This window comes from Chthonomonas sp. (assembly GCA_016788425.1).
In the GTDB taxonomy this organism is placed as follows: Bacteria; Armatimonadota; Fimbriimonadia; order Fimbriimonadales; family Fimbriimonadaceae; genus JAEURQ01.
The window spans coordinates 282752-338581 of record JAEURQ010000001.1 but is presented as its reverse complement, the minus strand read 5'-3'; the positions used below and the strand labels follow the sequence as shown (position 1 = coordinate 338581).

General features: G+C 60.2%; 58 protein-coding genes and 1 tRNA gene (2 of these 59 only partly in view). 12 read left to right on the top strand and 47 right to left on the bottom strand.

What is annotated here, in order from left to right; genetic code table 11:
• The 3 genes in view from JNJ45_01660 to JNJ45_01650 are tightly spaced (at most 9 nt apart) and all read right to left on the bottom strand, a layout consistent with a single transcriptional unit that may run on beyond the window.
• A protein-coding gene (locus JNJ45_01660; GenBank protein ID MBL8047365.1) for a ketoacyl-ACP synthase III crosses the window boundary here: on the bottom strand, window positions 1-328 show its start. 659 nt of this gene lie to the left of the window's left edge; only the first 328 of its 987 coding nucleotides appear in the window; the start codon lies at window positions 326-328; its stop codon lies beyond the left edge, outside the window.
• Window positions 329-337: 9 nt separating this feature from the next.
• Window positions 338-1345 carry a phosphate acyltransferase PlsX gene (gene plsX / locus JNJ45_01655; GenBank protein MBL8047364.1) on the bottom strand — a complete coding sequence of 336 codons (1008 nt, stop codon included), beginning with the start codon at window positions 1343-1345 and terminating at the stop codon, window positions 338-340.
• Window positions 1342-1872 (bottom strand): DUF177 domain-containing protein, encoded by a 531-nt coding sequence (locus tag JNJ45_01650; GenBank protein MBL8047363.1) that lies wholly within the window; start codon window positions 1870-1872, stop codon window positions 1342-1344. The genes plsX and JNJ45_01650 overlap by 4 nt, the downstream gene beginning before the upstream one ends.
• Before the next feature lie 146 nt (window positions 1873-2018).
• Here JNJ45_01650 and JNJ45_01645 point away from each other — a divergent pair, with 146 nt between their 5' ends.
• Window positions 2019-3311, top strand: a complete 1293-nt coding sequence (locus JNJ45_01645) for a hypothetical protein (GenBank protein MBL8047362.1) — start codon at window positions 2019-2021, stop codon at window positions 3309-3311.
• Window positions 3312-3377: 66 nt separating this feature from the next.
• Here JNJ45_01645 and JNJ45_01640 read toward each other — a convergent pair whose 3' ends face one another.
• Window positions 3378-4094, bottom strand: a complete 717-nt coding sequence (locus tag JNJ45_01640; GenBank protein MBL8047361.1) for an META domain-containing protein — start codon at window positions 4092-4094, stop codon at window positions 3378-3380.
• A 61-nt stretch (window positions 4095-4155) separates the two neighbouring features.
• Here JNJ45_01640 and JNJ45_01635 point away from each other — a divergent pair, with 61 nt between their 5' ends.
• Complete coding sequence (locus tag JNJ45_01635; protein MBL8047360.1) at window positions 4156-5808, top strand: AAA family ATPase; 1653 nt, start codon at window positions 4156-4158, stop codon at window positions 5806-5808.
• A 23-nt stretch (window positions 5809-5831) separates the two neighbouring features.
• Window positions 5832-6350 carry an HIT domain-containing protein gene (locus JNJ45_01630; protein MBL8047359.1) on the top strand — a complete coding sequence of 173 codons (519 nt, stop codon included), beginning with the start codon at window positions 5832-5834 and terminating at the stop codon, window positions 6348-6350.
• Here JNJ45_01630 and JNJ45_01625 read toward each other — a convergent pair.
• Together JNJ45_01625 and JNJ45_01620 are read right to left on the bottom strand one after the other, a co-directional pair.
• Window positions 6319-6885: a hypothetical protein gene (locus tag JNJ45_01625; GenBank protein ID MBL8047358.1), complete on the bottom strand. Its 567-nt coding sequence runs from the start codon at window positions 6883-6885 to the stop codon at window positions 6319-6321. The two genes, JNJ45_01630 and JNJ45_01625, sit on opposite strands and share 32 nt — an antisense overlap.
• Complete coding sequence (locus JNJ45_01620) at window positions 6882-9113, bottom strand: UvrD-helicase domain-containing protein (protein ID MBL8047357.1); 2232 nt, start codon at window positions 9111-9113, stop codon at window positions 6882-6884. Before JNJ45_01620 ends, JNJ45_01625 begins: the two co-directional genes overlap by 4 nt.
• A gap of 100 nt (window positions 9114-9213) precedes the next feature.
• Between JNJ45_01620 and JNJ45_01615 the strand changes: the two genes are divergently transcribed.
• Both JNJ45_01615 and tatC read left to right on the top strand, forming a co-directional pair.
• Window positions 9214-10665, top strand: a complete 1452-nt coding sequence (locus JNJ45_01615) for a hypothetical protein (protein MBL8047356.1) — start codon at window positions 9214-9216, stop codon at window positions 10663-10665.
• Between the two features lie 34 nt (window positions 10666-10699).
• Window positions 10700-11488 carry a twin-arginine translocase subunit TatC gene (tatC, locus tag JNJ45_01610; GenBank protein MBL8047355.1) on the top strand — a complete coding sequence of 263 codons (789 nt, stop codon included), beginning with the start codon at window positions 10700-10702 and terminating at the stop codon, window positions 11486-11488.
• Here tatC and JNJ45_01605 read toward each other — a convergent pair.
• Window positions 11485-14982 carry a hypothetical protein gene (locus JNJ45_01605; protein ID MBL8047354.1) on the bottom strand — a complete coding sequence of 1166 codons (3498 nt, stop codon included), beginning with the start codon at window positions 14980-14982 and terminating at the stop codon, window positions 11485-11487. The genes tatC and JNJ45_01605 overlap by 4 nt on opposite strands.
• Before the next feature lie 101 nt (window positions 14983-15083).
• Between JNJ45_01605 and pdxH the strand changes: the two genes are divergently transcribed.
• Window positions 15084-15683 carry a pyridoxamine 5'-phosphate oxidase gene (pdxH, locus tag JNJ45_01600; protein ID MBL8047353.1) on the top strand — a complete coding sequence of 200 codons (600 nt, stop codon included), beginning with the start codon at window positions 15084-15086 and terminating at the stop codon, window positions 15681-15683.
• Here the strand turns inward: pdxH and JNJ45_01595 are convergent.
• The 16 genes from JNJ45_01595 to JNJ45_01520 all read right to left on the bottom strand — a co-directional run bounded on the left by JNJ45_01595 (window position 15672) and on the right by JNJ45_01520 (window position 27066).
• On the bottom strand, window positions 15672-16484 hold the full coding sequence (locus tag JNJ45_01595; protein MBL8047352.1) for a hypothetical protein: 813 nt from the start codon (window positions 16482-16484) through the stop codon (window positions 15672-15674). The two genes, pdxH and JNJ45_01595, sit on opposite strands and share 12 nt — an antisense overlap.
• 28 nt (window positions 16485-16512) lie before the next feature.
• Window positions 16513-17973 carry an MBOAT family protein gene (locus JNJ45_01590; protein MBL8047351.1) on the bottom strand — a complete coding sequence of 487 codons (1461 nt, stop codon included), beginning with the start codon at window positions 17971-17973 and terminating at the stop codon, window positions 16513-16515.
• Window positions 17974-18103: 130 nt separating this feature from the next.
• Window positions 18104-18685 (bottom strand): 50S ribosomal protein L5, encoded by a 582-nt coding sequence (gene rplE, locus JNJ45_01585; protein MBL8047350.1) that lies wholly within the window; start codon window positions 18683-18685, stop codon window positions 18104-18106.
• Between the two features lie 72 nt (window positions 18686-18757).
• Window positions 18758-19195, bottom strand: coding sequence for a 50S ribosomal protein L24 (gene rplX, locus JNJ45_01580; protein MBL8047349.1), 438 nt, complete (start codon window positions 19193-19195; stop codon window positions 18758-18760).
• Window positions 19195-19566 carry a 50S ribosomal protein L14 gene (gene rplN / locus JNJ45_01575; GenBank protein ID MBL8047348.1) on the bottom strand — a complete coding sequence of 124 codons (372 nt, stop codon included), beginning with the start codon at window positions 19564-19566 and terminating at the stop codon, window positions 19195-19197. The genes rplX and rplN overlap by 1 nt, the downstream gene beginning before the upstream one ends.
• A gap of 2 nt (window positions 19567-19568) precedes the next feature.
• Window positions 19569-19838 carry a 30S ribosomal protein S17 gene (gene rpsQ / locus JNJ45_01570; protein MBL8047347.1) on the bottom strand — a complete coding sequence of 90 codons (270 nt, stop codon included), beginning with the start codon at window positions 19836-19838 and terminating at the stop codon, window positions 19569-19571.
• Window positions 19835-20044 (bottom strand): 50S ribosomal protein L29, encoded by a 210-nt coding sequence (rpmC, locus tag JNJ45_01565; GenBank protein MBL8047346.1) that lies wholly within the window; start codon window positions 20042-20044, stop codon window positions 19835-19837. The genes rpsQ and rpmC overlap by 4 nt, the downstream gene beginning before the upstream one ends.
• Entirely contained in the window at window positions 20041-20589 is a 549-nt protein-coding gene (rplP, locus tag JNJ45_01560; protein ID MBL8047345.1) for a 50S ribosomal protein L16, read from the bottom strand. Before rplP ends, rpmC begins: the two co-directional genes overlap by 4 nt.
• Window positions 20589-21374 carry a 30S ribosomal protein S3 gene (gene rpsC / locus JNJ45_01555; protein MBL8047344.1) on the bottom strand — a complete coding sequence of 262 codons (786 nt, stop codon included), beginning with the start codon at window positions 21372-21374 and terminating at the stop codon, window positions 20589-20591. Before rpsC ends, rplP begins: the two co-directional genes overlap by 1 nt.
• Complete coding sequence (rplV, locus tag JNJ45_01550; protein MBL8047343.1) at window positions 21374-21916, bottom strand: 50S ribosomal protein L22; 543 nt, start codon at window positions 21914-21916, stop codon at window positions 21374-21376. Before rplV ends, rpsC begins: the two co-directional genes overlap by 1 nt.
• Before the next feature lie 15 nt (window positions 21917-21931).
• Window positions 21932-22219, bottom strand: a complete 288-nt coding sequence (gene rpsS / locus JNJ45_01545) for a 30S ribosomal protein S19 (GenBank protein MBL8047342.1) — start codon at window positions 22217-22219, stop codon at window positions 21932-21934.
• Between the two features lie 225 nt (window positions 22220-22444).
• Window positions 22445-23644 carry a PEP-CTERM sorting domain-containing protein gene (locus tag JNJ45_01540; GenBank protein MBL8047341.1) on the bottom strand — a complete coding sequence of 400 codons (1200 nt, stop codon included), beginning with the start codon at window positions 23642-23644 and terminating at the stop codon, window positions 22445-22447.
• Window positions 23645-23769: 125 nt separating this feature from the next.
• Window positions 23770-23846 (bottom strand) — tRNA-Pro (locus tag JNJ45_01535).
• A 17-nt stretch (window positions 23847-23863) separates the two neighbouring features.
• Complete coding sequence (locus JNJ45_01530) at window positions 23864-25246, bottom strand: aminopeptidase P family protein (GenBank protein ID MBL8047340.1); 1383 nt, start codon at window positions 25244-25246, stop codon at window positions 23864-23866.
• Window positions 25247-25444: 198 nt separating this feature from the next.
• Window positions 25445-26329, bottom strand: a complete 885-nt coding sequence (locus JNJ45_01525; protein MBL8047339.1) for an FAD-binding protein — start codon at window positions 26327-26329, stop codon at window positions 25445-25447.
• The gene (locus JNJ45_01520; GenBank protein MBL8047338.1) at window positions 26326-27066 is read right to left on the bottom strand and encodes an electron transfer flavoprotein subunit beta/FixA family protein; all 741 of its coding nucleotides are present in this window, start codon (window positions 27064-27066) and stop codon (window positions 26326-26328) included. The genes JNJ45_01525 and JNJ45_01520 overlap by 4 nt, the downstream gene beginning before the upstream one ends.
• A gap of 125 nt (window positions 27067-27191) precedes the next feature.
• Between JNJ45_01520 and JNJ45_01515 the strand changes: the two genes are divergently transcribed.
• From JNJ45_01515 to JNJ45_01500, 4 genes are read left to right on the top strand one after another with little or no spacing between them, the layout of a single operon-like run.
• A complete protein-coding gene (locus JNJ45_01515; GenBank protein ID MBL8047337.1) occupies window positions 27192-27830 on the top strand; it encodes a sigma-70 family RNA polymerase sigma factor in 639 nt (212 codons plus the stop codon).
• A 30-nt stretch (window positions 27831-27860) separates the two neighbouring features.
• Complete coding sequence (locus JNJ45_01510; protein MBL8047336.1) at window positions 27861-28211, top strand: DUF59 domain-containing protein; 351 nt, start codon at window positions 27861-27863, stop codon at window positions 28209-28211.
• 3 nt (window positions 28212-28214) lie between these two features.
• Window positions 28215-28676: an Rrf2 family transcriptional regulator gene (locus JNJ45_01505; protein MBL8047335.1), complete on the top strand. Its 462-nt coding sequence runs from the start codon at window positions 28215-28217 to the stop codon at window positions 28674-28676.
• Window positions 28673-29029 carry an iron-sulfur cluster assembly accessory protein gene (locus tag JNJ45_01500; protein ID MBL8047334.1) on the top strand — a complete coding sequence of 119 codons (357 nt, stop codon included), beginning with the start codon at window positions 28673-28675 and terminating at the stop codon, window positions 29027-29029. The genes JNJ45_01505 and JNJ45_01500 overlap by 4 nt, the downstream gene beginning before the upstream one ends.
• On the opposite strand, the gene JNJ45_01495 is transcribed toward JNJ45_01500, so the two are convergent.
• The 18 genes from JNJ45_01495 to JNJ45_01410 form a co-directional block, all read right to left on the bottom strand.
• A complete protein-coding gene (locus tag JNJ45_01495) occupies window positions 29026-30582 on the bottom strand; it encodes a PQQ-dependent sugar dehydrogenase (GenBank protein ID MBL8047333.1) in 1557 nt (518 codons plus the stop codon). The genes JNJ45_01500 and JNJ45_01495 overlap by 4 nt on opposite strands.
• Window positions 30583-30751: 169 nt before the next feature.
• A complete protein-coding gene (gene rplB, locus JNJ45_01490) occupies window positions 30752-31582 on the bottom strand; it encodes a 50S ribosomal protein L2 (GenBank protein ID MBL8047332.1) in 831 nt (276 codons plus the stop codon).
• 2 nt (window positions 31583-31584) lie between these two features.
• A complete protein-coding gene (gene rplW, locus JNJ45_01485) occupies window positions 31585-31926 on the bottom strand; it encodes a 50S ribosomal protein L23 (protein MBL8047331.1) in 342 nt (113 codons plus the stop codon).
• Window positions 31926-32582, bottom strand: coding sequence for a 50S ribosomal protein L4 (gene rplD / locus JNJ45_01480; protein MBL8047330.1), 657 nt, complete (start codon window positions 32580-32582; stop codon window positions 31926-31928). Before rplD ends, rplW begins: the two co-directional genes overlap by 1 nt.
• Entirely contained in the window at window positions 32582-33211 is a 630-nt protein-coding gene (rplC, locus tag JNJ45_01475; protein MBL8047329.1) for a 50S ribosomal protein L3, read from the bottom strand. Before rplC ends, rplD begins: the two co-directional genes overlap by 1 nt.
• A gap of 177 nt (window positions 33212-33388) precedes the next feature.
• Window positions 33389-34843, bottom strand: coding sequence for an NADH-quinone oxidoreductase subunit N (locus tag JNJ45_01470; protein ID MBL8047328.1), 1455 nt, complete (start codon window positions 34841-34843; stop codon window positions 33389-33391).
• Between the two features lie 5 nt (window positions 34844-34848).
• Window positions 34849-35385 (bottom strand): hypothetical protein, encoded by a 537-nt coding sequence (locus JNJ45_01465; protein MBL8047327.1) that lies wholly within the window; start codon window positions 35383-35385, stop codon window positions 34849-34851.
• Window positions 35382-37112, bottom strand: a complete 1731-nt coding sequence (locus JNJ45_01460; GenBank protein ID MBL8047326.1) for an NADH-quinone oxidoreductase subunit M — start codon at window positions 37110-37112, stop codon at window positions 35382-35384. Before JNJ45_01460 ends, JNJ45_01465 begins: the two co-directional genes overlap by 4 nt.
• Window positions 37112-39340, bottom strand: coding sequence for an NADH-quinone oxidoreductase subunit L (gene nuoL / locus JNJ45_01455; protein ID MBL8047325.1), 2229 nt, complete (start codon window positions 39338-39340; stop codon window positions 37112-37114). Before nuoL ends, JNJ45_01460 begins: the two co-directional genes overlap by 1 nt.
• Before the next feature lie 3 nt (window positions 39341-39343).
• On the bottom strand, window positions 39344-39688 hold the full coding sequence (gene nuoK / locus JNJ45_01450) for an NADH-quinone oxidoreductase subunit NuoK (protein MBL8047324.1): 345 nt from the start codon (window positions 39686-39688) through the stop codon (window positions 39344-39346).
• Between the two features lie 5 nt (window positions 39689-39693).
• On the bottom strand, window positions 39694-40236 hold the full coding sequence (locus JNJ45_01445; protein MBL8047323.1) for an NADH-quinone oxidoreductase subunit J: 543 nt from the start codon (window positions 40234-40236) through the stop codon (window positions 39694-39696).
• Window positions 40237-40238: 2 nt separating this feature from the next.
• Entirely contained in the window at window positions 40239-41528 is a 1290-nt protein-coding gene (locus JNJ45_01440) for an NADH-quinone oxidoreductase subunit H (GenBank protein MBL8047322.1), read from the bottom strand.
• Window positions 41529-41618: 90 nt separating this feature from the next.
• Entirely contained in the window at window positions 41619-42998 is a 1380-nt protein-coding gene (locus JNJ45_01435) for a VWA domain-containing protein (GenBank protein ID MBL8047321.1), read from the bottom strand.
• Window positions 42999-43011: 13 nt separating this feature from the next.
• On the bottom strand, window positions 43012-44313 hold the full coding sequence (locus JNJ45_01430) for an FHA domain-containing protein (protein MBL8047320.1): 1302 nt from the start codon (window positions 44311-44313) through the stop codon (window positions 43012-43014).
• A 3-nt stretch (window positions 44314-44316) separates the two neighbouring features.
• Window positions 44317-45615, bottom strand: coding sequence for an FHA domain-containing protein (locus JNJ45_01425; protein MBL8047319.1), 1299 nt, complete (start codon window positions 45613-45615; stop codon window positions 44317-44319).
• Window positions 45616-45650: 35 nt separating this feature from the next.
• The gene (locus JNJ45_01420; protein MBL8047318.1) at window positions 45651-46139 is read right to left on the bottom strand and encodes a SprT-like domain-containing protein; all 489 of its coding nucleotides are present in this window, start codon (window positions 46137-46139) and stop codon (window positions 45651-45653) included.
• Complete coding sequence (locus JNJ45_01415; protein ID MBL8047317.1) at window positions 46136-48076, bottom strand: (Fe-S)-binding protein; 1941 nt, start codon at window positions 48074-48076, stop codon at window positions 46136-46138. The genes JNJ45_01420 and JNJ45_01415 overlap by 4 nt, the downstream gene beginning before the upstream one ends.
• Window positions 48077-48111: 35 nt before the next feature.
• On the bottom strand, window positions 48112-48795 hold the full coding sequence (locus JNJ45_01410; GenBank protein ID MBL8047316.1) for a polysaccharide deacetylase family protein: 684 nt from the start codon (window positions 48793-48795) through the stop codon (window positions 48112-48114).
• Window positions 48796-48896: 101 nt separating this feature from the next.
• Here JNJ45_01410 and JNJ45_01405 point away from each other — a divergent pair, with 101 nt between their 5' ends.
• Complete coding sequence (locus tag JNJ45_01405; GenBank protein MBL8047315.1) at window positions 48897-49292, top strand: YbaN family protein; 396 nt, start codon at window positions 48897-48899, stop codon at window positions 49290-49292.
• On the opposite strand, the gene JNJ45_01400 is transcribed toward JNJ45_01405, so the two are convergent.
• The 4 genes from JNJ45_01400 to rpsJ all read right to left on the bottom strand — a co-directional run bounded on the left by JNJ45_01400 (window position 49273) and on the right by rpsJ (window position 52094).
• The gene (locus JNJ45_01400) at window positions 49273-49683 is read right to left on the bottom strand and encodes a hypothetical protein (GenBank protein MBL8047314.1); all 411 of its coding nucleotides are present in this window, start codon (window positions 49681-49683) and stop codon (window positions 49273-49275) included. The two genes, JNJ45_01405 and JNJ45_01400, sit on opposite strands and share 20 nt — an antisense overlap.
• Entirely contained in the window at window positions 49619-50869 is a 1251-nt protein-coding gene (locus tag JNJ45_01395; protein MBL8047313.1) for a hypothetical protein, read from the bottom strand. The genes JNJ45_01400 and JNJ45_01395 overlap by 65 nt, the downstream gene beginning before the upstream one ends.
• A 1-nt stretch (window position 50870) precedes the next feature.
• The gene (locus tag JNJ45_01390) at window positions 50871-51719 is read right to left on the bottom strand and encodes a sugar phosphate isomerase/epimerase (GenBank protein MBL8047312.1); all 849 of its coding nucleotides are present in this window, start codon (window positions 51717-51719) and stop codon (window positions 50871-50873) included.
• Between the two features lie 75 nt (window positions 51720-51794).
• A complete protein-coding gene (gene rpsJ / locus JNJ45_01385) occupies window positions 51795-52094 on the bottom strand; it encodes a 30S ribosomal protein S10 (protein ID MBL8047311.1) in 300 nt (99 codons plus the stop codon).
• A gap of 118 nt (window positions 52095-52212) precedes the next feature.
• On the opposite strand from rpsJ, the gene JNJ45_01380 reads away from it, so the two are divergent.
• Complete coding sequence (locus JNJ45_01380) at window positions 52213-54039, top strand: M6 family metalloprotease domain-containing protein (GenBank protein ID MBL8047310.1); 1827 nt, start codon at window positions 52213-52215, stop codon at window positions 54037-54039.
• A gap of 58 nt (window positions 54040-54097) precedes the next feature.
• Here JNJ45_01380 and JNJ45_01375 read toward each other — a convergent pair whose 3' ends face one another.
• Window positions 54098-55048: a PKD domain-containing protein gene (locus tag JNJ45_01375; protein ID MBL8047309.1), complete on the bottom strand. Its 951-nt coding sequence runs from the start codon at window positions 55046-55048 to the stop codon at window positions 54098-54100.
• An 18-nt stretch (window positions 55049-55066) separates the two neighbouring features.
• A protein-coding gene (locus JNJ45_01370; protein ID MBL8047308.1) for a TIGR00282 family metallophosphoesterase crosses the window boundary here: on the bottom strand, window positions 55067-55830 show its 3' portion. It continues 28 nt past the right edge of the window; the window shows 764 of its 792 coding nt (coding positions 29-792); the start codon falls outside the window, past its right edge; the stop codon is at window positions 55067-55069.

The window sequence follows — 55830 nt, the reverse complement described above, 5'->3', positions numbered from 1 at the left end:
GGTCAAAGGCACCGGCCCGTTTCGCGCCGATCGCATCTTGGATTAAGCACGCATTCGAGGGGAAAATGTAGTCGGGGCTCACCGTGGCGCAGATGATCATGTCCAGATCGTCCGGGCCGAGTTTCGCCTTGCCGAGGGCATTCGTCAGGGCGGTGGTCGCGAGTTGCGAACCGGTTTCGCCTTCGCGGCAAATGCGGCGCTCGCCGATGCCCGTGCGTTGCCGAATCCATTCGTCGTTGGTATCAACGATTTTGGCGAGATCGTCGTTCGTAACGATGTTGTCGGGAACCGCCATTCCGGTGCCAGCCACGACCGCGCGAATGCTCATGACTCCAGTTTAGCCCACGACGGCGCTTGTCGGGAAGGCTTCTGTTAATCCCGCGCGAATCGCGTCTTGCAAGTTGTGCTCAATCGCGCTCTCCGCCTGGAGCAATGCGTTCATCATCGCCTTGGGATTGCTGCGTCCGTGGCAAATTATGCACACGCCGTTGAGGCCGAGCAGCGGCGAGCCGCCAATTTCAGCGTAATCCATCTGCTTGCGGATCGGCGCCATCACCTTGCGAAGCGGCAAGTAGGGCAGCTTGAGCAGCGGGTTGGTCGGCAGCTGCTCCTTAATCATGCTGCTCATGTACTCGGCCACGCCCTCCGCCGTTTTCAAAATCATGTTGCCGACAAACGCGTCGCAAACGGCGACGTCCACCTGGCTCTTGAACACGTCTTTGGTCTCCATGTTCCCGCGGAACCACGAGAACCCCGAGAGGCATTCATAAGCCGCCTTGGAAAATGCGTTGCCCTTCCCCGGCTCCTCGCCGATGTTCATCAGGTGAACCGTGGGGTTCTTGCGACCCATTACGCTGGACATGTACGCGCGGCCCATGATCGCGAACTGGATCAAGTCTTCGGGATCAACGTCCGGGCTTGCTCCGGCATCCAGCAACAAGAATCGGCCGTGCTTGTTCGGCATCGCGCTGCCAATGGCGGGGCGACGAATGCCAGTGATCTGTCGCCAACTCAGCAGCGACCCCGCGGTGCAAGCCCCCGTGCTCCCGGCGCTCACAAACGCCTCGGCTCGGCCCTGTTTCACCAGGTCAATGCCCATCACGAGGCTGGAGTTCTTCTTCTTGCGAAGGGCTTCCATCGGCTTTTCGTCCATGTCCACGACTTCGGGCGCGTCAAGCAGTTCCACCCGATCAGGCACCGTTCCTTTGAGGCAGCGCTGCATGTCCGCCATCCGGCCAATGAGAATCACCCGGCTCCGCATTTGCGGCAAGGCCAGCAGCAGGCCCTCAATCACGGCTTCGGGGGCGTAGTCGCCGCCCATGGCATCCAAGACGATGGTGGTCATTGCAAGTCAGAGTTCAATTCGCGAAGCTTGTCGAACGGGTGCTCCTCGTCCGGTTTAGTCCAGCTCGCGATGAGCTCCTGAGTTTCCGGATTCGCTTCCTCGGCGCAAGTTTCACAGAGGGGACGCATGGGCATGTTAATCCAAAGCCCCTGATGGAGCAACTTTTCCACCATGAGGTGGTTGCCTTGGAACAGCGGGTACGGCTCGTCGTTCGGCGCCATCCGCGCGTAGTCGTCGCTGGCGAAGCTGCTGGGCGTGCCCTCCACCGGGAATTCTTCCTCCATGGCGAAGCTCAATTCGGCTTCAAAGGGTTCGCCGCAACGGGAGCATTCGATCACCACGCGGGTACTGAAATCGCCGGTGACCAACAGCATGCTGCCGGTGCTCACAACATCCAGTGCACCCTCCAGCGGGCGCACCATGTCCAGGTCTTCTTCTTCGGGGAGTTCGGTGCTTAAGTCCACCGAAATGACTTTCCCGGGATGCTGCAGGGCATCGTTTAAGTCCAGCAGATCATCTCGCTTCATCCCTAAATTGTACCTAGCGCGGCGTCCGCCCCAAAATTTTGAGGCATCAAGCAACATTCCCTGAAAACAGTGCAAACTAACCCCGAGGTTCGCGCGTCCAAAATGCGAATCATCTTTGCGGGCGAGTTTTCGCCTGAAGTACAGCTATGAAGAGCACTGGATTTTGGAGTAAGTGGGTTGTGGTATCGGCCATGGCCACAGTATTGGTGGGTTGTTCGGGCGATGGCGGCGGTGGCGCAGTTGTTGTCCCGCCGGTGGCGAGCCGCAGCGTGCCGCTCATCAACCTCGGCACCAACAGCACGGTCAGCCTGGTTTACCTTTCGGGCCAAGATCGCCGATCGCGCGGTGTGGGCTCGCAAATTGCCGACATCCAAACGGTTCAATTGCAAAACGGCCCGTCGGATTTTGTTCCCGGCACCGAGCAAGTGACCCCCAGCACCCTGAGCGTGATGCTCGACGGCTACACCATCAACCAACGCGATATCGCGATTCCGATGGCCGGCCAAGTCGAGAAGAACTTCACCGAATACCCGCTCATCATCGACCAACTTCGCGAGGTCACCGACTCGTCGGGTTCAACCGTTCTCCGTTCCGCTCCGGGCACCTACGCTTACGAAACCACGGACCCGTTCGACGTGCGCGTCAAGGTTCTGCCGGGCCGCTCGACCAGCCTGCAAGTGCGACTCGATGACCTTACGGTGCAATGGATCCCGGGTCAAAACGTGGTGTTCGACGAAGACCGCTTTACCAACCTGAATTACGATCCGGTGAGCCTTTCGATCAAGGGCTTCCTGAACGACTACATTTCGTTCGACATCTCGAACATGCCCAGCGGCGATCGCCCCGTGGTGGATTCGACCGGTGGTGCCGCCGAGCGCATCTACTTCTCGGGCGACGGCATCGCGATCAGCGAAGGTCTCGGCACCGGTTCGGTGTTCGAACTTCTCGACCCCATCGCCATTAAGAGCGGTACGGTTCGCGAAGGCGCAACCATCGCCGGCAAGAAGGCCGCGAACACGTTTAAGCTCGACGAAACCGATCCTAACCTGAACCTCAAAACGGCTCTGGTGGGAACGTGGAAGAACTACTCCGACGTGATTACGCCGACGGACACGGTGACCATGGTCGCCTTCCCGGGCAGCGAAGAAGACAATCGCGACACGCTGGTTCTCTTCCGACGCAACTCCGGCGGCGTCATCAGCGGCATGTGGCACGGCTACGTGGACTACAGCACGACCGATACGACCACCGGCATCTTCCGCCTATTCCCCATCGCCACTCTAGCCGATGGCCAAACAACTGGTGACGAAGTCGCGGGTACGGTCTCGGGTATCGTCCGCAGCGGCGGCGTGGTTCGCCGAGCCAACTGGGATGCAACCGGCACCCTTCCGGGCAGCTTCAGCTTCCCCAACAACGGCGCCTTCGCGGTCTTCCGCTAGGTCGCTCCCCGAGAACAACGAGAACCCCGCCTGATTCAGGCGGGGTTCTTTCTTTTGACTTTGTGGCTACTTGCCTCGGCTGTAGCGAAGCAACTCTCGATCGTCGCGCAGCAAGATCAGCAGGTTCCCTCGCATCTCGACGCGGTTCACTTGCTGAAGGCTTTGCAGCAGGTTGCGCTCCACCGCCATCTGCTCTTCCGAACCCGCCATCATGGTCATGGGGCCGGGATCAATTTGGAGCGTGGGCGAATCCCAACTAAATTTCCCGCCGAGCCCATTGACTCCGGTGTGGCCCTGAAACTCGCGCTTGGCGAAGTCAAACTTGATCATCGGAGCGCGGCCCAAAACCTTCACGCTATTGCCCATGATCGAAGTGAGATTCCACGTCGGGCCCGCCCAGGCGGGGGCACCGGCATCCTTCACCAGGCTCATGTTTACCTTCGCGTTTCCGGTGACTTTCACCGAGACTCCCTTGGCCGTTGACCAGAAGCCGTAGTCAGAATCCTTGATCTCCGCGCCAACCGTAAACTTCCGCTTGGCAAACCGGTCGGGCACGGTAAACGGCAATGTGTACGCCACCGGAACCTGCTTTCCGCTCAGCAACATGCGGACCGTGCTGATGCGAATCACTTGGTCGCCGTCCATCATGTCGAGGAACACCGTGACTTCGGCACGAGGAGTGAGCGCGATGCGCTCCCGAAACGTGACGGTACCGGTGATCACATGCGAATGCGACGATTGAGTCATGGCCAACCCGGCCAGCGAGGAGAGTAACAAACTCATACATACATACTACGAACGCTTCGCCCAATCAGGACCGGTTTCCATGGCGTAGAGTAAGTATATGTCCGCCGAATCGCGAGTCGAAACCATCCTTTTGATGCTGGAACAGCTGAAGCAAGAAGGGGCCACCGATCGCCTGAAATTTGAAAACCAGCTCTTCGCGTTGCGGGCCGAAATCGAGCAGATCGCCCAATCCGAAGCCGAGCGCGAGGCGTTGCTCTCGCAATACGCCGAAGCATACGAAAAGCTCACCGCACCGGCCAACCGCATCGGGCTGTATTTGCAACCGCTGGCCGATAGTCGTCACCTGATTGCGCAGGGCGAAGGCGAGCTCGTTGCCCTGGCCGACCCCAAGGTCAACCCCGACGATCTCACGACCGGCACCCGCGTCCTGCTCAACGAGGCTTACGCCATCGTCGGCACGCTTCCGCCGCACGAGGGCGGCGCGCAGTTCCGCGTGATTGAAGTTGTGGACGAGCGTCGCCTGCGCATCGCAGTGGACGCGCAAGGCTCCGCCACGCGCCTGGTGTGGCGTGGCCCGACGCTGAGCGAAGTGGTGGCTGGCGACGAAGTGCGCGTGGAGCCCTCCGGGCGCGTCGCGGTCGAAACCATCCCCAGCCAGGAGACCCAAGACTATTTTGTGGAAGAGGTGCCGCCGGTGGAATGGTCGGATGTGGGCGGTCAGCAGGAGGCCATTCGTCTGATCCGCGAGACCATCGAGCACCCTCTGCTCTATCCCGAAATCTATGCCCGCTTCGGCAAGAAGCCCATTAAGGGCGTGCTCCTCTTCGGCCCTCCCGGCTGCGGAAAAACCCTCATTGGCAAGGCGATTGCCCACAATCTCGCGAAGGAGTATTCCGCCCGCGTTGGCCACGAGGTGAAGGACTACTTCATGCACATTTCGGGACCCAAAATTCTGAATATGTGGCTTGGCGAAAGCGAACGCATGGTGCGCGAAATCTTCGCCACTGCCCGCAAGAAAGCGAAGGAAGGCAAGCTGGTCGTCATCTTCATTGACGAAGCCGAATCGCTCCTCCGCACGCGCTCCTCGGGTCGCCAACTCAACATCAGCAACACCATCGTGCCGCAGTTCTGCGCTGAGCTCGATGGCATGGTGTCGCTGGAAAACGTCGTCATCGTGCTCACCAGCAACCGCCCCGATTTTATCGACCCGGCGATCCTCCGCCCTGAGCGCATTGACCGCAAGGTCAAAATCGCGCGACCGGACCGCGAGTCGTCGGAATCCATCTTGGCGATTCACCTGGCTGGCGACACCCCGCTCGATCCCGAACTCCTCACCGAGTGGCGCGGCGAAGCCGAGTGCGCCCGCAAGGCGCTGATTGAAGGCACGGTTGCCCACCTCTGGCGAGAGAATAAGGAGACCGAATTCCTGCAACTCACCGAGCGATCGAGCGGCCAGCGCACGCTCTACTGGCTCGACATGGTTAGCGGGGCCCTCCTCAAGTCGGTCGTGGATCGGGCGAAGGAGGCCGCGATTCGTCGAGCCATTAGCGAACCGACGGTGCCGCACGGCATCAGCATGGCCGACATGCGCGAGGCGTTGGTCGCCGAGTTCCGCGAGAACGAAATCTTCCCGCGTAGCGACGCCACCGGCGACTGGCTGAAGCTCATTGATATTGAGCCCGAGCAAATCGTCTCGGTGCGGCCGCTCGCCGGGCAGAAGGTGCGCGCGAGCAAAAGCGACATCATTTAACGAATCCGCGCCAAAATGGGAGCATGGAACGCCTCTATGCTCCCTGGCGCATGCTCTACCTGAAGGGTGAATCTGCGAGCCGAGTAGAGGTTCCAGCGGGCGGAAGCCTGTTTGCCGCCCTAGCCGCACGGGGCAACGACGCCGAGGCTGGAATCGTGTTTCGAGGCGAGCATTCGTTTGTGATTCTCAACGCGTTCCCTTACTCCAACGGTCACCTCATGGTCGTGCCGAACCGCATCACAGGCGACATCGCCGCCCTCAACGGAGCCGAGCTCAAGGAAATTAACCAATTGGTGAAGGCCGCCGTTTGTTGGCTGCGCCTCGCCTACAACCCGCAGGGGTTCAACGTCGGCATCAACATCGGCGAGGCTTCAGGAGCCGGAATTCCGAACCATATTCACTGGCACATCGTGCCGCGCTGGAGCGGCGACACCAACTTCATGACCACCGTCGGCGAAGTACGCGTACTCCCGCAAACGCTGGAAGACACGTTTAACCTTTTGGTTAAAATCAGCGCCCAGAACCCGCCGGACCTTTCGTAAGCAGCAGAGATCGCACCAGCGACATCCCCACAAACTCCTCGTGCTGAACCAAGCCCAGGTCGCGAACATAGAGGTAGGTCAGCACCCGCTTCTCGCCTTTGAACCCAATGGTTAACGTCGTTTTGCGCGCAGGTAGCGTGCGGGTCGCCTCCTTGTATTCGGCGTCGGTCGTGCTGATCTCCGCCGAGGCTTGTCGCGGGCCACTGGCCGTTTCTACGGTTCCTTTCCAGACCATCGAGGAGTCCGAGTAAATCGGGAGCGCCGGCACAAAGCTGGTTCCGGCGAGGCGGTTGGCCAAAAGCTTGCCGTCATTCCACACCAGGTGGCTTGGCCCGCTATCGCTGACAATCTCAAATCCTTCGCGACCCGCGACCGGCACGCGAGACCGCACTCGAAACACTTCCACACTTGAGTTCAGGCCTGACTTGGCCACGTAGGTCCATTCCTTGCCCACTTCCATCGGCCACCACGAGCTGTTCGATCCGCCGCAGCCAACCAACACGAAGCCGGCCGCAACGCCGAGCAGAATCTTCACTCGATCACCACCAGCTTGGCGAAGCTCTGCACCATCTTCTTCGTGCCGATCACGCCGGGGAACGTCACCGTGACTTCGCAATCGTTCTTCAAAGGCGCACAGGCAATGACAATGCCGATGCCGAACTTGGCGTGCGTCACCCGCTGGCCGACCTTGAACGGCGCCTCCCACGCGGTGAACACTTCTTCGGGCTCCTCGCGGACCGCCTTGTTGATCACCTGATAGCCGCCCTCGCGTTCGCTGCGCACGCTCCGCACGGGCGATTCGTAGCCATACGCCGAACCCGGCGCATACTCCAGCTGCAACAGGTCTTCCGGAATGTCGTCCAAGAACCGCGACCGGCGATTGAAGTTGGCGCTGCCAAACACGGTCCGCCGACGGGCGTGCGTCATGATCAACTCCTCGCGGGCACGAGTGATGCCCACATAGGCAAGCCGCCGCTCTTCTTCCAATTCGCTGGGGTCGTTTTGCGCCCGCGAATGCGGGAAGACATTTTCTTCCATCCCGACCAAAAACACCACCGGAAACTCCAGGCCCTTGCTGCTGTGCAGCGTCATCAAGGTCACGGCCTCGCCGGTTTCGGTGAGCGTGTCGATGTCGCTGATCAGCGAAACGCTCTCCAAAAACCCGAACAGCCCACGCCCCTCTTCGTCGCTCGCGTCGTAGGTCGTGGTTACGTTCACCAGCTCTTGCAAGTTTTCCAGGCGGCTAATGCTCTCTTCGGTGCGTTCGGCGCGAAGCTCGTCTTCATACCCACTGTATTTGAGCAGATGCTTGAGGATCGCGGTGACGGGCTGCCCTTCATCCGCCATCTGCCGGGCGTCCTCAATCAGGCCGACGAACGACTGAACCGCGCCGCGGGTCTTGGTCGTCATGCCGATCTGCAGTTCTTGGTCGCTCAGCGCCTCAAACGCGGTGCGGGCGTATTTGGTCGCCCAGCCCTCGAGTTTGCCCACCGTAGTCGCCCCGATGCCGCGCGTCGGGGTGTTCAAAATCCGCTTGAGGCTAATCGTGTCGTTCGGGTTTTGCACCACGCGCAAGTATCCGATCAAGTCCTTGACTTCCTTGCGCTCGTAGAACCGGACGCCGCCCACCAGGATATGCGGAACGCGCATCGTGAGGAACGCTTCTTCAAAGGCGCGGCTCATGGCGTTGGTGCGGTAGAGCACGGCGTACTCGCCGAACTTGCGACCGGTGCGTCGCTGGTGACTCAGTACAAGGTCGGCGACAGCCATCGCCTCGTCGTTCTCCGAGCCTGTCTCCTTGACGATGATCAGCTGCCCGTCGTTGTTTTCGGTCCAAAGACGCTTGTCGGTTCGCGATCGGTTGTGCTTGATCACGTGGAACGCGGCGTCCAAAATCTTCTTCGTCGAGCGGTAGTTCTGATCCAGCGTGATGATTTTGGCGTCGGGGTAGTCCGAGCCGAATCGCAACATGAGTGACACATCCGCCCCGCGCCAGCCATAAATCGACTGGTCGTCGTCGCCGACGATCGTGAGGTTGCGGTGACCCTCCCCAATCAGCTGGGCAAACCGATATTGCGTAAAGTTGACGTCCTGGTACTCGTCGATCAGCACGTGCTGAAATCGCTGCTGATACTTCTGGCGAACCTCGGGCGCGTCCTCCAGCAGCTTCACCGCATAGTAGAGGATGTCGTCGAAGTCCAGGGCCGACGCCTTGGTGAGCCGGTTTTGATACACCGGATAAATCTCCGCGACGCGCTGCTCGAAGAATGTCGCCGCCTCGCGCTTGTAAACCTCGGGCGTCACCATTTTTTCCTTCGCGCGGCTAATCTCGCTGAGGATGCCTCGCGGCTGAAACGCCTTGTCGTCCAGGTTCTGCGCCTTGAGAATGTCCTTGATCAAGGTCAGTTGGTCGCCGTCGTCATAGACAACAAAACTGGGGTCAATCCCAATGGCCTTACCTTCCATGCGGAGCATGCGCGCGCAGATGCTGTGGAAGGTGCCCATCCAAAGCGACCGGGCGTCGCTCGAACCGACCATCTCTTCGATGCGCTCCCGCATCTCCTTGGCCGCCTTGTTGGTGAACGTGACACTCAGGATGCGGTAAGGCGCCACGCCCTCGGCGATGAGCCGCGCAATGCGGCACGTGATGACCCGCGTTTTGCCCGAACCCGCGCCCGCTAAAATCATGATGGGGCCGCCCGGCCACTCGACGGCCAGTCTCTGTTGGGGGTTCAGCGTGGAGGGGTCGAATGGAATCACCATCTGCCGAGTATTATGACGGTTGAAGTTGTGGAAACCGTCGCTGTAACACTTGCCGACGCGGTCTCGTCATACACAATGAACCCAGGAAGTTTTCATCCACATGAAACGAACACTTGCTAGCTTAGTTGGACTTGCGTTAGTCGCAAGCGTTTTTGCCCAAGGGGCCTTTACCATCCGCCGCCCGACGAACGGATCGCTGGTCCGCGAAACCATCAAGGTCCGCATCCCCCGCGCCAGTATCAGCGAAGGCAGCTACGTTGGCATTTGGGTGAACGGCAAGTTCCTCGAAGCCGTCGTCCCGAGCTTTGGCGATAAGGTCGAAGACGGCCTTTGGATTTACGAACTCGACTCGAAGGAACGCGAACTGGCGGACGGCAACCTGAAAATTGAAGCCGTGCTCTACGCCCCGTTCGGCGACGGCACCCGCGTCGTCAACCGATCCAGCGTGAACGTTCGCCTCGACAACCGCAGCTCGCTCAAGGCACCCGCCGGCGGCTTCCAACTTCGATACAACTTTGTGCCGGGTCAAGAAATGATCTACTCGGTCAAGATGCGCGTCGGTCGCAGCGTCATCAGCGAGGCGCAAGCCAAGCTAGGCGGACGAGCTGCTGAGTTGGGCGCCGAAGTCATGGCGTTCCGCTATCTCATCGGCTTCGATCAGCGACTCGAAAATGGTAGCCGCGGTTTGGTTCGGATGCAGGCGCACCCGAACAACGGTAAGGATTACGTGACGGTTCAAACCTCGGGCGACGACGCTCCGAAGAAGTACTACAAGGACACGATCAACCCCATCTACATGATGATCAGCAACACGGGTCGTGAAATCTTTGGTCGCGCGCCGTTCTACACCGGCATTGATGGCAACTCGGGCGGCTTGTCGAACACGAATCTGTACGCAACATTCCCGCTTCCGGTGCTTCCGCAAAAGGGTGTGACCGTCGGCTCCACTTGGAGCGCAAGCTTCATCAAAAACAACGGCACGACGCCCGAGAAGATTGCCGAAACCCCGAACGTGACCACGCTTACCCCGGCCCGCGGTACGGTCGAAGCGATTGAGTACCAAAACGGCGAGCGCACGGTCAAGGTCCGCAACAAAATTGCCGTGAGCGGCGCCGGCGGTGGCGGCGTTGAAGACGAAGAAATTTATTGGTTCAGCCTCGATCGCGGAGTCGTGCTCAAGATTGAACGCAACTTCACCCAAACCACGCGCATCCGCGTCACGCCGAGTGGCGGCGGTGGTGGTGCAGCCGGTGGCGGTGGCACTCCGGCAGGCCCGGGTGGTAAGCGCGGACTGGGCGCAGGTCCTGGTGGTGGCGGCGGCGGTAACGCTGGTGCTTCCATGGACAATCGCTCCGGCCCTGGCGGCAGCCCGACGGTTCCGACCGGCGCATTCCAAGGCAAGGGTGGCGGCGGTGGTCGCACCGCTGGTCCTGGGGCAGGTGGCGGCGGCGGCAATGGTCGCGGCGGCAGCGGTTCGGGTAGCGGTGGCGCGTACCGAGTCGTGCGCGAGCGCATCCAAACCATCATGACGCTGGACGCGATCACTCGCTAAGGCAGAGTTGCTCCTACCCGGCGTAACAAAAGCAGTGAGGCGGCACCTTCCGGAAGACCCGGAAGAGTTCCGCCTCTCTTTTATTGGTCACCTGGAGGAGCTGCGAACGCGGCTCATTCGGTCGCTCATGATCCTCTTGTTTGCCTGGGTCGGCGCTTGGTTCTTGCAACCCTCCGTCTATCGGGCGCTGGAGAAAGTGGTCATGGGCGCGGTTCCGAAGGGCACGCAGTCAACGGTCGCGTTTCACACGATCACCGACCCGTTCATGCTCAAGCTCTCCAACTCGCTGGTGCTGGGCATCATGATCGCGTCTCCGCTGCTGATCCTCCAACTTTGGGCGTTCATCGCTCCCGGACTCAAGCCAAACGAACGACTGCCCTTCCAGCGCGGTGCGCCGGCCGCGATTTTGCTGTTCGCCATCGGATGCTTCTTTGGCTGGATCGTCTTACCCTCGGCCTACGAGTGGTTTGGCAGCTACTTGGAAGACTACGGCAACGCCGGGCTCTTCCAAGACCCCCTAAAAATGGTGAGCCTCAGCCTAAAAATGCTGCTCGCGTTTGGCATCGGCTTCCAGCTCCCGCTCATCACATTTATCCTCTACAAGTTTGGAATCCTGCGCCCGAGCACGCTCAACCGCTATTGGCGGCACAGCACGGTCATCATCTTCATCGTCTCGGCGGTGCTCACGCCGAGCAACGACCCCTTTAGCATGCTGATGATGGCGCTGCCCTTGACAATCTTGTTCTTCGGGACGATCGTGGTGATCCGCGCGATTGAGTCCCGCCAGCCATGGCCCGCGGAACTCAATCGGCTCGACGTTTAGAACGTTCCCGATCCACGCGTCAGCTCAAACGTCGGCGACACCGAGTTCGCGCCGCTGAACTTGAGCGTCACATTCACCGACTTGCCCGCCGGCAGGCTTGCCGGAAGGTCGATGAACGGGGCCGGGTTCACAAAGCTCACGCCGGTCTTGTTGGTCAGGTCAATATTGCCCGGCACTCGCACAATCAGGTGCAGCGGCCCGGCCAGGGCCGAAGCCCCAGTGTTCGTCAACCGCACGGTCATCGTCACCTGGTTATTGCTACCGTTCTGACCGAGCACCGACACCGAGTAGCTCCCCGCGCTGATCACCGTGGCCCGCTGAATCGTGTAGGTCAGCGAGTTCGTGAGAGACACGGCGCCCGTTCCCGGATCGCTGAAGATTGAGGTCTGCGTCGGCAGAAACTGGTTTGAGGTCCAAGGCTGGGCAATTGCGCGCCCGCCCACCGTAGCGCGCAGCGGATCCGTCGAAACCAAGGTCGAACCCGGTTCCCCGGTCGAGCCAATCCCGGCGATCAGACCGATCTTTTGCGAGGGCGAGATGCCGCCCGGGAACAGGTCGCGAAGCTTAATCGCAATCTCAAAGCCCTTGGCCGGGTCGGTCTTGTTGACCCGCGACTGGAACGCAAACGTGCCCGGATAGCGCGCGAACTGCGCGGGGCTGCTGGCGCTCAGGCCATACAGGCCGACCGTCGAGCCAAAGGCGAACGGCGTGGTCGGACCGCCAATAAAGTCGGTACCCATGGCCGAGGAGAGTTGAGCCTGCCGGAACATCGCCACACCAAACTCCGCGCCGAAACCACTCGGCGCGGTGAACGGTCGCCGCGAGAGCAGCCTCGTCGCCGGGCCGGTGTCATCTCGAAGCGCCGCCATGTTGGCGATTCCCGTGCCCGCCGTCGGATCGGTATCCAGGTAAGCAAAGAACCCGTTCGTCAAGTTTTCGCTCGCATCCACGTTCCCTGCGTAGCCCAGATACAGCGTATCCACCGAATTGCGGACATACGCATTGTCCAATCGGTTCGCGTTTGAGGTGGCCACCCGCAGCTGAGTCAGGTTCGCCGAGCCATAGTTGGCCAGGTCGCCATCCACCTTGTAGGCCGCCGTTAATTGCGCCCGCTCCAAGTACACAACTTGCTGGAATTCGCTAAAGAATTTCGGACCAGTGCCGCCCTTGAACACCCGCACCTTGATCATGTGCATGCCGTCTTCCAGGTTCGAAAGATTCACACTCGCCAATCGGAACGAGCCGTTGGCCAGCTTCGTCATTGGCACGTAGCCATCCGTCAGCCCCTCGGTCGTGCCGCTCAGCGGAGTCACGCCGTTGACGGCCACGCCGCCATTGAGTTCCAGGAAGGCCGAGTCGCCGGTGCCGTCGGTCTGCACGTTAATCGTGACCGGATCGCTCGTTCGCAGCCGATACGCGACGAAGACTTGCGAGATGCCGTTGAACGAGCCCGCCGGGTTGGCGACCTTCTCGAGAGAGAGCGGGGTGCGGCTTTTCTCGGAGCCGTTCAGCGAGAGTTCGATGGCCGGATCGTTCTGCGCTTGCGGCGTAATCGGCGCGTACAGTACGTAGCCGCGAGCGTTGTTCGTCACCGTCGCCGTACTGTTGCTCGGCACGGTGATGCTGACCAAGCCTGTCGCGCCGACGGTCACGTCGGGTCGCTGGCCGCTGTAATCGCGGAGCACGGTGCCCGCCGGAAACGCCGTCTGCACGCTCGTCGTGGTCGAGCTCACGTCGCCGCGATCGTTCATGCCCACGAGCAAAGTTGATTGCCCGCCTACCTGCCGCTCAAACACGTACAGGTCGCTTTGCACGATGCGGTTGTAGATGGTGCCTCGCGCAAACCGCTTGTTCACGTCGAGGATCGGCGCCAGGATGCCGTCGCCTTCCAGCGAATCGCCCCGACCCGGTCGCGGGAAGTTGCTCCAATTGTTCGGCGCGATGTTGTTGCCGTCGTAGTACACCTTGGCGCGACCCGGGCGGGTCAGCAGGTAGGCGTAACCCAAATTGTTCGCGGTCGGCGGCCCGTCGTCGTGACTTTGGATAAACGCCACGCCCGTATCAAACCCGAGCCCGCCTGCTTCGTAGGCCAAGCCGGTGGAAGCATCGAGCCCATAGCTGTTGCCAAACGACGCGCCGATATTACCGAACCCGTTGCCATTCAGCAGGGTTCTGGCCGAGAAAAAGAACGGAAAGTCCAGCAGGTTCATGCCGGTTTTGGCATGTTCGCGCAGCTCGTACGAGTTGCTCGTATACGACTCGCCAAAAATGTAAAGCTCCGGCGAGTTGCGGAACAGGCTCGGCAAAAGGTCGCCGTTATTGTACGTGCGGCCCGTCACTGGCTGGTCGGCGGCGTAACCCAAGTACTGCGGCGGCATGTGCTTCACCGCGTCCAAACGGTAGCCATCAAAGCCGATGGAGGCGGTCATCCACTCCATCCAGCGACGAAGAAACTGGCGCACATCCTCGGCCACCGGCACGCCATTGGCGTAGTACGCGGGCACCAACGGGTGCCGCACGAAACTCGGCTTGCTGAACGAATTGAGCGGCGCGTAGCTGGGCGGCGTAATGCTCGTCGCGATGGCGTTGCCATCCTCGTGGGCAATGTCGGTCAGCCCTACTAGGTCGTGATTCAGCATCGCGTTGCTAAACGGCCCCGGATTCAGATTAAAGTCAATCTCCGAGTTGCTCGTGTTGGCCGACGAGTTGATATGGAAATCTTCCGGAATCATGTCCGGGTAGCTGTTGATCGCCGAACTCGCACGGTTGTCGTTGTGGTTCAGAACGATGTCGCAATAGACCTCGATGCCCAGCCGCTTCGCGGTGCGAATGAGCTCCTGCAATTCCTGCGTCGTGCCGTACTTGGTCCGCAGCGAACCCTTTTGCATGCGGTCGCCGAGGTCAAAACGGTCGAACGGGTTGTAGCCGACCGAAAATCCGCCGCCCCCGCTCTTCACCGGCGAAGGCAGATAGATGGCCGAGTACCCAGCCCGCACGACTTCCGGCAACCGCTGAAGAATCGTCTTGTATTCGGTTTCGAACCACTGCAGGATCGGGCCACGGCGAAAGTTGCTGGCAAAGCGACTGACAAAGCCGTAGTTCGCAAAGCTGTTGTTGTCGTACTTTGTGGTCTCGCCCGGCGAATCCGCCTTGATGTAAAAGTCGATTTGCGTGCCCTTGGGGAATGGCCCCATGACCGCCCACCACTGGCTGTTGTTGCCCACATTGAAGTCGAAATTGAAGGTTTGCTCTTGGGTGGTCGACCAGTTGTTGGTCGTGTAAACCAGCTTGACCGTCTGGCTCGGCTGAATCGGATAGGTCTGAGTGACGACCGTCAGCGTTTGGTACGCCTCCACAAAGGCGCTACGCTTCGGGAATTCAATTCCGTTGAGGTAGAGCTTGGTGTTCCCCACCCACTGCACGGCTCCGACCAGCGACGGCAACGCAGCCATCAGGGAGCTCGCGACCCACAACATTGAGAGGCGCATTTTCATGATTACAAGTCCTATTATAAGGCTAGAATACGAATTCACGGCATTTGTTCGATAGGTTTTTTCGTTTTTTCTGCACACGCAATTCGGACACAATCAAGGCGATGGATCGCAGTTCGTACACGAAGGGAGAATTGACCGAGGCGAGCCTGCTGCCGAACCCCTTAAAGATGCTGGCAGCGTGGCTTGAGGACGCCCGCCACGAGACCGAATCCACGGCCATGTGCCTGAGCACGGTCTCCGCCGATGGTTGGCCGAATGGCCGGATGGTGCTCTGCCGCGGCATTGACGAGCACGGCATCGTGTTCTACACCAACTACGACTCGCAAAAGGGCCACGAGATTGAAGCCACTCATCGCGCCGCCGCCACGTTTTGGTGGGGCTATCTCGAGCGGCAAGTGCGGCTGCAAGGCGAGCTCACCCGGGTCTCGGCGGCCGAGTCCGACGCCTACTTCCTCAGCCGTCCCATCGAGAGCCAACTCGCCTCGACCATCAGCCCGCAAAGCCAGGTCATTGGTAGCCGCGAAGAACTCGAAGAGCTCATGGCCAAGGCGATGCCTGGCCCGCGACCCGAGAATTGGGGCGGGTACCGTCTGGTTCCGCGCTGGGTTGAATTTTGGCAAGGACGTCCGGCACGACTGCACGATCGATTGCGATACGTGCGAGAGGACGACGCCTGGCGGGTTGAGCGCCTAGCTCCCTAGGGCCTCGATGAGGGCGCGCGAGACCTCCGCCGCCTTGCTCGGCACCAGGTGGATGCCGTCCGAAGTCACCACGTCGGCCTGCTGCATGGGCTGGCTCCAGGTGTATTCGCCTTGCGGAAACTCGCGCGCGATGCGCTCGCGGATTCCGACAAATTTCGGCGTCGCTTCGACCTCAGCCGAAGCAAGCATCTCCAACAGCACCACCTTACAGCCGCGTGCTTGCGCCGTCGCGATTTCGGTCTTCAGACCGCTAATCACGGTTTCCAAGTTATTGGTTTCCCAGGCCGGAGTGGGCACGGTGTGGCGTCGCACAGCGCCCGCAATGGCCTCCGGCGAAGCCGGATTATCCTGCCCGGCGAGGCTCTTGCGGCGGAACTTGGAGAGCAAAATGTCGGTCGGCTGGTAGTCCTGCCGCAAAAACTTGGCGTGTTCGGCCACCCACTTGTGATACGGCGAAAGCATGCTGTTGAGCATCTGGGTTTCTACGCCGTTGGCCAACGTGAACGACATCTCGACAAAGATCAGCCGCGGCTTATTTGGCGAGGCGTTCACCGCTTTGAGGCCCGTAAGACCCGATGTCCCCAGCACGCTGAGATTGTAGAACCGCTTGTCAATAAGCTGAGGCTTGAGCGTCTGGCCCATCGAACTCCCGCAGATCACCGCCTCCACCTGCGGCATCGGGTCAGTCGCAAACTTCTCCAGGGTCACCCAGTTAAGCTGATACTGCGAAACGCCTTGGCCACTCGGAACCTTGCCTGACTGCACCAGCAATCCGTAGCTGGCCACCAGCAACAGCGCCACGCCAAGCGAGGGCTTCCAGATGGAAAAGTTAGAACTGGAAGTAGATGAAGTCATTGGAAGTTCCGTCGTTGAGGATAATCGCGGTCAGCAGGACCGCGTAGATGGCGATGCGCCGCGCCCGATATCCGGCGTTGCCTTGCGAAATCAGCTCCGCCCGCCGAGCGCGTAGCGAGTCCAAATTGTAGAGGTGGTAGACGACCACCGGAATGGAGAACAATAGCGTCGGCCCGATGACCTGCAGGTCGTTTTTCAGCTTAAGGTTAGCCGCCATGTGCTGGCAGAAGTCCACCACTTGGTGGAATTCGGTGAGCTTGAACAGCAGCCACCCGAAACTCACGAACGTGAACACGGCCAGCAGTTTGAGCGCCGAACCAACCTGTCCTATTTGGCGATCCGGGTTCCGCGTGAACAGCCGCTCAATCGCAAGACCGAGCCCGTGATACGCACCCCAAACCGCGTAAGAGAGGGCCGCGCCATGCCAAAGCCCGCCAAGCACCATGACCAAAGCGAGATTGATGTACGTGCGGACATTGCCCTTCTTGTTTCCGCCGAGCGGAATGTAGAGGTAATCGCGAAGCCACGTGGAGAGCGAGATATGCCAGCGCCGCCAAAACTCGCTGAGCGAACGCGAGATGTACGGGAAGTTGAAGTTGTCCGGGAGTTCGTAGCCAAACAAGTGCCCAAGACCGATCGCGATGAGCGAGTACCCCGCGAAGTCGGCGAAGATCTGCATCGAGTAACCAAACAGCAGCGAAAGCCCCGTCGCCGTGCTGAGGGTTTGGTACTCGGGGAACTTGATAAAGTTGGTGTAGGCGCTGATATTGTCGGCCACCACCATCTTGAGGAAGAAGCCCATGACCAGCGTTCGGTACGCCACATCCCACGGAATCTCGCCGAACAACTTTTGCTTGATTTGCGGGAAGTAATGCCGCGCCTTGAGGATGGGGCCGGCGATAAGGTGCGGGAAGAACGTCACGAACAGCGACGTGTTGAGCATGTGCTGCCAGAAATTGTCGTCCACGATGCGGCCGGTGCCGAGCACCTTGGTGTCGCCTTGCTTTGAGCGGATCACGTCGACCAGCAGACTGATGCCCTCGAACGTGTAGAAGCTAATCCCGATGGGCAGCGCTATGCCCAGCGTATGCTGCACGCCGGATACACCGGGCGAGTCAAACGCCGATTTGACGAGATGAAAAATCAGGTTGCCGTACTTAAAGAAGCCAAGAATCGCGAGATTGACGACCACCCCGCTGATCGCCCACCGCAATTGACTGCCCGCATCTTTCGCAAAGTAGGTTCGGTAGCTGATGACCGAGTTGAGCACCACGCTCGTGACAAGCAAAAGCAACAGGATCGGCTGCGTCCACGAGTAGAAAACCATGCTCGCGCCGACCAATATCTGAACTTGGAATCGGCGAAAAGCGGGGACGTAATAGAGCCCGAACGTGATGAGCAAAAATGCGGCGAATTCGGGCGCGGTGAACAGCATGGCTCGGACTAACTCTACCCGCAAGTTTGCGGGTGAACGCCTTGATTATCGGCAGAAAACTCGCCGGTTTGAAGCAAAAGTGGCCGGATCCCTGCGGACCCGACCACTTTCTTTGCGAAGACTCTGCGCCTTACTTGTCGCGAATCGGCATGCCCATTTCCTTCAGGAACATGCGTGCTTCTTCGTCGGTGCTGGCGGTGGTGCAGATGATGATGTCCATCCCGCGGATTCGATCGAACGTATCGTACGAGATTTCCGGGAAGACCAGCTGCTCCTTGAGGCCGAGGGCGTAGTTGCCACGACCGTCGAACGAGTTCGGCGAAAGGCCTTGGAAGTCGCGCAGTCGCGGCAGAACCACGGTGGCGAGCTTATCCAGGAAGTGGTAGGCACGGTCGCCGCGGAGGGTGACCTTGCATCCAATCTTCATGCCTTCGCGAAGCTTAAAGTTCGAGACGGCCTTGCGGGCGCGGGTGACGATCGGCTTTTGACCCGAGATCAGTTGCATGTCGCGAACCGAGTTTTCGAGGTGCTTTTCGTCGGTGGCGCCGGTGCCCATGTTGATCACGATCTTGTCCAAGCGCGGGATTTGCATCGACGACTTGTACTTGAAAGCTTCGTTCAGTTTCGGCGAAACCTTTTCCTTATAAATCTTGCGCAAGCGTGGGGCCGGAGCGGCACCCGTAGCGGCGGCTTCTTCTTTTTTCTTTGCCATGGTTTTGTCCTCCCTCACCGACTGTGACCGGCGAGTTCTTGGGGTTCAGGGCTGGGGGAAATCCCCCAGCGTTTACTTCTTCTTTTTGCCCTTGGGCTCGTCGCCCTTAGCACCGCTCGTCGGATCCTTGATCGTCGTGTCGCTCTTCTTGGCGTAGCGCACCAGGCGCCCGCCTTCCTTGCGGCGACCAACGCGAGTGGCGTCGCCCGACTTGGGGTCGAGGAGCATCACGTTCGAGATGTGCAGCGGAGCCGGCAGCTTGATGCGAGCCGAGCGTTCGCCTTGCATCTTGGCCTTACGGTGCTTGATCACGGCGTTCAACGGAAGCGGCTGCTCTTCGTTTTCCGGATTGTTCTGGAGAACGATGATCTTGCCTTCCTTCGGCGAGACGGCGGCGATGAATCCCTTTTGACCCTTGTCCTTGCCGGCGATGATGACGACTTGGTCGCCAGTTCGCAGCTTGAGCTTGATCTTGGTATTCAGCTTTTTAATTTCAGCTTTAGTAGGCATTACAGCACCTCCGGAGCCAGCGAAACGATCTTCATGTAGTTCGAATCGCGGAGTTCGCGAGCGACCGGGCCGAAGATACGGGTGCCTCGCGGCTCGCCGTTGTTCGGGTTGATCACAACGCAAGCGTTGTCGTCGAAGCGCAGCATGCTGCCATCCACGCGGCGAACCGCCTTTCGGGTGCGAACGATGACGGCCTTCACCACATCGCCCTTCTTAATCGGCATGTTCGGCGTTGCGGCCTTGACGCTACAAACAATCACGTCACCGACCCCGCCGTAGCGGGGTTGCGAGCCCTTGAGCACGCGGATGCACATGACTTCGCGAGCGCCCGAGTTATCGGCGACCTTAAGTCGAGAAAACTGTTGAATCATCCTTACTTCACCTTCTCAAGGATGCGGGTGACGCGCCATCGCTTTTCTTTGCTTAGCGGACGGGTCTCCATGATTTCGACTCGGTCGCCGATATCGCATCCCAATTCGTCGTGGGCCTTGAACTTTTCAGTCTTCAAAACCGTTTTGCCGTACAGCGGGTGACGCACGCGGCGGACCAGCTTGATGACCACCGTCTTCTCCATTTTATTGGAGCTGACGACGCCTTGGCGGACTTTACGTCGGCCTCGGACTTCAGCTACTTGTTCGCTCACTTTTCACTCCCTCGCTTCTTTTCGCTGATCAAAGTCAGGATTCGAGCGATGTTATGGCGTCGGACCTTAAGGCTAGCCGTGTCGGTCATTTGGCGGAACACGAGGTCGCGGCGAGCCTTGAAGAGGTCGGCCTTTTCGCGGGCCAACATTTCTTCCAGCTCGGGCACACTCTTGTCCCGAAGATCGGCGCATTTGATGTCTTTCATTCTGCGGTTGATTCCTCCGTGGCGGCTGCGGGAGCAGCGGCAGGTTCGGCGGAGGCGTCCGGGTTCAGGTGCTTCTTGCGCTTGACGGTCTGGATTGCGTGCTCTTTGCCCGATTCCAGCGGAGCGCCGTTAGCAAAATCGGCTTTGGTGACGAACTTGGTTCGGATCGGCATTTTCATGCGTGCCAGTCGCATAGCTTCCTTCGCCACGTCTTCCGGCACCCCGTCCATTTCGAACATGATGCGGCCCGGCTTGACGACGGCTACCCAGCCTTCGACGCTGGCCTTACCCTTACCCATCCGTTGTTCCAAGGGCTTCTTGGTGTACGACTTGTCCGGGAAGATGCGGATCCAGACCTTACCGCCACGCTTAATGTGGCGGGTCATGGCGATACGAGCGGCTTCGATCTGTCGGCTGGTGATCCAGCCACATTCGAGCGACATCATCGCAAAGTCGCCGAAGTCGATGTGGTTACCACGGGTGGCGAGTCCACTCATACGACCGCGGTGCATCTTGCGGTGCTTCACGCGCTTGGGCATTAACATTAGTTCGTTCCTCCTTCTTCGGCCGCGGGTGCGGCAGGTGCGGCGGCGGGGGCTTCAGCCACCGGAGCAGCTCCGTCTTCGGGTCGGCGGCGCGGACGGCGCGGTTCGCGAACCGGCTCGGCCATGGCCAGGCGCTGCTTCTCGGGAAGCACTTCGCCCTTGTAGATCCACACCTTCACGCCGACCGATCCGTAGATCGTGCGGGCGGTGGCGGTGCCGTAATCGATATCTGCGCGGAGCGTGTGGAGCGGCACCTTGCCGATTCGATCCATTTCGCTGCGGGCGATTTCCGATCCGTTCAAACGTCCACCCACCATGATCTTCATGCCGCGGCAGTTCATGCGCGTGGCCCGAGTCATGGATTGGCGCATGGCGCGGCGGTGGCTAATTCGCTTTTCGAGTTGCTGAGCGATATTCTCGGCGACCAGTTGAGCGTCCACTTCCGGCTGGCGGATTTCGGTGACGTTGACTTGAACCGAAGCGGTCTTGTCCATCTTGCGGACCATCGCGTTCAGTTGGTTGGTGAGTTCGTCAATGCCCTTGCCGCCGCGACCGATGACCGCGCCGGGACGCGGGGTGAATACGTTCACCTTGACGCGTTGAGCAGCACGCTCGATTTCGATGCGCGAGACGTTGCCGGAACCGACACGGGCCTTGACCACTTCGCGAATGTCAAAGTCGCTCTTCAGTGCGGCCGCATAACCCTTCTTATCGTAGTACCAGTGGCTGTCCCATCCGCGAATGACGCCGATGCGGAAGCCAACTGGGTGAATTTTCTGACCCATTAGTTCGTTTCCTCCGTCTTTTCCGCGGTTTCCGCCGGAGCTTCTGCTTCGGCTGCGGGTGCTTCCACCACTTCTTCGGCCACCGGAGTGGCTTCTTCGGCGGCTTCGGCCTTCACTTCGTCCTTCTTGGCGGCCTTGGCCTTCTTCGGAGCCTCAAACTTGGGGCGATCCTTAGCCTTGGTACCGTGCGGCTTGACTTCCTTCGCGGCTTCTTGCTCGCTCACAAAGACCGTGATGTGGCTGGTCTTCTTGACGATGCGGGCGCCACGGCCCATAGCCTTTTGCGTCACGCGCTTGAGCTTGGGACCTTCATCCACTTGGATGCGGGCGATCTTCAGCGTGTTGCCGGGAAGACCGAGATTCGTCTCGGCATTGGCGATGGCGCTGACGACGACCTTGCGCAGGTAATAGGCACCCTTGCTGGGGTGGAACTGCAGCGTGTTGGCCACGGCGATGGCGGACTTGCCCTTCACCTCGGCGGCGACGATGCGCACCTTACGCGGTTGAACGCGGACATATTTTGCTATTGCTTTCGCTTCCATAGTTGTTCTCACGCGTTACCGCAGACGAGCCCCCCGATCGGGAAGTGAGCCGCCGTGACCCTTGTAGGTCCGGGTCGGCGCGAACTCGCCCAGCTTGTGGCCAATCATGTTCTCGGTGACGAACACCGGGATGTGCTTTCGACCGTCGTGGACTGCAATCGTGTGACCGATAAAGTCCGGAATAATGGTGGATCGCCGCGACCAGGTCTTGATCACGGATTTGTTTGTGGAATCGTTCATCGCGGCCACCTTTTTCACCAGGTGATCGTCGACAAAGTATCCCTTTTTAAGACTTCTTGCCATTTTTACTCCGTTGTTAACGTCTACACCAGTAACGGCATAGGCGCAAGTTAAGCGGGGAGTACTTCCCTATCCAAAGGCTGGAGAGCCTTCGGCGCAATGGAGGAGAATACCTCAACGCCTCCCCTCGCCGCAAGCCAATCGCTACTGGCATCACCAGGTTTTTCAAAAACAAAGTCGCCCGGCGCTTTCGCGTCGGGCGACTTACTGTTTCGTCGGGCGTGAGCCTTACTTCTTGCGGCGGCGGAGCATCAGCGCCGCGCCCAGACCGATGGCCAGCGCCGAACCCGGCTCGGGCACCAGTTGGTACACGCGCAGGTAGTCGCGGGTTCCGAACGATTCCGTCACGAGCATGTAGCGGTTGCCGCCCATCGTCACGTCTTGCATGTTCAGGAACGTTTGCAACGTTGCGCCATTAGAAACCGTGCCGAAGCGGGCGAAGCCGTTTTCGGTCCCGTCGAGCAGGTAGCTCGCGAAGTCCGACGGATTAAGACCGTGGATCGAAATCTTCGAACCGTCTGCCGCCGGCGTGCTGTTCTTAAACGACGACGCCACGTAGGCATGGCTGTTCACCCAGCCGGCGTTGTAGGCTTCGCCGGCTTCCACGTGCTCTTCAGCGTTCGTGGAGGACGTGAGCGGCAGAGCAGCAACGTCACTCGGAGCGAGCAACGTGCCCGTGCCATCAAACACGCGAGTTTGAAGGCCGACCGCACCAGCCACCGCCGAAGTTGTCGCTCGCTTGGTGATGATGCGACCACCCGAAAGAGCAGCAGCATCGCGGAACGACGACTGAGCGCCTGTCACGGTCATGTTGGTCAAGAAGTTTCCGTTGGCGTCCACGGCGCTACCAAACGGGGTGTTGAAGAAGTTGAGAACAACGAGCTTGCCTGTGGCCGGATCAACCGTAAAGGCATCCGCGCGGCGGCTACCGGTGGCGGTGCTCAGACCGAGCAGTTCCCAGGGTCGCTTGTACCAATTCTCGGCGCCCGTCGAAGAAAGCGACTTGATGCCCGAGGCCGAACCGGTTTCACCGGCGCTCGCACCATCGCTGCCCATGCCGAAGCCCCAGTAAAGCTGGTTGTTTCCCCATTCGAGCTTGGTTTGGCGGCTGCCGCCACGAGCCACGGTTTGCGTGTGGAACGAACCACCCGAGATTGCGACCGACGGATTCGCCAGGTTTGCAAGCAGGTTGGTAATGCGATAAACGCCTTGCGTTTGGTTTGCCCCCGAAGTCCAACCGCTGATATAGACGTTGGTACCATCGGAAGCCACGCCGCTAGCGACTGAACCGTGGCTGGCTACGCCGCCGTCAAAGTTGGACGAGAGTTCGATGCGTCGAAGTTGCCGGAACTGCGGTGCATCCGGAGCTGCGCTGGCGACGATGCCAGCGCCAAGAAGGGCGATGAGCCCAATTGCGCGTAATTTCATGATCTCCTTTTCCCTGCCTGCCGCACTCAACATGCGGAACAGATGCAAGACCGGCAAAAACCGATATCTTAGTATTGCACAGTGTTTTTGAATCCCGAGGGAAATCACGTAGATTTACGGGGATATGGTCGGGGCAGCGGGATTTGAACCCACGACCTCTTGCCCCCCAGGCAAGCGCGCTACCAAACTGCGCCATGCCCCGACGCCCCCACAGGATACCTACTTTCGGCCCGACCGCATCATCGCCTCGACATCCTTGATGGTCCGCGGAGCTTCGGCGCTCAGGTTCACCGGCCCCTTGGCGGTCACCAAAATGTCGTCTTCAATGCGCACGCCAATGTTCCACCACTTCGGATCGCAGGGGCTGCCCTCGCTGATATAGATGCCCGGCTCGACGGTGAGCACCGCACCGGGCCGCAGCGTCGAATCCGTCGGCATCGCGTCGTGGACATCCAGGCCAAGGCTGTGGCTGGTGCCGTGCATAAAGTAGCGACCCAGCTCGTTAGGGGCTTTGATCACACCCAGTTTCACGAGCCCCGCCGCCATCACGTCGCTGGCCGCGCGGTGGCCCGCACCGAAAGCCGCGCCATCAACGCAGGCCTTGATGCCCGCTTCTTGAGCATCCAAAACCAGCTGATAAATCTGCCGCTGCGGCTCGGTGAACTTGCCGTTAATCGGGATCGTGCGCGTCACGTCGGCGGTGTAGCCATGATATTCGCCACCGCAATCCATGAGCAACAGCTCGCCGCCTTTCATGGGGCGCTCATTTTGCATGTAGTGCAAGATGCACGTGTTGGGGCCGCTGCCCACGATGTTGCCGTAACCCAGGTACTCGCAGCCATGCTTTTTGAACCCGTATTCCATCAGCGCGCTCATCGCGTATTCCGGCATATTTGGGCGACATTGGCGCATCACTTCGTTGTGGCTCCGCGCGGAGATGGAGCAGGCCTGCTTCAGCAACCGAATCTCCTCGGCATCCTTGATGTAGCGCATGGTCCCGAGCGTGCGAGCCTCGCGCCTTTCTAGCGTCAGGGACGCCTGATTCTTGGTGGTCCAGGCGTTCCAAGCCCCAATCATGCTGCCCAGAGTTCGGCCCGCAAGCTCGGGTTGAGGAGCCAAAATCGTACGCTTTTCGGGCGTAATCGGAAGCGCATTGACAAACGCGTTCCATTCGCGATTGCTCGCGGTGGCCTCAAACTGCAACACATCCTTCGCGCGTTCCGGACCGAACCGGTAGCCGAGCCAGCGCTCGCTGCCGGCGTCTCGCCCGTTGCAGAACAAGATCTCCTTGACCATCTTGCCCTGGAACTCGATGCCATCTTTGGCCAAAAACACCACCGAATCCGGCTCCTTCATGCCCGTGAGGTAGAGAAAGTTTGAGTCCGCGCGGAACTGAAAGTCCACGTCGTTGTTCCGCACCTGCTCGGGGTTGGTGAAGATCACCGCATACCCGCCCGCCGGCAACATGCTGCGCAATCGGTCGCGGCGCTCCTTGTGCTTGGCGATCGGCGTTTGGTCGGGGATCCATTCCCAGAACTTTTGCTCAGTTTGAGCGTGGGCGACAACGCCAGCAGCCAGGAGAACGAAGGCGAGGGACTTCATGCCCTCAGTCTAACCGAAAAGAAGAATATAAAAGAATTCTTATAATTGTTCGTTTTCGGGCGCAACTATTGTTTGTAGAGTGGCATAGTCTAAATAGCTGACCATTAGTGCCAGCAATTTTCGGCGGGCCGAGGCTACGTTGCTCTCCCCTTGGTAGTTGAGGCCCGCTGAGAAACGTTTCCCAGCGGGCATTTTCCATCACCCTTTCAGCTTTTCTTGAAGCTCGGGCAGTGCCTGATACAGGTCCATCACCAACCCAAAGTCAGCGACCTCAAAGATCGGTGCATCGGGGTCGGTGTTAATCGCGACGATAACCTTGCTGTCTTTGATGCCGGCCATGTGCTGGGTCGAGCCACTCACACCGGCGGCAATGTAAAGGTCCGGTGCCACGATCTTGCCAGTCTGCCCCACTTGCAGGTCGTTCGCGGCGATGCCGCTGTCCACGGCGGCGCGAGTTGCGCCAACCGCCGCGCCCAGAGCATCGGCGGTCCCGCCGATCACCTTTTCGAAGGTCTCCTTATCCTTGAGCGGACGACCACCCGTGATCACGATCTTGGCCTGGCCGAGGTCCGGACGTCCGCCCGACTTCTGGGCTTCCTTCTTGCATTCCGTGCGGCCATTAATGTTAAGGCTCACGCTGGCTTCCGAGCCGTTTGCGCCGCCTTCACCAGGAAACGCGGAGGGCCGGAACGTGACAATGGTCGGCGAACCGATGGCCTCCACGGTGGCGATGATCGAGCCCGCGACGAGCGGTCGGCGGAATACGGTTTTTGAATCCACGCCGATGACGTCGGTGACCATGGCCGCGTCGAGCAACCCGCCAAGGCGGGCGGCCAAGTCCTTGGCCCGCATGCTGCTGACCAGCGAAATGAGTTCGTAATTTCCGGCGATGAGTTGGACGGCTTCAGCCAATCCTTCGGCGGGCGGCACCGAGTTCAGCCCGGCGACATGCACGTTGGCCGCGCCCACCGGAACGCTCGATCCGCTCAGCAGCAGCACGTCGAAACCGCCGCCAATCGCTTGACCAAAACCCGCGACCTGCGAGAGATCGCTCGCGTCAAACGCAATGATCAGGTGACTCACAGCGCCACCCCTTGAGCCTTGAGCGCGCTGACGAGTTCGTCCACGCTGCCCACCTTGCGGCCCGCCGCCCGCGGTGCGGGCGCTTCAAACTTCAGATACTTAACCTTTGGCTGCGCCGTGGTCTTTTCGGCGACCTTGTCCAGCGGCTTGCTGCGCGCCTTGATGATGCCCATCATGGCGATGTAGCGCGGCTCGTTGAGGCGAAGGTCGGTCGTCACCACGCTAGGCAACGGCAGTTGGAGCATTTCCTCGCCGTTGTCGGTTTCGCGGGTCACCAAAGCAGCGCCATCGAACAACTCAATCTTGCTGGCAAACGTAGCTTGCGGCCAGCCGAGCTTCGCGGCGAGCATTTGCCCCGTTTGATTGTTGTCGCCGTCGGTGGACTGCTTGCCCATCAGCACCAGGTTCGGCTGGATTTCCGCCACGTGCGCCGCCAACTCGGTGGCGATGGTAAGGCTATCGTGCTCGCGAGCGGACTCCACCAAAATCGCACGGTCGGCCCCCATCGCCAGAGCCTTGCGAAGCTGCTCCTCGCTTTCGGCCCCACCAATCGAGATCACGATAATCTCGACCGCCGGATTGGACTCCTTCATCCGCACGGCCTCCTCGACCGCAATCTCGTCAAAGGGGTTGATGTCGAACTTCACGCCGCTCGTGTCAATCCCGCTGCCGTCCGACAAAGGACGCACTTTCGCATAGGGATCGATCACTCGCTTGACTGGTACGAGGACCTTCATTACCGTTCATTTTACCGCCTGCCACCACCCGCTGAGGAAATCTATACTTTTTCATATATATTGATGGAACCCAACTCCGGGTCGTGGCGTTACCGAGTGTAGATCCTCCATGGAGGTGCAGTCAAATGAGTAGCAACGCAATTACAACGACAACCCTCACCCCGCGCGAAGAGGCTGACTTTCGTGAGCTGATGAGCGCCACCTATAAGAAGGTGTATAACTTGGCCTTCCGTCTGAGCGGCGACCGCAGCGACGCCGAAGACCTGACCCAAGAAGCGTTCTTCCGCGCTTATCGCGGTTTCACCGGATACCAGGGCGATCGCCCGTTTGAGAACTGGATTTTCCGCATCGTCACCCGCCTGTTCTTGGACATGAAGCGAGCCCGCAAGCGCCGCGTAATGACGCACAGCTACGACGCCCCGATCCTCGCCGACGGTGCCGACGACATGGTGATGGCTCAAGCCGCCGATGATGGCCCCAACCCCGAAGAAAGTCTGCTCTCGCGACATTTCTCGGAAGATCTGGAAGCGGCTCTCAAGCAATTAAAGCCCGACCAACGCGCGCTGATTATGCTCGCCGACGTGGAGCAAGTGCCCTACGACGACATCGCGGTCATGTTTGACATTCCCGTAGGCACTGTTCGCAGCCGACTGCACCGCACGCACCGACGCCTCCAGCAACTGCTGGAGGCACCAAAGCCCAAGGTCAGTCTCGGCGAAGTTGTACAAAACCTCAAGCCGCGCCGAACTCAAATGTCGTCGTAAGGCGGCCGCTTTGTGGAATACTCTGGACGGATGCCGGAACCGATTCCCTTGCCCAGCAAGCTCAACATCATTCAGCAAAATCTGCTGGCCGGTGAAGTCATCGAGTCGATCCGCACCGTCTTCGATCCGGAGATCCCGGTCAACGTCTACGATCTCGGCCTCATCTACGACCTCGTGGTGAACGAGGACGCCGAGGTGGCCATCAAGATGACGCTGACCAGCCCGAACTGTCCGGTCGCCGAAACGCTTCCGATGGAAGTGCAAGAAGCCGCGGCCAAGACTCCCGGCGTCACGCACACGAAGCTCGAACTGGTGTGGGATCCGCCGTTTTCCATCGACCGCATTCCGGAACACATCCAGCTTGAGCTAGGATTTTTGTAAACCATGAAGCTTTCCGCGCAAGAAGAGTACGGTCTCCGCTGCTTGCTGGCGCTGGGAAGTCTGCCCGAGGGCCGCTCGATGACCATCCCCGAGTTCGCCGTGCGCGAAGGCATCAGCCAACCGCTCGCGGCCAAGACGCTTACCTGCCTGCGCAAGCTTGGCTACATCAAGAGCACGCGCGGTCAGCTGGGCGGATACATCTTGGCGCGGCCAGCCACCGAAATCATGCTGGGCGCCGTCATGGCGGAGCTTGGCGGACGCCTCTACTCGGACGAATTCTGCGACCGATTTACGATCAACGACCAAGCCTGCGTCCACCGCGGACATTGCCTGCTGCACGGCGTGTACGAAAAGGTGCAAGGTGCCATTGATCGCGCGCTCGACGGCGTGAGCCTCGCCCACATTTTGCCCGCGCCGGAACCCATGGTCCGCGCAACCTCGCTCGCCAGCCCCCGACCCCAATGACCACCGATTTCCCCGTTTCCATTGAAGATTCGGCGCTTGTTCAACTGCGCCGCATGCTCGACCGCAAGGGCGACCCCGAGGCGTTCATCCGCATCGGCGTGAAGGGCGGCGGATGCAGCGGCTTTGAGTACGTGATCAAGGTGGACAACAAGCCCAGCAAGTTCGATATCCGCGTTGAGCTCGATGGCGTGCCGGTGGTGAGCGATTCGCGCTCAGCCAAATACTTGCAGGGCGCGGTCGTCAAGTCCACCAAGAACCTGCTCAACAACGCCCTGACCATCGAGAATCCCAACGCGTCCCGCAGTTGTGGTTGCGGGACGAGTTTTACGCCGAAAGACGACCTGCTGGCTTAGTCGCCAACCACGTCGAAGTTCGTCGCCAGGATCGTATAGTCGGCAATGTCAATGATGCCGTCCTCGTTCAGATCCGCGTTCGCGACATACCCGGGGTCACCAACGGCGGCATCAAAAGCGCCGGCAAGAATCGAGTAGTCGGCAATATCCACCAGGTTGTCCGTCGTGTTGACGTCACCGTTCAGCAGGGTCATGTCTTGCCCCGTCAGGTTAGCTGTGCCGGGCATAATGACAATCTTCTTGTTGAGCCAGTGGCTCACCTTGAGGCTCACTTCGGTCATGTTTTCCGTCGCCGGAATTCGGAACGCGCCGCTGGCTGGCAAGTTGTAGTCAATCGGATACGTGGTGCCGGTGGTCATGTCCTTCACTTGGAATGTAACCCGGCGCGCCTTTTGCCCGGCCACACTGAGGTCGCCAAGGGTCACCACGCCACTCACGCCACGACCTGACCCGCTGAGCGCAAGCACGCTGCCCGACACCGTCCCAGCAAAGAGTTCTGCGTTGCCATCCGGCATGATTGAAGTCATGTTGCCGGCGGTGCCATGGTTCATAAAATCGCTCGCCGTTGCGTTCAGGTTGGCGTCAAACGTGATCTTAACCGACCACAACTCAGCCGTAATGTAGTCCGCAAAGAAGTAGCGGCTCCAGTTGGCCGGACCCATCTTGACGCCGCGATACAGGCTACCGCCCGAAATGCTGAGGCCCATTCCGTGGTCGTACTCGTAAATCGGATCCACGAACGGAGCCACCCCGACCCCGCCCAGGCCAGTATTGTGCATGCCTTCGCGAATGCGCCAGCCGTAGTTCAGGCCCGCGGGGGCTCCGGCGCGCTCAAAGCTAATTTCTTCCCAAGCGTTCTGTCCGACGTCGGCGACAAACAGGCCGCCGAAGCCGCCGCGTTCCACGCGGTCAAAGTCAAACTGCCAAGGGTTGCGCCAGCCATAGGACCATACTTCCGGCGCGAAGCCCGCGCCCGCGTTGCCCGCGGGAATCCTGTAATTCTTGGTTGTGTCCGCCGGGTAGTCGTCCCCGCTCACGTCAATGCGCAGGATTTTGCCAAGTAGATTCGTCTTGGTTTGGGCCCGGTCGCCAGGGTCGTTGCCCGACCCGCCGTCGCCAGTGGGGATCCACATAAACCCGTCGGACCCAAACTTGAGCGAACCGGAATTGTGGTTGCTGAACGGCTGGGCCAATTGCATGATGTTAAAGGCCGAAGCCGGATCCGCCGTGTTGGGCGAAGCCACGGATTGCTTGTATCGCACAATGCGCGTGGTGCCGTCGGCCTGCGTATAGTTGACGTACAGAAAACCGTTCGTCGCAAAGTTGGGGTCAAAGCACACGCCCAGCAAACCCTGCTCGCTTCCCGTTGCGACTCCGTTGATGGACAGATAGGGGGTGGCCTGCAGCGACCCGTTCACCACCACCCGAATGCGGCCAACCGTGCTGGAGCGTTGCTCGACGATAAACATGCGCGAGTCGTTGGGAGCGTAGGCCACGACCACCGGACGAGCAAGACCCGTATAGGCCGGCGAGACCGTTTGCGCAGCGCTCACGACAACAAGACTTAAGGCAAGAAGAGAGAGGCAGACCTTTTTCATCACTACAATAGAGTAAGTCTGAACGGGCAAAAAGTTGGCGAAACCCTGCCCGTACATTTACCAGAAACAAAGAAAGCCCCGTCCGGTTGGACGAGGCTTTTTGAGTTCATTGCAACCGAAGCGACTAGGCGTTGCGGCGGCGAACAATGAACTTGTCGGTGCGCTTGTTGCTGCGGGTGCGTTGGCCAATGGCCTTGTTGCCCCAGCGGTCGACCGGACCCTTCTTGCGTCCGACCGGCGACTTCGCTTCACCACCACCATGAGGGTGGTCTCGCGGCGACTTGACAACGCCACGAACGTGCGGCTTGCGACCGAGACCGCGGTTCTTACCCGCCTTCCCAATCTGCTCGTTTTCGTGTTCGGCGTTACCAACTTCACCAACGGTGGCGCGGCAACTGCTGCGAACCTTGCGCATTTCGCCCGACGGCAAGCGGAGGGTAGCGTAATCGCCTTCCTTCGCCATGACCTGAGCGGCGGCACCCGCGGCGCGGACCATCTGGCCCCCGCGACCCGGTTGCAGTTCCACGTTGTGGACCAGCGTACCAAGCGGGATGTTCTTGAGCTCAAGGCAGTTGCCCGGCAGAATGTCGGCGCCGGCGCCGCTTTGCACGGTGCTACCTACGGCCAGACCCTTCGGAGCCAGAATGTAGCTCTTCGAACCGTCCGTGTAGTAAAGCAACGCGATGCGGCAGGTGCGGTTCGGATCGTATTCGATCGCCGCGACCTTGGCCGAGAACTCGTCCTTCAGGCGCTTAAAGTCAATGATTCGGTAGCGGCGCTTGTTGCCGCCCCCGGTGTTGAACGAGGTGACGCGACCAAAGTGGTTGCGACCGCCGGTTTTCTTGACCTTGCCGAGCAGGCTCTTTTCGGGCTTGCCCTTGGTCAGTTCCGAGTAGGTCGCGACGATCTGGTGGCGTCGCCCCGGGGATGTGGGTTTAAGTCGTTTTGTCGGCATGGTTAAACTCCGAAGTCCTCCAGAATCTGGCCGTTACCGAGGGTAACGATGGCCTTCTTCCATTGGGGGCGTACGCCCGGCTTTCGCTGGCCCACGCGCTTGGTCTTGCCCTTCATGCGGATTGTGCGGACCTTCTCGACGCTTACCTTTTCACCGTCCTTGCGGCCGATGTTGTAGATAGCTTCGATGGCTTGCGCAATCTCGATCTTGTTCGCATCCACGTGCACTTCAAAGGTGTACTGGCGTTGCACGGCTTCGGCTTCCTTGCGGGCGTCGCCGTAGCTCAGCTTCACCGAGCGCTCGGTAATGCGGGGGCGGAGAATGACATCATAAGCGTTTTTCATTACGACCAAACCTCCTCAATCTTTGCCATGGCGTCCTTGGCGACCACGATCTTGTGGGCAACCAGAACGTCGCGGGTGGAGAACGTTGCCGTCTTCACGCTGCCATCGGCGGCCGGGGCGGTGCGCACCACGACGTTCTGCAAGTTGCGGAACGACTTGTGGGTGTTGCCATCGACCTCGGGCAGAATGATCAGCACGCGCTTGGCATCGGCGACGCCCATTGCTTGCAGGAATGCAATTGCATCCTTGGTCTTCGGCGCGGCAAAAGCAATCGTTTCGGCGATCACGACGTTACCGGCGGTCACTTGGGCGTTCATCGCACCCATCAGCGCCAGTCGTCGCTCCTTCTTGTTCAGCTTTTGGCTGTAATCGCGCGGCTTGACGGCGAAGGCCATCCCACCATGCGCGTAGTGCGGAGCACGGATCGTCCCTTGGCGGGCGTTACCGGTCTTCTTTTGCTTGTACGGCTTGCGACCGCCGCCGCGAGTTTCGCTGCGGGTTCGGGCCGATTGTGTGCCTTGGCGAGAGTTGTTTTGCTCAGTCACCACCGCGCGGTGGAGGACCGACATCAACGGCGCGACTTCGCCAACTGTCTTGCTGACGTCGTGCTTGCCGACAACTTTGCCCTTGGCGTCCTTAATTTCAATGGTTGCCATTAGTTCTTCACCACCATGTTGATGGTCACCAGGCCACCGTTGGCGCCGGGGACGCTGCCGTCAACCAGAATGAGGTTGCGCTCGGCATCGACCTTAACGACCTTGAGGCCCTTTTGCGTGACGGTATCCGTACCCATGTGGCCCGGCTTGCGCGTGCCCTTAAACACGCGTTGCGGACCGGTCGCACCGCTCGAGAGCGGGCGGCGGTGGGTCATGTAACCGTGGGTCATGTGCTGACCCTTAAATCCGTAGCGCTTGACGCCACCCGCGAAGCCGCGGCCCTTGCTGGTGCCGGTCACGGTCACCTCTTGGCCAGCTTCGAAGATGCTCGCATCGATCTCTTGGCCGAGCTCGAAGCCGTCCACCTTTTCGACGCGGAACTCGCGCATGTGTCGTACGTTCTTGGTCAGGCCAGCCTTCTTAAGGTGACCAAACTTGGGGAACGTGAGGTGCTTGTCGCTTTGTTCGCCAAAGCCAACTTGCACGGCAGTGTACTGATCCTTTTCCAGCGTTTTCAGCTGGGTAACAATGACGGGACCGGCCTGGATGACCGTAACGGGAATGACGCGGCCTTCGTTGTCGTAGACCTGGGTCATGCCCACCTTAATCCCGAGTATTCCCGGAAGCATGTGTTCTTGATTTCCTCCTGTAAGATGCAGATTCATGTGCGTGTCTCGCGGTCATCGTTGCCCAAACAAGGAGGATGGGACGTGAGCGAGACGAGCTGGAATCCGCTCGTGCCTTGCGGCAAGAAGGGAGTATACCCGGTGGCTGCCCTACTCTGCAACCACCGAGAACGCTTATGATCAGCCGTTGATGAGCGTGCTGAGCGGGCCGATGGCAAACATCAGGCCGATCACGCCGACCGCGCAGGTTACCAGCGCCGCCGCATGACCACTCTTGGGAACCGACAGCGGGTTTTCGGATTCCTCTTCGCTGACCACCGCCGCGAGCAGAATGCGCAAGTAGTAGTAAAGACTAATGAGCGACGAGACCGCCAACACAATCGCCAGCGACACCATATCGGCGCGCACCGCATCTTGGAAGATCAGGAGCTTGCCCCAGAACCCGGCCGTCGGCGGGATGCCGATGAGCGAGACCACGAACACCGTCAGCAGTCCCGCCGCAATCGGCGAGCGTCGCCAAAGACCACGCAGGTCGTCGAACGTGGTGCTTTCCTTACCGCCGTTGGCCGCCAGCGAAATCACCGCAAACGCCCCGACGGTCATGAGGCTATAACCCACCAAGTAGATGATCGCCGTGCCGGGACCTTGCTTCATCTGAATCGCGGCCAGCAGCCCGACCAGAACGTAGCCGGCGTTGGCAATGCTCGAGTACCCGAGCACTCGCTTGACGTCGGTCTGCACGAGCGCCAGCAGGTTCGGGATGACCATCGTGAGGATCGCGATCCAATAAAGCGCCGGCATATACAGGTGCTTGAGCGCGTCGGAGGCATCGAGAATGCGGTACAGCGCCCCGATAGCGGCGACCTTGCTGGCCGCGGCCATAAACGCCGTCACGTTGGTCGGCGCGCCTTGGTACACGTCGGGAGTCCACTGGTGGAACGGCACCAGTGCGGCCTTAAACAGCACGCCCACGAGCATGAGACCAACGCCCACCGCGACCAGGCCGTTGGGCGCGATGCCCCAAGCGAGGTTAATTTTTTCGATCTGCACCGAACCGGTCGCGCCGTAGATGAACGCGATTCCGTAGAGCAAAAATGCGCTGGCGAACGCGCCGAGCAAGAAGTATTTGATCGCGCTTTCTTCCGACTTAAGCTCATAGCGGCTCATCGCGACCATTACATACAGCGCGATCGAGAGTACTTCCAGACCGATGAACAGCATCAAAAGATTGGTGGTGCTCACCATGATCATGGCGCCCGCCGCGGCCCACGCCACCAGCGGATAGAACTCGCGAAACGCAATGCGCTTTTGCTTCAGGTAAGCATCGCTGAACAGCGCGACGACAAGCGTGATCACCGCGATCGCAAGCTGGAGAATCACGGCCATTTTGTCGCGCATCACCATGTTGCTAAACGAGGTTCCAACCGGCAAGTTGAGCTGCGCGATGGCCGAATAGCCGGAGCAAATGGAGCCGACGATCGTGATGAACCACAGCGGCATCGTATCGCGCGACTTTTGCGCGGACATCACGATGAGCGAGAGCAAGCCCGTCCCGATCATGAACAGCACCGGCATCAGCATCAGCCAATCGATGCTGGGCGGGGTCACGTTATAGAGCTGGAGGATGTTTTGCATGAGTTCTAGGCGGCCTCACCCACGATCTTGAGGTCGGCATCGTCGGCGGCCAGCGCAAACGCGCCTTCGCGATAGGTGCGCGCCTCGGCTAGGGTCAGCTGATTGCGGGTGACATCCCAGCCCATGTAGGCGCTGGGCAGGTCGGAAACGAATTCAAAATAGATGTCTTCACCCTCGACAAAGACGAGAACCGGCACGCCGACTTCGGCGAGCAACTCGCGCTCTTCTTCGAGGTAGTGACCGCCAAACTGCATCGGCGTGCAGTGGGCCGGCGCGGCCCCGACAAGACGGTACGCGATGCCGATCGCGCCTTGCGCGATGGCCAGGGCGATTTCTCGCTTGGTGTCGGCGATGAGTGAGGCGAGGAGCTCCGCGCCTTGCGCCGGGTCCGATTCGATGGCCTGGTTGAGGTCCGTGCCCGCGGCGTGGGCCCGGCCAAAGGGGTTGAGCACCTCGGCCCATTGACCGGCCGCGACGTGCCCGGACGGGCTCACCGCGATATCGGCCTCAATGCCATCCGAGTGTGGCCAAGCGAGCGTCAAGATTCCACCTTCTCCTTGGTTGCGGGTTGGATGAGGCGAGCTTCCTTTTGCGGCTGCATGCGCTGCGGGAAGTAGAAGTTCGCCGGCACCAATACCTTGGGGTTTTCTTGCTTGTAGTTGCCCGGTTCGCGCGCCTCCACTTGCACCAAATCGCCGGTCGGACTGATGTCCAGCAGCGGGTTTTGGTAGCTTGGACGCTGCCCCGCCGGGTTAATCGCCATCTGGCGAACCGCGCCGAGCGAAGCCTCCATCGGCTTGAGGAAGGTGTTGGGATACATTCCGCCCCAGAAAATAAGCACCACGAGGCTCATCACCATCGCGATTTCCCAGCCCTTAATATCCTTGAGCCGCTGGTTGTCGGGGTTGTCGTTCGGGCCGTAGAAGACCTTCATGAACATGACCAGCAGGTAAACCGCGGCGAGCACGACGCCAAACCCGGCGACAATCGCAAGGCCCAGATTCAAGTTAAACGCCCCGGCATAGCTGGCCTGGAACAAGCCGAACATGGCTAGGAATTCACCGACAAATCCGTTGAGACTCGGCAAGCCCACGCTGCTGAGCATCACGATGAGGAACAGCAACGAGAAAATCGGCATCTGCTTTTTGAGCCCGCCGTAATCCTTAAACATGCGTGTGTGACGTCGCTCGTAAAGCAAGCCAATGAGCAAGAAGAGCGCGCCGGTGCTCACGCCGTGGTTGAGCTGCTGCATCGCGCCGCCGACCAGACCCTCGTGGGTGAGGGAGAAGATGCCGATGACGACAAACCCCATGTGCGCGACCGATGAATACGCGACGAGTTTCTTTACGTCGGGCTGCACGGCGGCCACAATCGCGCCATAGATGATGCCGACCAGGGCCAGCACCACTATCCAAATGAGCTGCGACTGCACGGCTTCGGGGAAGAGCGGCAAGCAGAAGCGCAGGAACCCGTAGGTGCCCATTTTCAGCAACACGCCGGCCAGAATCACCGACCCGGCCGTGGGCGCTTCGACGTGCGCATCGGGCAACCACGTATGGAACGGGAACATCGGGCATTTGACCATGAACGCGACCGCGAAACTCCAGAAGAGAATGGGTTGCAATTGCATGGCACTAACCCAGAAGCGGCCGCTGGCGACCTCCGACTGGATCATCGTGTAGTCAAAGGTGCCCGCGTTTCCGGTCGCCTTCGCGTAAAGCTGATGCATCGTGATGATGCCGATCAGCATGAAGATTGAACCCGCGAAGGTGTAGATAAAGAACTTCGCCGCCGCGTACTGTCGGCGCGCACCGCCCCAGATATTGATGAGGAAGTACATCGGGATGAGGCTGGCTTCAAAGAACGTGTAGAACAGGATCAGGTCGAGCGACAGGAACACGCCGAGCATCGCCGTTTCCAAGATCAGCAGGTAGATCATGTACGACTTGACCCGCTTGTCCACGTAGAAACTGAACCAGGTCGCGATGACCATCAGGAACGTGGTCAGTACGAGCAGCCAAATGCTGATGCCGTCTACGCCGAGCTTGTAACTCAGCCCAATCTGCGGAATCCATTTGACCATCTCCACCATTTGGAAGTGGTAGGTGCCGCCTTGGAAGCGGCTAAACACCACCAGGCTGACACCAAACGTGATCACCGTCATGGCGAGCGCCACGTTGCGGATCAGCTTGTTGTCCTTGTCCGGGAGGAACATCAGGAGCAGCGCGCCGATGAGCGGCAAGAAGGTGAGGAGACTAAGAATGCCCATTAGTGTGCGCCTCCGTTCATCATTTGAATGACCATTGAAACGAGGAGTCCGAGCACGCCGACCATCATGAGCAGCGCGTAGCTGCGCACGTAGCCAGTCTGGAATATCTTAAGGATCGAGCCGAGTTTGGTGCTGAGCACACCCACGCCGTTCACGATGCCGTCCACGACCTTGCTATCCAGGAATCGGAAGAAGAACTTGTCGGCGAGGGCTTCGCCGCCTTCGACGCTGGCGTTGACCATCAGGCTGTCGTAGCCAAACTGGTTGCCCGCCGCGCGCTGGATCGAAAGCATCGTCGCCTCGTCCTTTTCGCGCTTCGGCATGCCTTTGCGATAGATGATGTAGCCGATCAGCATGCCGAGCACGCCCGCGCCGGTGGCCACCAGGAACAGTCCGTTGATGTGGACGCCCAGAATCGTGGGGCCAAAGTGTTGCGCCAAGAACCCGCTCGCCGGGTGTCCGTGCGCCAGTTCGGGGTCGAGCATCGGCACGCCGTTGGGGTAGAGCCATTTTTCGAGGTTCCAAACGTTGTAGAAAATCGCGCCGCCAATCACGCTGAGCACGGCCAAAATCGCGAGCGGCACCCACATGCTGGGCGACACCTCGTGCGGCGTGTACTCGGCGTCAAGGTGGTGATGGTGCTCGTGCTCTTCGTGCTGAGCCGCCATCTCCTCGTCGGTGTAGAAGAATCCGTGCGTGTCCGGACCATGATCCTCGTGGGCGTGCGCATGGGCGTGATGCTCGTGGTGATCGTGATCGTGATCGTGATGGGCCTCGGAGTGCAAGCCAAGTTCGCGCCACCGCTCTTCTCCGCCGTAAAACGTGAGCATGGTCATGCGGGTCATGTAGGCCGCGGTGAGCAGAGCCACGCCGACCGCAATCCAACCGGCGATCGCGCCAACCTGGACGCCATTGATCTCCGCCAAATGGTTGCCGAAGGCCGCGCCGAGAATGCTTTCCTTGCTAAACGCCCCCGCCATAAACGGGAATCCGGCGATGGCCAGCCACCCGATGGTCATGACCATCGTCGTAATCGGAATGTACTTCTTGAGGTTGCCGTACCAGCGCATGTCCTGTTCGTGAGCCATCGCGTGGATGACCGCGCCCGAACCCAAGAACAGCAGCGCCTTGAAGAACGCGTGCGTGATGACGTGGAACATGCCCACCCAATACGCGCCCGCGCCGCAGGCAATAAACATATAGCCGAGTTGCGAAACCGTCGAGTACGCGAGCACCTTCTTGATATCTCGCTGCCCGAAGGCGATGAGCGCGGCGAACAGCGCCGTGAACGCCCCGACAATCATGACCACGCCGCTCGCGGTGGGCGACATCGCAAAGATCGGCGCCATGCGGTTGAGCAGAACGATGCCCGAGGTGACCATCGTCGCCGCGTGGATGAGCGCCGAAACCGGCGTCGGACCGGCCATCGCGTCCGGGAGCCAGATATACAGCGGGAACTGCGCCGATTTGCCCATCGCGCCGACAAACAGCAGCAGGGCGATGACGGTCGTCATCTCCGGATTCGACTTAAAGACGTTGAGCGACGCCTCCGAGAGGAGCACGTCGTAACTCAGGAATCGGCCGCCGATGTCTCCGAGTTGGCTGAGGTTCGCCATGAGCAGGGCCGCGGCCATGAACAATCCGAGCGTGAGACCCCAGTCGCCGATGCGGTTGACGATAAACGCCTTGTTGGCCGCGCGCGAGTTGTTGAGGTCCTTGTACCAAAAGCCGATGAGTAGGTACGAGCAAAGGCCCACGCCTTCCCAGCCGATAAACAGCATCGCCAAGTTGTTGCCCAGCACGAGGATGAGCATGAACGCGATGAAGAGGTTGAGGTACGTAAAGAAGCGGGTGTACTCCTTTTCCTCGGCCATGTAACCAGTCGCGAACAGGTGAATCAGCGACCCCAGCCCGGTGATAATCAGCACCATCGTCATGCTGAGTTGGTCCACGCGGAGTTCGAACGGAACCACGAGCGACTGGATTTCGATCCAATTGAAGTAGGTGTAGTGCGCGCCCGCTGGAGCCTTGACCAGCCCCGCCGTGATGATCGCACCGATCACAAACGAAGCTGCAATCGGGAGCACCGCTAGGAACCCGGCGATTCGCTTGCCCGCGGCGTCGTTGCCACTTTTGACAATGCGCCCGCCGAGCAGCGACTGCACGAGGAAGCCGAGCAGCGGCAACAGCAGGACCAGAAGAATAAGTGTCTTAGTGTTTTCCGCCATGAATTACCCTTGCAACTCGCTCATTTCGTCGAGGTCCACTTCTTCACGAAGCCGGAAGATCGCCATGATAATGCCGAGGCCGACCGCGACTTCCGCCGCCGCCACCGCCATCACAAAAATCACCGCCATCTGACCGGTCATCCAGTGGTCGCTCGCCATCCGATCGGCGGGGAGCAACGTAGGACTGTATCGAGAGAACGAAAGGAAAGTGAGGTTGACCGCGTTGAGCATCAGCTCAATGCACATGAACACGACCACCGGGTTGCGGCGAATGATGACGCCAACCGCGCCGGTCGTGAACATAAATGCCCCGAGAAGCAGATACCAGTAAAGAGGAACGCCAGCCATGTTTCTTAAACTCTCCTCTTCGCGAGCAACACCGATCCAACCACACCCACAAGGAGCAGGACGGACGTGACCTCAAACGGGTAGGCGTAATCGGTGAAGAGCGTAATGCCGATGGCTTGCGGCGAGCCGTAGCTGTCGTGCGCCTTGGGCATCACGAACTCGCGGAGCGGCCAGAAGACTTGGTAGGCGATTCCGGCGAGGAGCGCGAGCCCCATGGGAACCGCCAGGAACATTCGCGGATCGATCTTTTCCGAAAGCGTGGTCTTCGCGCGCAGGTTCAGCAGCATCATGACGAACAAGAAAAGCACCATAATCGCGCCGGCGTACACCATGATTTGCGTGATGCCGAGCAGTTGCGAGTTGAGCGTGAAGTAGACAATCGCCAGGATGAGGAAGTTGACCACCAGGCACATGGCCGAGCGAACCGGGTTCTTCATCGCCACGACGCCGATCGCAAACAGCGCCGCGACTCCCGCGAGAATGAGGAAGCTCAACTGGTTCCAGTTGAGTGTAAACGGCACGCCGGGCGGCAGCGGAATCAATTCCATGCTTAGTTGCGACCCTCCATGGTCAGCACGCCCTCGGTGCCATTCGTCAATTCCGCCGAACGGCTCTCCAGGCTAGTGGAAGTCTTGTTCTTCATGTAAGTCAGATAAATGATGGCGACGAGTCCCATGGCCACCACGTAAGCCGCCGCGCCAAGCGTCGAGGAGAACTTGCTTTTCGCCATGATCCAGATCATCACCACGATGAAGTTCGCCACCGAGATCGGCAGCAGGACTTTCCAACCCAAGTGCATGAGCTGGTCGTAGCGGAGTCGCGGCAACGTCGCCCGAACCCAGATGTAGAAGGCGATGCCAATGAAACCCTTGACCACGAACGTGAGCGGCGCCGCCCAATAGGAGATCCCGCCAAAGAAGTCGGCCACGGATTTGAGCCCGGCCACATCGGTGCCAATGGCTTCCCAGTTGATCGGAAGCGGGTTCCAGCCGCCCAGGAACACGGTGAAGAACACCGCGCTGAGCATGAACATGGCCGCGTATTCGCCCATGAAGAACACGGCGAATTTCATCGAGCTGTACTCCGTGTGGTAGCCCGCGATGATCTCGTTTTCCGCTTCGGGAAGGTCAAAGGGCGCGCGGTTGGTCTCGGCAATGATGCAGATGAGGAACACGATTGCGGAGACAAACCCCCACGGCGTGAAGATAAACCAGTTCTGGAACCAACTGAACTGACCGGCCAGCGGCTGCATCTGCTCACCGATGATGTCGCTCATGCGGAGCGAACCGGTCGCCAGGATGACCGCCGCGAGCGACATGCCCATCGCGAGTTCGTAGGAGATCAACTGAGCCGAGGCCCGCAGACCACCCAGCAGTGAATACTTGTTGTTGGAGCTGTAACCCGCGAGTACCACGCCGTACACGCCGAGCGAGCTAATCGCCAGCACATAGAGGATGCCAATGTCAACATTCGCAATCGGCGTCAGCAGGCCGTACACGCCGTAGCTCGGACCCCAGGGCAATGTCGCACCGATGGCAAACGCCGGGAAGAGCGCGATGGCGGGGGCGATAAAGTAGATCGCGCGGTCCACGGCGACCGGCGTAATGTCTTCCTTTAGAAAGAGCTTGACGCCGTCGGCAATGGGCTGCAGCAGGCCTTGGAGCGAGATTTTGAACCCGTTTTTGAACTTAAACGTGGCCACTCGGTTCGGACCGTGGCGGTCCTGCATCCACGAAAGCAACCGGCGCTCAAGCCAGATAAACGCGGGGACAATTAACAGAACGGGTACCACGAACAAGAGCACTCGGATGAGTGCCAACAAGGCCGGGTGCAAGCTCAGAAGCCACTGCTCTACCACAACTCAAAGTTTTACCCGCTAGCGGAACGCAGTTGCCGCGAAAGGCGTATTGAACTTTTCCCTGAGCCCGGTTTATTTGCTGGTCTTGCCTTGGTCCAAATTGACCATGGTTCCCATCAGCGTTTTCTCGGCCCCGCCGGTGTTGCCCGACTTCAAGGCGTTCATCGCCACGGTCACCTCGCGCGCTTCGTCGGCGCGACCCTGGTTCACCAGCATCATCTGCGTTTTCTGAAGTTCGTCCAGCGCGCCCATGACCGTGATTTGGCCGGTCTTGAGGCCCATGATGGTCTTCTCGACCACGCGCGAAGCGGCGGCGATCGAGTCGGCTTGTTGGACCATCGGGTTGACCGGCGCGGAATATTTCGCCGCATCCGCCGTGAACTCCATGATCAGGTCGAACTCGCGGGTATCGCGCTGACCGGTTTGCACATTGTCAAAGTGCAATCGAGCCGCGGCTACGCGGTACCAACCCAGCGGGTGATTTTGAAAATCAAACGCCAGCACCTGCTGCATCGTCATTCCGCGCTCCAAGTCGGTGAGCGGAATCGTGACTTTGCTCCCGGTCGGCACACTGCTGACACCACTGGCGCGTCGGAGCGACACCCAGCGGGCCATTTCGACCTCAAGCGTCAGGTTTTGCGCGGCAACGCTCAGCAGCTTTTCGAGTTCGACACGGAAGATTTCCGGGATCAGTTGCGGCTGTTCGATGTAGTAATAGTTGCCGCTGGCGCGCTTCGCCATCCCCGCCAATAGTTCTTCGTTGTAATCCGGACCGAACCCGAGGAACGTGATCGTGATGCCTTCGTCCTTAATCTGGCCGGCTAGTTCGGTGAGCGCCGAGTAGTCCTTCACGCCCGCGGTGGGGTCGCCATCGGAGAGCACCACCATGCGCGTGGCGCGTTGACCTTCGACGTGGCTGCGCAGCTGCTGGAGGCTCATATTCAGCGCGTCGTAAATGTTGGTCGTGTTGCCGGGTTGAATCCGCGCGATGCCATCCTTGACAGCTTGGCGATTGGTCACGCGCTGAGGCGGCATCAGAACCTCCACGACCTCTTCGAACGTGACGATGCTCAGGACGTCGTTGCCCGAGAGCATGTCCACCACGTGGGCGCACGCCTGCTTGACGTACTCCAGCGGAGCCCCTTCCATCGAGCCGCTTCGGTCGATACAAAGACAAAGATTGAGGGGCGTTCGAGCCCCGCTGACCGCCATTCCGGGCAGACCGCCGGATTCTTGACCCGCCGCGATCTCGAGCAAAAAGCTTTCGCTGGCCGGACCGTTCGCCATGGTGGCCTCGCGACCGGGCGTCACGTTGACCGCAATTCCGGGCGTGCTTGGGTTCACCGTCACCGCCATGGTCCGGTTCAAATCCAGGCCCGGCACGGCCATGGTGCGATTCATGTCGCCCGACATGAGCGTGCGGTTGGGGTCGATATGCTGCGTTTTGTCCATCAATGCGTTCTCACTATTCGACGCGGAAAATTGTGCTCCCGATCTGAAATTGGTCGCCAACATGTAAGAGTGTCGGCTGGTTGATGCGCGTTCCGTTCACGGAGACGCCATTTCGGCTCTGCAAATCGTGCAAAACCAGACCATGCGGCGCTGGTTCCAGCAGCGCGTGGCGGCGGGAAATCGCGGAGTCGTGATCCACGCGGATGCCAATGCCCTCTCGCCCAATCTCGGTCGGTCCCTGAATCGGGAACATGTTCCCCGCCAGCGGCCCGTTCATCATCACCACCCGCGCCATCACCGCGCTCACGGCCGGCATCGCCGTCGTCATGGTAGGAACTTGCGGCTCGGCGGGGGCATGCGTTTGCGGCCTGGGTTCGGGTGCCCGCTGAGGCGTGGGCGCGGCCACACTTGCCATTCCGGCCAACAGAAACTGGAAGGTCAGCGACGCCATTTGGATCGTATCGCCATGCCGCAACTCGGCTTGCTGAACCCGGGCGCCGTTGACGCCGACCCCGACCGACGTCCCCGCGTCGTGAATGATGAAGCGGCCCTGGTACCGGACGATCGTGGCGTGGAGGGGAGCCAAGTTGGGGTCGGCGAACACCGGAATGCTCGCGTTCTCCGCCCGCCCGATCGTCGTCTGCGAGCCGTCAACGGGCCACTCTTTGAACTCGTTTCGGCCAAATACGAGCCGCAGTTTCGCACGGGTGGACAGTGCCTGCGCCACGCCGATAAACAAGCCAATGACGGCGCACAGACTAAAGAATCCAACCGCCCGCGAAGGGCCGCCTACATCGCCCGATCCTTGCGATTGGGCGATGCTTTGCCCGAACATTGCGGCGGCACCCTCAAACAAGAATCCGCCAAGCGCACCGCCCGCGAGCCCGCCGAGAATAGCGGAGTAAGTACGCGAGGCCGATCGCACAATCGTCGCCTCGGTCAGGGCGACGCCGCAGCCGAGAACCATCCCAAAGAACGCCCAGCCGGGCACACGAGAGAAGATAGAAGCGTTTTGCCCGCCCAACACGCCAAACACAGTGTTGCCGATACTCAGGGCCAGCGGGCCGCAAAACAGACCCACGAAGATGCCAGCGAAAAGGCCCTTCAGCACGTGAGTTCGCGAGCCTTGCAGGAAGCCCGACAGCAATCCAAGGAGGCCGATCAGCAAAGTCCCGATCGTAAAGGCGAGCACCGTGCCGTGGCGCGCGGCTTCGGCATCAGTATTCATGCCGCGCGCCGCGGTTGGTTCCGTGATGACAAACGTCACGATGCCCGCCACGGCCCCGACCAGCAGATAGAGAAACGCGCGCTTCACGGGTTATTCGCCTCGCAACATCGTGGTCCCCAACTGCAAGGTCTGCCCCGGCGCGAGGCTCACCACCTCGCCGGGATTGACTTTCTTGCCGCTGACAAACGTTCCGTTCGTGCTGCCGAGATCTTCCACCGTTACCTCATCGCCTCGCCGAGTGATTTTGGCGTGCTGCCGCGATACCGAATCCTGGCCCACCAACGCGAGGTCGCAAGCCGCGTCGCGGCCGATGATCGCCTCGCCCTCGGCGATCGCAAAAACCTGCCCCGATTGATCCACCAACCGACTGAGCGCGGCCACGCCCAGCACAATCGGACTCGGCACCTGGCTCACGGGATCGGGGTCAGCCGAGTCCAGGAGAATCTGCGGAATCGGCTCCGGCGCGCGCGGAGCGGGTGGAGGAAGGTCATCCACGGCGGCGACATCGTCGGGCACCGGAACGCCAAGCTTTTTCAGACCGGCCGCGACCTGATCGCTCTTGTTGGTCATGAGGTAACGGACCAAAAACCCGAGCCCGACCAGCACGGCGAGCGCAAAGAAAGTGGAGAGAAACGGGAAGCCCCGCGGCTCAGCGGCGGGCATCGGGTCACTCGGCGGAACCAGCGGCTCCTCCGTCCGTGAGCCCGACTTAGCTTCCGTCGTCTTGTCAGCGGATTTTTGACCTGGCGCCGCGGGAACCTTTTTCGCGGTGCCCGGCGTCTTCGGCGGAGTCGCCGCGGCCACGGTCTCCACTTCGTCGGGAATCACCACCGTAAGAATGGGAATCGGCTGCGTGCGCACGAGCGTGAGGTCCCAGCTTTGCGCCGGATACGCCTTCGGCGAGCCGTTGACTGGCACTTTCGGCACAACCTTGAACGTGCCCGGCAAGATGCCAAACACACTGACAGTGCCGTTGGCCGACGGGGTCAGCATGAGTTCGCGCCGCTCTTTGCCGTAAATCGCGGTGATCGAGCCGGCCGCCAAGGGCTCGCCGCCGTGCTGCAGTTGAACCCGAACCTCGCCGATCAAGGTCTCGCTGGAGCTGGAAACCGCCCACGCCTTCTCCTGGAGAATCGCCTCCACCATTTCGGTGGAGATGTTGTTCGTCGCCTTGTTAAGAATGTAAATATGGTCGCTGTCTTTTGCCCCGCCAAAGTCAAAGTCAATTTCCTTTTCGTTGGTCGAAATCGCGTTTGCGGGCGGTGCCCCGGGCTTCGCGGCGATCCACAGCACGCGGGTGCCCTCGCCTTCGAACATGATGTTGACCTTTTGCGCCGATGCCACCGATCCGCACACGCCCGCCAAGCCCAAGAAAAGGGCGAACTTCAATTTCACGAACTTAGGGACGCAATTGACCACCTGGATTACTCGGCAGAAACCGCGACCGGCACGATTTCTTGCAGACGGATGAGCCCGCCGCACCCGCGATGCAGATATTTGCCCCGCCGCGGAAGCTGTCGCCGCCGCTGAAACTGCAGGCCGCACTTGGCGCAGTGATAAATGATCACGCGGCGAGCCTGGTTTCGCTGACACTCGTAGCGGTGATAAACCTCGCACGGCTCGCCGAGGTCGGCCATCGCCTGAGTCCACGCCGCACCATGACCTCGACCGCGTAGCCCATGACGATCCACCGCCATCAGGTGCGCGTACTCGTGACGGAGCGTCGCGACCAGTTTTTCGGGCGTGTTGAGCACCTTCGGGCCGAGGAGCACGACGTTGCGGCGCAAGTCGGCCATGCCCGCCGTGGTGCGGTACGCGCGCCACTCAAGGCTCACGGATCGGCGCAGCGGAAAGCGTCGCCAGCATTCGGCCAGGGTGGTCGCGGCAAGTTCATCTTGCCAGGCTTCGGTCACCGATTCGACTCCGCCAGCATTTCGGCCAAGTCCACCAATCGAATCTCCTCTTCGGTCACCTGTTTGATGCTGGCATCGAGCATGATACGGCAGAACGGGCAGCCGAGCGCGACGGTCTTGGCTCCGGTGGCCAGCAGTTCTTCGGCGCGACGCACACCCGGCCGCTCGTCGGGGGCTTCTTCCATCCACATGCGCCCGCCTCCGGCTCCGCAACAGAGCGTCTTTTTGCCATGATGCTCGGGTTCGCGAAGCAGCTCCTTGCGACCGATAAGCGCACGAGGCGCGACCGACTCGTCGTTCACGCGGCCCAGGTAGCACGGGTCGTGGTAGGTCATGTCGCCGTTGTTCGCCGATTGCAGCTTGCCCTCGCTGACCAGTTGTTGCAGGAACTGCGTGTGGTGGAAGACCTCGAAGGTGCCGCCAAACTCGGGGTACTCGTTGGCCAGCGTGTTGAAGCAGTGCGGGCACGGCGTCACAATGCGCTTGAATTGGTACTGCTTGAACGTGCCGATGTTCATGTTCGCCATTTCCTGGAACATGAACTCGTCGCCCACACGCCGCGCCGAATCGCCGGTGCATAGCTCCTCACGGCCCAGACAAGCAAAGTCAATACCAGCCTTTTTCATGAGCTCAGCCGTGGCCTGCGTGGTCTTCACCGCACCCGGATCGGTCGCGCCCGCGCAACCCACCCAAAACAGAACATCGAACTCCTTTTTGTTGCGGGCCAGCGGAATGTCGCGATCGCGCATCCACTCCTCGCGGCTCTCGGGCGTCGCGCCCCAGGCGTTCATGGTCGAGGCCGTTTGCCGAAGCATCGTCGCCGCCGACCCACTGAGCTTGCCTTCGGCCACGAGGTTGCGCCGCGCGTCCACGATCAAATCTACGTGTCGAATCAGCACCGGGCACGCCTCCACGCACGCGTTGCAGGTGGTGCACTGCCACAGCGCTTCTTCGCTCACCGCTTGCGCGATCGGCGTATCGGTCATCAGGGCGGTGCGCACGCCTTGCGCGATTTCCTTGGGGTTCAAAATTTTGCCGACGCCGTTAGCCGGGCAAACCTCGGTGCAGCGACCGCACTCCATGCAGGCATCGAGCGACATCAGGTGCCAACGCGAGTAGTCGGCCGGCATCTCGGCGCCGATCTTGCCGGTCTGCTCCACCTCTTCCATGCTGAGCGGCTGCAACTGCCCCATCGGCCACTCGGGCGCCTTGACTGAGGTCGCGACCGCCATCACGATGTGCTTGAGCTTCATGTGCGGCAGCGTGCAGATGAACACCGCCACGAGCACGGAGTGGAACCACCAAATGCCGACGTAGCCGCTCGGCTGGAGGTTGCCCAGCAAGTTCGCAACGCCCGAGCCGACCCACGACCAATGATCCCAAGGCTTGCGCTCCACCGCAATGCGCGCGCCTTCGAGCAAGTAGCCGGTCAGCGTGAGTGTGAGCAGCAACACGAGCGCCCAGTTGTCGCGCCAATTGTGGCTGAGCACTTTCGGGCGGAACCCCGTGCGCCGACCAATCGCCCAAAGTAGCCCCGCGAGAAGCAACAGACCGAGCGTATCGAACGTGGCTTCGTACAGCAGGTAGTACTGCCCCTGGTGAAACTTGAACGGCGAGTAGGTGTTGATGCCGAGCAACGTCGTCGCCAAGAGCAACGCCATGAAGCCGAAGAAAATGAACAAGTGCATCGGCGCGCCCGAGCGCGGGCGGCTGCTCCGCACCTTCTTTTGGGCGAGAATGTACGTCAGGACATTCTTGATCCAGTTGGTTCGCCAAGTGATCGGCTTGCCTTTACTCCACAGCGCTTTTCGACGCCAAAACACGCTGGCGGCATAGGCCATGCTGCCGAGCATCAGCGCGTAGAAGATCGCTTTCGCGATCGGACCCTGGTGCATGAATTCGGCCCGGGTCGGCACTTCGGCGAGGAAACTCATCATGGCAAATCGCGCTCTCCGTTGAGCGCTTCAGAATCCTAGAATCTTAGCACGTTCTCTCGGGTGGCCAACGACCGAACACCCTGCGAAATGGTGACCACCGGCACCACTGCGAGCTCGGTGACAAGGTGTTGCAACACGCCCTCGTGAACGCGAGCATCGCACGAAAGCTCGCCATCGCCAACTCCGGCAAACGAGAGGATGGCCCAAGCGCCGCGCTCAACCGCCTTGTCCAAGTAGGTCAACGCCAGTTGCGTGTCGGTGCCTTCCACGCGCAGGCAACCCAAGTACTGCGGATCGAGCGTCTGTTCGTCGTTCCAAAACTCCTGGCCGGACCGCGCCCACATAAATCGCGGCCGCACGATGGGTCGGTAGTCGCCGCCCTGTTCTACTTCCGGCAACCCCCACGGGTAGGCGAACGCTTCCGGCTCGCTCCCCATGAGCTCAAGAAATGCCTCCTGCGACTCGACGATCTCGCCCAGCACCATGTCGTGGTTCCAACCCGGCAGCAAACCCGATGGCAGCGCCGCCGTCACCAGACTGCCGTTGCCGATTTCGTGGCCATCTTGGCGGGCCTGATGCCAAGTTTGGGAGTGCTCGACCAAGCTCACCGGGTCGATAAAGAACGTCGCCGGGATGCGTGGCTCGTGCAGACGCGGCAACACCAATTCGCGATGACTGACAAAACCGCCGTCGTAAGTGAGCGAAATCCGCGACGCCATTGAGGCAAGGACGAATCATTCCAGGCGAGTGAATGTGCAAATCGTCAGCACAGTCATAAAAACGCCAAATTGCATGTGGCAGGGGCCGCACAATAGAGGGGATGACGTTGCGATCCGCCGCCGCTACCGGGCTCGGGTTGATCCTTACCGGGATCGGCATTGCCGGCTACGTGATCCCCGGCCTGCCCGGCACCATCTTCCTTATCTGGGCGCTCGCTTGCTTCAAAGTGGGCAATCCGCGCCTGGAAAAGTGGCTGCTCAATCACCGATTGGTGGGCCCGACCCTCCGCGACTGGGACGAAAATCGCTGGATGCCCGCCCGCATCAAGGTGCTGGTGGTGAGCATCATCACGCTCTCCACCGCCGGCAGCCTGTTCCGCATTCACTTCCTGTGGGCGCGGGTACTCCTGGTGGCGTTAGCCGTCTACGGGGTCTGGTTTATCCTGAATCTCCGGACCAAGCCGGTCGGGGGAAAGCTCACCCCAACTGACCGATAAGCAGCACGTACCCATCGGGGTCGTGAACCCGGAGTTCGCCATCCGGCATGTAAAACGGGTGCGAGATCGCAAACGCCGTACTATTGCGCGGCAATGATTCGGCACCGCCATTGAACGATCCGCCATCGGTCACGCCGTTCGCTAGCAAGTGCTCGCGGAGCGCGGCCACATCCGGCGCGTGGAGATAAATGAGCGCCGCTTGCACCGTTGGGTCAATCTCTCCGCTCGCTTGGGCGAGCATGAGGTCGCAGTTCGGTGCTTTCAATCGAGCCCAAAACGGATTCGGTTCGTCGCCGTGGCTGGAGTGCTGGGCGAGACCGAGCAGGCTATAGAACCAGCGACTCTCCGCCACGTTCCGGACGTGCAGGTAGGGGACGAAGCTGGTGACCATGTTCCCACACTACTTGCGCCAAAGCACAAATTGTTACCGCGCGAATCGCCATCGGCCAGAAAAAGTAGTGCTCAAAGTAGTGGAAAAACGCCATCGGCGCGTAGGCGACGATTCCGGCGACAAACATCCACACCAAGGTTCGTGCGTTCGGGTTGCGCCAGAGCAAGCAGACCAACGCGATGGGGCTGGCCGCGACAACCAACGAGATGTAGAAGTCGGGCAACAGCAGCGCGAACAGGCTGGTCGAAATGAGTGCCCACACGTAGGTGATGGCGGCAAAGGCGGGTACCGCGAAGTGATAAATTTCCAGGAATCCGCCGCCGCCGGTCCGCCACTGCTGCCGCTGATATCCGCTGGGGCTCAGGCTCACCACCTGCATGCGAATGAGGAAGTACGCCACGGTCACCGCGCCGAGTACTAAAATCCAGGCCCAGGGTTTTGGCTTCGATTCGCGGCGAGCTAACCATATGGTGAACATCACCGGCAGCACCATCACCGCCTGTTCGTAGGAGGCCAGCGCGAGCCAAGTGCAGACTCCGCTCAATGCGAGCCACCCCCAATGACCGCGTCGCCAATACAGCACCGCACCGAACATCGCCGGTAACACGAAGACGGTCATGGTGCTGGCCGTACGCCCCGGCACCCAGGCGAGCATCCGGTAGTAAAGCTTGATCGCCTCGCCGACCTCCATGTAGAACGTCGGGACTGCCGCTAACACCATGCCCAACGTAAACCAGCGGCGTTGCCACAACGCAAGACCAACAGCTGCCACCGACGCCGCGACAAACACGGGGAAACCTTGATCGAGGCACCACGCGGTGAACACAATGGGCGCGGCCAGTACCCAGTCCAGGTTCAACCATCGCCGCAGAGCCAGCGTCAACCCGCCCAAGCCTAGCACGCTAAGCGCGGCGAGGACCGCGTTGGTTAAGCCAACCCTCGCGGCACTGGCATTCGCGCCGTCCACAACAAAGGTGAGCGTGCTGACCGGACGATAAAAGTGGTTGCCGAGCGGCCAGTCGCGCACGAACCACGACCACGGATGCGGATTTTCGCGGATGCCCTTGAAAATCCCGACCGTATCGGAATCGGTGAGCAGCCCGCCATGGGCGCTGCGATGCGCGACGACAAAGCACGCGCAAGCAAAGTAGATCGCCAGCCAGATCCAAAGGGCTCGGCGCGACATGTTAGGAAATCAGGCGGCGAGCGTTCTCCATGCTGCGAGTCACACCCGTAAATGGGTCTTCCTCCGCCTCATACTCGACGTTCATCCAGCCGTCGAAACCGGCGGCTTTCAGCTCGCGGATGCAGGCGGGCAGGTCCACCGCCCCCTCGCCGACTGCGGTGCCGACAAACTTTTCGCCTGCAAGCGATTCGTAGGCGAAGCCCGTGTGTCCCGCCGGAGCGGGCGCGAAGTCTTTAAAGTGCACCATGTTGGCCCAAGCTGCGATTTCGCGAATCGCGGCCTCGCTCGGCTGACCCACCAAGATGAAGTTGCCGGTATCCGGGTTTGCGCCTAGCGTGTCGTGGCCGCATTTTGCACGCACATCGGTGATGAGGCCGCGCACCTGATCGCCGCGGCCGGCGAGTTTGCCATGGTTTTCCAGCGCGAGCACTACGCCCTTGGTTTGCGCGTAGTTGGCGGCGGCCACCAGGCCATCAACGATCCACTCGCGGGCCTGCTCCAGGCTCGGTCCATCGGCGGCCACATCCCCCGCGAACACGCGCACGACTTTGGCACCGTACTGCACTGCTTCGTCCACGCCAAAGCGAATCTTGGTCAATTCGGCGGCCCGCTCGGCGGGATCAGCCTTGGCGAAGTTCTGAGCGACGCTAAACACCGCGCACGGCAAACCGGTTTCTTCGAGCGCACGCATGGCGGCCGCCCGATCCACCTCGGCGTCGCGATAGAAGAAGTCGAGAAGCTCCACCCCGTCCGCGCCAATGCGCTTGGCCTCGCGGATGAAGTCGGCGATGCTCAACTTCCCCTCCCGCCACGGATGAACGTACGACCACATGCTGACGCCAAGCTTCATGCGCGCTATGTTACCGAGTTCAACAAAAAACGGGAGTCCCGTCTGGACTCCCGTTTCGATTTGCTTAACCTGAGGTTAGAGCTTGATTTGAATGTCGACGCCGCTCGGCAGGTCCAAGCGCATCAGAGCGTCAATCGTCTTGTTGTTCGGCTCGTGAATGTCGATCAGTCGGTTGTGGGTGCGGATTTCGAAGTGCTCCATCGATTCCTTGTCGATGTGCGGACCGCGGATGATACAGAATCGGCGAGTGTGCGTCGGAAGGGGCACGGGACCGCAAATTTTTGCGCCGGAGCGCTTGGCGGTTTCGACAATTTTATCGGCCGATTGGTCGATGAGACGGTGATCATAGGCACGAAGCCGGATACGTACACGCATAATTTTTTCCTTCTTTGGTTCCGAATTCCCAGCTCAGCGCGTGCGAGCCGCCACCTCAGAACCTTCAAATTGTACCATACGGTTGCACTTTTGGGTCCGTCGGTCGTATTCTGCCCATATGATCGCACGATCTTCGCTTTGCGCTCTCTCGCTCGCCTGCGCCGGTGCCGCCTTTGCCCACCTGCCCTGGGAGATACCGAACCTGGCCGGTTACAAGACAACGGCCACCGCGACCCGCGCTCAAGTCGCCACCAAGGTGCAGCGCACTACACTGCGGGTGGGTTACCTCGGCATGTTTGTCGAGCAAGATAAGGCGACCTATGTCGTGGAGGAACTCGATGAAGCGGGCCCGGCGGCGGCGGCGGGAATCGAGGTCGGCGACGTCGTGCTGAACCTGGGCGGCTACAAGGCGAAGGACCAATCCGCGTTCCGCAACCACATTCAAGGGCTGGAACCCGATTCGACGCTCAGCGTGGAAATTCTGCGCGGCGGCAAGAAGCAGAAGAAGGACGTGAAGGTGGGTTCGACCAGCCGGCCCAAGCTGCTCAGTGATGAGCGCCCCGTGATGGGCGTGCTCCTGGGCGATGCGACCCCCGAAGGCGTGGCCGTGCGAAGGGTCACTCCCGACTCGCCCGCCGACAAAGGCGGGCTGAAAACCTCCGACATCGTGACCAAACTCGACGGCACGGCCCTAGTGGACCCGGCGAGACTGGAGGCATTTTTAGACGAGAAGGCTCCGGGCCAAGTGGTGACCGTGACCTACCTTCGCGAAGGCAAAACCGGCGAAGCCAAGGTGACCCTTGGCGAGCCGCCCCAAACCACCGGCGGTGCGCAAACGTTTTCACCCCGCAACGTGTGGAAGAAGGACGTTTATAAGCTCGCGATCATCGGCATGGATTACGCCGACGTGAAGCACAACGACAAGATCAGCCGCGAGGCGTGGGCGGATTCGCTCTTTAGTACAGGAACCTACACCGGCGAATCAGCCACCGGCGAAAAGGTCTACGGCTCGCTTAACGACTTCTATCAGGAAGTCTCGGTGAAGTCGCTCCGCGTCGAAGGCAAGGTGTTCGAACCGGTGCTGCTCACCAAGAATCGGATGGACTACCAGGAGGGCAACGGCACCGGAAACCGCAGCCGCCAGATGCTCTTTAACGAGACGCTGGATGCGGTGATCAAGCGGGATGGGGAGACCGCGCTCGATGGCTACGACGGCATCTTCTTTCTGTTCAGCGGCGGACGCGTGCAAACCTCGCGCGGAAGCGTCTACTGGCCGCACCGCAGCAGCCACCGCTACAAGAATAAGACTTGGCCGTACTTCATCATTCAAGAAGGCGGTCAGCGCATGACCGACATCAGCGTGATGGCGCACGAGTTTGGCCACATGATCGGCTGGCCCGACCTCTATGCGCGACCCGAAAATCCGGGTTCCGAAGGGCTCGGCACCTGGTGCCTGATGAGCAACCAAACCGGCGCCGGTCGTCCGCAGCATCCCAGCGCTTGGTGCAAGATTCAGCAAGGCTGGCTCGACCCCGTGGTGATTGATCCGAGCGTGCCGCAAAAGCTGATTCTCAGCCCGGTGAATGGTTCGAAAACCGAATGCTACAAGGTGCTCCTGCGACCCGATGGCGCGGAATATCTGCTGCTGGAGAATCGCCGCAAGACCGGATTTGACACCTCGCTCTCCTCGGAAGGAATGCTGATTTGGCATGTCGCCGGCAATACGCCGACGCTTATTGAATCGCACGGCGTGGAAGGCCCCAGCGGCCCGCGCGTATATCTTAATTCGGTGCCGTTCCCCTCGGGCAGCAACACCTCGTTTACGCCGTTCACCACGCCCTCAAGCCGAAGCAAGTTTGGCGGCGGCGCGCCGGTGCACATCACCAACATCCGCCAATTAGAAGATGGCCGCGTGACGTTCTGGATCGGCTACGAAATGCAGTAGGCCCACGCAAAAAGGGGGTGGGGTGCCGGCTGGCATCCCACCCTTTTTCTTTGCTAAATTACGGGTTGACCGTGACTTCGCAGGTGCGCGTGTAGGCCTTCTTGAGGCCGTACAGATCTTGAATGGTCACCGTGACCGTGAACTTGCCCGGCTTGCGGAAGCGTCGCTTGATGCTGCTGCCTTCGGCGTCCACTTGGATGCCGTCCGTCTTGTCAAAGTCCCACGTGTACTTGAGCGGAGTTGCGCCGCCGTAGCCGTTGGCGATGAATTCGATTTCATCGTTGAGGGCGAGGTTGAGTTCGCTATGGTTGAGGTCGCCCGAAACCGGCGAGGAGTCGTTGCTCACGCGGATATCGCCCAGATAGAACGAGCTCACGGCGTCGCCGCTCATGGCGATTTCGACGATTTCCTTGTTCGTGCGGCCGAACCCGCTGATGGCCTTGAGGGGCACTCCAAGCGGCTTCCAAGCCGCATCCGAACCGCGCGGTACGTCAACGTAGATTTCGCTCTTGAGGCCGTCCGAAGTCGTCACAACCAGGCGAACTCGCTTGAGCGTGGCCGGAGCCGCTGCCGCACCGGCACCCGCGCCACCACCGCGTCCGCCGCGACCGAGGTTTCCGCCCCCGGCGCCGCCAGGAAGACCCGGGCCACCCATGTCGCCCGCGCCGCCATCGCCAACGCGTCCGCCGCCTGCCCCACCGTTCATGGTGCCGGTTCCGGCGGCTCGAAACTGAATGAGCAGCAAGTTGTCGGCGCTTTCAAACTCGTTGGCCAACGCCTTGGATTGGTTGAGAATGACGCGACCGCCTTGGAAGTAGTTGCGGCTGGAAATGCGAATGGACTTCGTGCCTTCGAACACCACTTCATCGGTCTCGGAAACGGTGCCGCTTCCCCACGACTTCAGCGCAATGCCCTGGTCGGAGGTGGTGCGAGTAGGAGTGTACAAAATGGTGCCCGCGCCAAACGCCATTTGCGTGGCGAGGCCGAGGAGGATTGCCGTGGTCTTCATGTTCATCAGTCTTTCGGTTCAGTCTGTTGGTTCCGGATGTCGAATTCGTTGAATGGCGGTTGCCCGCCCCGTTTCTTTTAAGACGTCTATGACTACGCCAGAGATTACACCAGGTTCATCCGCGACTTCAAATCGTTGCGGTAGCGTGGTGCGAAATCGCGTGAGAATGATGTCGCGGCGCATTCCCAGCACGCTACGCACAGGTCCGCACATGCCGACATCCGTAATGTAGGCGGTGCCGCCTTCCAGAATCTGTTCGTCGGCGGTGGTCACGTGGGTGTGAGTGCCGACCACGGCGACGGCGCGGCCATCCATGTGGAGGCCCATTCCGATCTTCTCGCTGGTGGCTTCGCAGTGAAAATCCAGGAACAAATGTCGCCCTGCGCAAGCGGTTGCGCAAGCGTCGGCCGCGGCAAACGGGTCGTCGTAGGAGTCCATGAAAACCCGTCCACAGAGGTTGGCGACACTCAGTCGGACACCCTGCTTTTCGGGAAGGTGCGTGATCCCCACGCCGGGGGTTCCCACGGGCATATTCCCCGGGCGCACAATCGGCTTGCCGCTATCCAGGTACGGGATGATCTCCCGCTTGTTGAACGCGTGGTTGCCCAGCGTAATGGCGTCGGCGCCCAGCCGGAAAAACTCTTCCGCGATATCGGGTGTGATGCCGACTCCACCGGCGGAGTTCTCGCCGTTGATGATGACGAACAGCGGGGCGTGCTCTTTCACGAGCTTCGGCAAACCTTCGCTGACCGCCTTGCGGCCGGGCTTCCCGACAACATCGC

Excerpts from the sequence above, each read along its gene's own strand:
- plsX (MBL8047364.1), bottom strand. The coding sequence starts at position 1,345 with ATGACCACCATCGTCTTGGATGCCATGGGCGGCGACTACGCCCCCGAA.
- JNJ45_01650 (MBL8047363.1), bottom strand. The coding sequence starts at position 1,872 with ATGAAGCGAGATGATCTGCTGGACTTAAACGATGCCCTGCAGCATCCC.
- JNJ45_01645 (MBL8047362.1), top strand. The coding sequence starts at position 2,019 with ATGAAGAGCACTGGATTTTGGAGTAAGTGGGTTGTGGTATCGGCCATG.
- JNJ45_01640 (MBL8047361.1), bottom strand. The coding sequence starts at position 4,094 with ATGAGTTTGTTACTCTCCTCGCTGGCCGGGTTGGCCATGACTCAATCG.
- JNJ45_01635 (MBL8047360.1), top strand. The coding sequence starts at position 4,156 with ATGTCCGCCGAATCGCGAGTCGAAACCATCCTTTTGATGCTGGAACAG.
- JNJ45_01630 (MBL8047359.1), top strand. The coding sequence starts at position 5,832 with ATGGAACGCCTCTATGCTCCCTGGCGCATGCTCTACCTGAAGGGTGAA.
- JNJ45_01620 (MBL8047357.1), bottom strand. The coding sequence starts at position 9,113 with ATGGTGATTCCATTCGACCCCTCCACGCTGAACCCCCAACAGAGACTG.
- JNJ45_01615 (MBL8047356.1), top strand. The coding sequence starts at position 9,214 with ATGAAACGAACACTTGCTAGCTTAGTTGGACTTGCGTTAGTCGCAAGC.
- JNJ45_01605 (MBL8047354.1), bottom strand. The coding sequence starts at position 14,982 with ATGAAAATGCGCCTCTCAATGTTGTGGGTCGCGAGCTCCCTGATGGCT.
- pdxH (MBL8047353.1), top strand. The coding sequence starts at position 15,084 with ATGGATCGCAGTTCGTACACGAAGGGAGAATTGACCGAGGCGAGCCTG.
- JNJ45_01590 (MBL8047351.1), bottom strand. The coding sequence starts at position 17,973 with ATGCTGTTCACCGCGCCCGAATTCGCCGCATTTTTGCTCATCACGTTC.
- rplE (MBL8047350.1), bottom strand. The coding sequence starts at position 18,685 with ATGGCAAAGAAAAAAGAAGAAGCCGCCGCTACGGGTGCCGCTCCGGCC.
- rplX (MBL8047349.1), bottom strand. The coding sequence starts at position 19,195 with ATGCCTACTAAAGCTGAAATTAAAAAGCTGAATACCAAGATCAAGCTC.
- rplN (MBL8047348.1), bottom strand. The coding sequence starts at position 19,566 with ATGATTCAACAGTTTTCTCGACTTAAGGTCGCCGATAACTCGGGCGCT.
- rpmC (MBL8047346.1), bottom strand. The coding sequence starts at position 20,044 with ATGAAAGACATCAAATGCGCCGATCTTCGGGACAAGAGTGTGCCCGAG.
- rplP (MBL8047345.1), bottom strand. The coding sequence starts at position 20,589 with ATGTTAATGCCCAAGCGCGTGAAGCACCGCAAGATGCACCGCGGTCGT.
- rpsC (MBL8047344.1), bottom strand. The coding sequence starts at position 21,374 with ATGGGTCAGAAAATTCACCCAGTTGGCTTCCGCATCGGCGTCATTCGC.
- rplV (MBL8047343.1), bottom strand. The coding sequence starts at position 21,916 with ATGGAAGCGAAAGCAATAGCAAAATATGTCCGCGTTCAACCGCGTAAG.
- rpsS (MBL8047342.1), bottom strand. The coding sequence starts at position 22,219 with ATGGCAAGAAGTCTTAAAAAGGGATACTTTGTCGACGATCACCTGGTG.
- JNJ45_01540 (MBL8047341.1), bottom strand. The coding sequence starts at position 23,644 with ATGAAATTACGCGCAATTGGGCTCATCGCCCTTCTTGGCGCTGGCATC.
- JNJ45_01530 (MBL8047340.1), bottom strand. The coding sequence starts at position 25,246 with ATGAAGTCCCTCGCCTTCGTTCTCCTGGCTGCTGGCGTTGTCGCCCAC.
- JNJ45_01520 (MBL8047338.1), bottom strand. The coding sequence starts at position 27,066 with ATGAAGGTCCTCGTACCAGTCAAGCGAGTGATCGATCCCTATGCGAAA.
- JNJ45_01515 (MBL8047337.1), top strand. The coding sequence starts at position 27,192 with ATGAGTAGCAACGCAATTACAACGACAACCCTCACCCCGCGCGAAGAG.
- JNJ45_01510 (MBL8047336.1), top strand. The coding sequence starts at position 27,861 with ATGCCGGAACCGATTCCCTTGCCCAGCAAGCTCAACATCATTCAGCAA.
- JNJ45_01505 (MBL8047335.1), top strand. The coding sequence starts at position 28,215 with ATGAAGCTTTCCGCGCAAGAAGAGTACGGTCTCCGCTGCTTGCTGGCG.
- JNJ45_01500 (MBL8047334.1), top strand. The coding sequence starts at position 28,673 with ATGACCACCGATTTCCCCGTTTCCATTGAAGATTCGGCGCTTGTTCAA.
- rplB (MBL8047332.1), bottom strand. The coding sequence starts at position 31,582 with ATGCCGACAAAACGACTTAAACCCACATCCCCGGGGCGACGCCACCAG.
- rplW (MBL8047331.1), bottom strand. The coding sequence starts at position 31,926 with ATGAAAAACGCTTATGATGTCATTCTCCGCCCCCGCATTACCGAGCGC.
- rplD (MBL8047330.1), bottom strand. The coding sequence starts at position 32,582 with ATGGCAACCATTGAAATTAAGGACGCCAAGGGCAAAGTTGTCGGCAAG.
- rplC (MBL8047329.1), bottom strand. The coding sequence starts at position 33,211 with ATGCTTCCGGGAATACTCGGGATTAAGGTGGGCATGACCCAGGTCTAC.
- JNJ45_01470 (MBL8047328.1), bottom strand. The coding sequence starts at position 34,843 with ATGCAAAACATCCTCCAGCTCTATAACGTGACCCCGCCCAGCATCGAT.
- JNJ45_01460 (MBL8047326.1), bottom strand. The coding sequence starts at position 37,112 with ATGGGCATTCTTAGTCTCCTCACCTTCTTGCCGCTCATCGGCGCGCTG.
- nuoL (MBL8047325.1), bottom strand. The coding sequence starts at position 39,340 with ATGGCGGAAAACACTAAGACACTTATTCTTCTGGTCCTGCTGTTGCCG.
- nuoK (MBL8047324.1), bottom strand. The coding sequence starts at position 39,688 with ATGGCTGGCGTTCCTCTTTACTGGTATCTGCTTCTCGGGGCATTTATG.
- JNJ45_01445 (MBL8047323.1), bottom strand. The coding sequence starts at position 40,236 with ATGGAATTGATTCCGCTGCCGCCCGGCGTGCCGTTTACACTCAACTGG.
- JNJ45_01435 (MBL8047321.1), bottom strand. The coding sequence starts at position 42,998 with ATGGACAAAACGCAGCATATCGACCCCAACCGCACGCTCATGTCGGGC.
- JNJ45_01415 (MBL8047317.1), bottom strand. The coding sequence starts at position 48,076 with ATGATGAGTTTCCTCGCCGAAGTGCCGACCCGGGCCGAATTCATGCAC.
- JNJ45_01410 (MBL8047316.1), bottom strand. The coding sequence starts at position 48,795 with ATGGCGTCGCGGATTTCGCTCACTTACGACGGCGGTTTTGTCAGTCAT.
- JNJ45_01405 (MBL8047315.1), top strand. The coding sequence starts at position 48,897 with ATGACGTTGCGATCCGCCGCCGCTACCGGGCTCGGGTTGATCCTTACC.
- JNJ45_01400 (MBL8047314.1), bottom strand. The coding sequence starts at position 49,683 with ATGGTCACCAGCTTCGTCCCCTACCTGCACGTCCGGAACGTGGCGGAG.
- JNJ45_01395 (MBL8047313.1), bottom strand. The coding sequence starts at position 50,869 with ATGTCGCGCCGAGCCCTTTGGATCTGGCTGGCGATCTACTTTGCTTGC.
- JNJ45_01390 (MBL8047312.1), bottom strand. The coding sequence starts at position 51,719 with ATGAAGCTTGGCGTCAGCATGTGGTCGTACGTTCATCCGTGGCGGGAG.
- rpsJ (MBL8047311.1), bottom strand. The coding sequence starts at position 52,094 with ATGCGTGTACGTATCCGGCTTCGTGCCTATGATCACCGTCTCATCGAC.
- JNJ45_01380 (MBL8047310.1), top strand. The coding sequence starts at position 52,213 with ATGATCGCACGATCTTCGCTTTGCGCTCTCTCGCTCGCCTGCGCCGGT.
- JNJ45_01375 (MBL8047309.1), bottom strand. The coding sequence starts at position 55,048 with ATGAAGACCACGGCAATCCTCCTCGGCCTCGCCACGCAAATGGCGTTT.